The 57,671-nt window shown below is 51.0% G+C and carries 57 protein-coding genes and 1 pseudogene (1 of these 58 running past the window's edge); 39 read left to right on the forward strand and 19 right to left on the reverse strand.

Annotated features, from left to right (window positions below; translation table 11 throughout):
* The 5 genes from L6H98_RS25105 to L6H98_RS25125 form a co-directional block, all read left to right on the forward strand.
* On the forward strand, window positions 1-522 hold a 522-nt coding region (locus L6H98_RS25105; protein ID WP_236420423.1), incomplete at its 5' end, for a hypothetical protein.
* On the forward strand, window positions 506-1,255 hold the full coding sequence (locus L6H98_RS25110; RefSeq protein WP_236420424.1) for a hypothetical protein: 750 nt from the start codon (window positions 506-508) through the stop codon (window positions 1,253-1,255). The genes L6H98_RS25105 and L6H98_RS25110, both read left to right, overlap by 17 nt.
* The gene (locus tag L6H98_RS25115; protein WP_236420425.1) at window positions 1,243-1,776 is read left to right on the forward strand and encodes a hypothetical protein; all 534 of its coding nucleotides are present in this window, start codon (window positions 1,243-1,245) and stop codon (window positions 1,774-1,776) included. Before L6H98_RS25110 ends, L6H98_RS25115 begins: the two co-directional genes overlap by 13 nt.
* 314 nt (window positions 1,777-2,090) lie before the next feature.
* Window positions 2,091-2,405, forward strand: coding sequence for a ferrochelatase (locus L6H98_RS25120; RefSeq protein WP_356724382.1), 315 nt, complete (start codon window positions 2,091-2,093; stop codon window positions 2,403-2,405).
* Complete coding sequence (locus tag L6H98_RS25125; protein WP_236420427.1) at window positions 2,402-2,557, forward strand: hypothetical protein; 156 nt, start codon at window positions 2,402-2,404, stop codon at window positions 2,555-2,557. Before L6H98_RS25120 ends, L6H98_RS25125 begins: the two co-directional genes overlap by 4 nt.
* Window positions 2,558-2,737: 180 nt before the next feature.
* Here L6H98_RS25125 and L6H98_RS25130 read toward each other — a convergent pair whose 3' ends face one another.
* Window positions 2,738-3,265: a DinB family protein gene (locus L6H98_RS25130; protein WP_236420428.1), complete on the reverse strand. Its 528-nt coding sequence runs from the start codon at window positions 3,263-3,265 to the stop codon at window positions 2,738-2,740.
* Between the two features lie 154 nt (window positions 3,266-3,419).
* Between L6H98_RS25130 and L6H98_RS25135 the strand changes: the two genes are divergently transcribed.
* The gene (locus L6H98_RS25135; protein WP_236420429.1) at window positions 3,420-3,989 is read left to right on the forward strand and encodes a ferritin-like domain-containing protein; all 570 of its coding nucleotides are present in this window, start codon (window positions 3,420-3,422) and stop codon (window positions 3,987-3,989) included.
* A 130-nt stretch (window positions 3,990-4,119) separates the two neighbouring features.
* On the opposite strand, the gene L6H98_RS25140 is transcribed toward L6H98_RS25135, so the two are convergent.
* From L6H98_RS25140 to L6H98_RS25155, 4 genes are all read right to left on the reverse strand, one after another.
* Window positions 4,120-4,899 (reverse strand): PHP domain-containing protein, encoded by a 780-nt coding sequence (locus tag L6H98_RS25140; RefSeq protein ID WP_236420430.1) that lies wholly within the window; start codon window positions 4,897-4,899, stop codon window positions 4,120-4,122.
* A 288-nt stretch (window positions 4,900-5,187) separates the two neighbouring features.
* Window positions 5,188-6,015 carry an energy-coupling factor transporter transmembrane component T gene (locus L6H98_RS25145; protein ID WP_236420431.1) on the reverse strand — a complete coding sequence of 276 codons (828 nt, stop codon included), beginning with the start codon at window positions 6,013-6,015 and terminating at the stop codon, window positions 5,188-5,190.
* Window positions 5,990-8,056 (reverse strand): ABC transporter ATP-binding protein, encoded by a 2,067-nt coding sequence (locus tag L6H98_RS25150; RefSeq protein ID WP_236420432.1) that lies wholly within the window; start codon window positions 8,054-8,056, stop codon window positions 5,990-5,992. Before L6H98_RS25150 ends, L6H98_RS25145 begins: the two co-directional genes overlap by 26 nt.
* Window positions 8,049-8,936, reverse strand: coding sequence for a cell division protein FtsQ (locus tag L6H98_RS25155; RefSeq protein ID WP_236420433.1), 888 nt, complete (start codon window positions 8,934-8,936; stop codon window positions 8,049-8,051). The genes L6H98_RS25150 and L6H98_RS25155 overlap by 8 nt, the downstream gene beginning before the upstream one ends.
* A gap of 210 nt (window positions 8,937-9,146) precedes the next feature.
* Here L6H98_RS25155 and L6H98_RS25160 point away from each other — a divergent pair, with 210 nt between their 5' ends.
* From L6H98_RS25160 to L6H98_RS25180, 5 genes are all read left to right on the forward strand, one after another.
* Window positions 9,147-9,980: a MurR/RpiR family transcriptional regulator gene (locus L6H98_RS25160; protein WP_236420434.1), complete on the forward strand. Its 834-nt coding sequence runs from the start codon at window positions 9,147-9,149 to the stop codon at window positions 9,978-9,980.
* A gap of 167 nt (window positions 9,981-10,147) precedes the next feature.
* Complete coding sequence (locus tag L6H98_RS25165; protein WP_356724301.1) at window positions 10,148-11,062, forward strand: methyl-accepting chemotaxis protein; 915 nt, start codon at window positions 10,148-10,150, stop codon at window positions 11,060-11,062.
* Between the two features lie 272 nt (window positions 11,063-11,334).
* Complete coding sequence (locus tag L6H98_RS25170) at window positions 11,335-13,059, forward strand: spore germination protein (RefSeq protein ID WP_236420435.1); 1,725 nt, start codon at window positions 11,335-11,337, stop codon at window positions 13,057-13,059.
* Between the two features lie 19 nt (window positions 13,060-13,078).
* The gene (locus tag L6H98_RS25175) at window positions 13,079-14,179 is read left to right on the forward strand and encodes a GerAB/ArcD/ProY family transporter (protein WP_236420436.1); all 1,101 of its coding nucleotides are present in this window, start codon (window positions 13,079-13,081) and stop codon (window positions 14,177-14,179) included.
* Window positions 14,176-15,378 carry a Ger(x)C family spore germination protein gene (locus tag L6H98_RS25180; protein ID WP_236420437.1) on the forward strand — a complete coding sequence of 401 codons (1,203 nt, stop codon included), beginning with the start codon at window positions 14,176-14,178 and terminating at the stop codon, window positions 15,376-15,378. The genes L6H98_RS25175 and L6H98_RS25180 overlap by 4 nt, the downstream gene beginning before the upstream one ends.
* 80 nt (window positions 15,379-15,458) lie before the next feature.
* On the opposite strand, the gene L6H98_RS25185 is transcribed toward L6H98_RS25180, so the two are convergent.
* The 5 genes from L6H98_RS25185 to L6H98_RS25205 all read right to left on the reverse strand — a co-directional run bounded on the left by L6H98_RS25185 (window position 15,459) and on the right by L6H98_RS25205 (window position 21,771).
* On the reverse strand, window positions 15,459-17,858 hold the full coding sequence (locus tag L6H98_RS25185) for an FtsX-like permease family protein (protein WP_236420438.1): 2,400 nt from the start codon (window positions 17,856-17,858) through the stop codon (window positions 15,459-15,461).
* Window positions 17,859-17,860: 2 nt separating this feature from the next.
* Entirely contained in the window at window positions 17,861-18,616 is a 756-nt protein-coding gene (locus L6H98_RS25190; protein ID WP_236420581.1) for an ABC transporter ATP-binding protein, read from the reverse strand.
* Window positions 18,617-18,711: 95 nt separating this feature from the next.
* Complete coding sequence (locus L6H98_RS25195) at window positions 18,712-20,157, reverse strand: HAMP domain-containing sensor histidine kinase (protein ID WP_236420439.1); 1,446 nt, start codon at window positions 20,155-20,157, stop codon at window positions 18,712-18,714.
* A 23-nt stretch (window positions 20,158-20,180) separates the two neighbouring features.
* Entirely contained in the window at window positions 20,181-20,879 is a 699-nt protein-coding gene (locus L6H98_RS25200) for a response regulator transcription factor (RefSeq protein ID WP_236420440.1), read from the reverse strand.
* A gap of 88 nt (window positions 20,880-20,967) precedes the next feature.
* The gene (locus L6H98_RS25205) at window positions 20,968-21,771 is read right to left on the reverse strand and encodes an AraC family transcriptional regulator (RefSeq protein ID WP_236420441.1); all 804 of its coding nucleotides are present in this window, start codon (window positions 21,769-21,771) and stop codon (window positions 20,968-20,970) included.
* 143 nt (window positions 21,772-21,914) lie between these two features.
* Between L6H98_RS25205 and L6H98_RS25210 the strand changes: the two genes are divergently transcribed.
* Together L6H98_RS25210 and L6H98_RS25215 are read left to right on the forward strand one after the other, a co-directional pair.
* Window positions 21,915-22,691, forward strand: a complete 777-nt coding sequence (locus L6H98_RS25210; protein ID WP_236420442.1) for a sugar phosphate isomerase/epimerase — start codon at window positions 21,915-21,917, stop codon at window positions 22,689-22,691.
* Between the two features lie 28 nt (window positions 22,692-22,719).
* A complete protein-coding gene (locus L6H98_RS25215; RefSeq protein ID WP_236420443.1) occupies window positions 22,720-23,739 on the forward strand; it encodes a Gfo/Idh/MocA family oxidoreductase in 1,020 nt (339 codons plus the stop codon).
* A gap of 223 nt (window positions 23,740-23,962) precedes the next feature.
* On the opposite strand, the gene L6H98_RS25220 is transcribed toward L6H98_RS25215, so the two are convergent.
* On the reverse strand, window positions 23,963-24,910 hold the full coding sequence (locus L6H98_RS25220) for an aldo/keto reductase (RefSeq protein ID WP_236420444.1): 948 nt from the start codon (window positions 24,908-24,910) through the stop codon (window positions 23,963-23,965).
* A 16-nt stretch (window positions 24,911-24,926) separates the two neighbouring features.
* Complete coding sequence (locus L6H98_RS25225) at window positions 24,927-25,931, reverse strand: Gfo/Idh/MocA family oxidoreductase (protein ID WP_236420445.1); 1,005 nt, start codon at window positions 25,929-25,931, stop codon at window positions 24,927-24,929.
* 118 nt (window positions 25,932-26,049) lie between these two features.
* On the opposite strand from L6H98_RS25225, the gene L6H98_RS25230 reads away from it, so the two are divergent.
* The 3 genes from L6H98_RS25230 to L6H98_RS25240 all read left to right on the forward strand — a co-directional run bounded on the left by L6H98_RS25230 (window position 26,050) and on the right by L6H98_RS25240 (window position 28,086).
* The gene (locus L6H98_RS25230; protein ID WP_236420446.1) at window positions 26,050-26,886 is read left to right on the forward strand and encodes an AraC family transcriptional regulator; all 837 of its coding nucleotides are present in this window, start codon (window positions 26,050-26,052) and stop codon (window positions 26,884-26,886) included.
* 106 nt (window positions 26,887-26,992) lie between these two features.
* Complete coding sequence (locus L6H98_RS25235) at window positions 26,993-27,418, forward strand: Rrf2 family transcriptional regulator (protein ID WP_236420447.1); 426 nt, start codon at window positions 26,993-26,995, stop codon at window positions 27,416-27,418.
* A 218-nt stretch (window positions 27,419-27,636) separates the two neighbouring features.
* Window positions 27,637-28,086 (forward strand): nuclear transport factor 2 family protein, encoded by a 450-nt coding sequence (locus tag L6H98_RS25240; protein ID WP_236420448.1) that lies wholly within the window; start codon window positions 27,637-27,639, stop codon window positions 28,084-28,086.
* A gap of 142 nt (window positions 28,087-28,228) precedes the next feature.
* Here the strand turns inward: L6H98_RS25240 and L6H98_RS25245 are convergent, their stop codons facing one another.
* Window positions 28,229-29,605 carry an MFS transporter gene (locus L6H98_RS25245; RefSeq protein WP_236420449.1) on the reverse strand — a complete coding sequence of 459 codons (1,377 nt, stop codon included), beginning with the start codon at window positions 29,603-29,605 and terminating at the stop codon, window positions 28,229-28,231.
* Between the two features lie 226 nt (window positions 29,606-29,831).
* On the opposite strand from L6H98_RS25245, the gene L6H98_RS25250 reads away from it, so the two are divergent.
* The 5 genes from L6H98_RS25250 to L6H98_RS25270 all read left to right on the forward strand — a co-directional run bounded on the left by L6H98_RS25250 (window position 29,832) and on the right by L6H98_RS25270 (window position 33,602).
* Window positions 29,832-30,155, forward strand: a complete 324-nt coding sequence (locus tag L6H98_RS25250) for a helix-turn-helix domain-containing protein (protein WP_236420450.1) — start codon at window positions 29,832-29,834, stop codon at window positions 30,153-30,155.
* Window positions 30,156-30,301: 146 nt separating this feature from the next.
* Window positions 30,302-30,484: a hypothetical protein gene (locus L6H98_RS25255; RefSeq protein ID WP_236420451.1), complete on the forward strand. Its 183-nt coding sequence runs from the start codon at window positions 30,302-30,304 to the stop codon at window positions 30,482-30,484.
* Between the two features lie 162 nt (window positions 30,485-30,646).
* Entirely contained in the window at window positions 30,647-31,564 is a 918-nt protein-coding gene (locus L6H98_RS25260; protein ID WP_236420452.1) for a WYL domain-containing protein, read from the forward strand.
* 29 nt (window positions 31,565-31,593) lie between these two features.
* Entirely contained in the window at window positions 31,594-32,592 is a 999-nt protein-coding gene (locus L6H98_RS25265) for a BtrH N-terminal domain-containing protein (protein WP_236420453.1), read from the forward strand.
* Between the two features lie 11 nt (window positions 32,593-32,603).
* Window positions 32,604-33,602, forward strand: coding sequence for a hypothetical protein (locus L6H98_RS25270; RefSeq protein ID WP_236420454.1), 999 nt, complete (start codon window positions 32,604-32,606; stop codon window positions 33,600-33,602).
* A gap of 110 nt (window positions 33,603-33,712) precedes the next feature.
* Here L6H98_RS25270 and tnpB read toward each other — a convergent pair.
* A pseudogene (gene tnpB, locus L6H98_RS25275) lies at window positions 33,713-34,907 on the reverse strand (IS200/IS605 family element RNA-guided endonuclease TnpB).
* 227 nt (window positions 34,908-35,134) lie between these two features.
* Here tnpB and L6H98_RS25280 point away from each other — a divergent pair.
* The gene (locus L6H98_RS25280; protein WP_236420455.1) at window positions 35,135-35,320 is read left to right on the forward strand and encodes an aspartyl-phosphate phosphatase Spo0E family protein; all 186 of its coding nucleotides are present in this window, start codon (window positions 35,135-35,137) and stop codon (window positions 35,318-35,320) included.
* A 71-nt stretch (window positions 35,321-35,391) separates the two neighbouring features.
* On the opposite strand, the gene L6H98_RS25285 is transcribed toward L6H98_RS25280, so the two are convergent.
* Window positions 35,392-36,270, reverse strand: a complete 879-nt coding sequence (locus L6H98_RS25285) for a carbohydrate ABC transporter permease (RefSeq protein WP_236420456.1) — start codon at window positions 36,268-36,270, stop codon at window positions 35,392-35,394.
* Between the two features lie 12 nt (window positions 36,271-36,282).
* The gene (locus L6H98_RS25290) at window positions 36,283-37,248 is read right to left on the reverse strand and encodes an ABC transporter permease subunit (protein ID WP_236420457.1); all 966 of its coding nucleotides are present in this window, start codon (window positions 37,246-37,248) and stop codon (window positions 36,283-36,285) included.
* Window positions 37,249-37,473: 225 nt separating this feature from the next.
* Between L6H98_RS25290 and L6H98_RS25295 the strand changes: the two genes are divergently transcribed.
* From L6H98_RS25295 to L6H98_RS25325, 7 genes are all read left to right on the forward strand, one after another.
* Complete coding sequence (locus tag L6H98_RS25295) at window positions 37,474-39,237, forward strand: histidine kinase (RefSeq protein WP_236420458.1); 1,764 nt, start codon at window positions 37,474-37,476, stop codon at window positions 39,235-39,237.
* Window positions 39,212-40,804 carry a response regulator gene (locus tag L6H98_RS25300; protein WP_236420459.1) on the forward strand — a complete coding sequence of 531 codons (1,593 nt, stop codon included), beginning with the start codon at window positions 39,212-39,214 and terminating at the stop codon, window positions 40,802-40,804. The genes L6H98_RS25295 and L6H98_RS25300 overlap by 26 nt, the downstream gene beginning before the upstream one ends.
* A 100-nt stretch (window positions 40,805-40,904) precedes the next feature.
* Window positions 40,905-42,557 (forward strand): extracellular solute-binding protein, encoded by a 1,653-nt coding sequence (locus L6H98_RS25305; RefSeq protein ID WP_236420460.1) that lies wholly within the window; start codon window positions 40,905-40,907, stop codon window positions 42,555-42,557.
* 305 nt (window positions 42,558-42,862) lie between these two features.
* Window positions 42,863-44,536 (forward strand): DUF6138 family protein, encoded by a 1,674-nt coding sequence (locus L6H98_RS25310; RefSeq protein ID WP_236420461.1) that lies wholly within the window; start codon window positions 42,863-42,865, stop codon window positions 44,534-44,536.
* Window positions 44,537-44,568: 32 nt separating this feature from the next.
* Window positions 44,569-45,630 (forward strand): hypothetical protein, encoded by a 1,062-nt coding sequence (locus L6H98_RS25315; protein WP_236420462.1) that lies wholly within the window; start codon window positions 44,569-44,571, stop codon window positions 45,628-45,630.
* Between the two features lie 241 nt (window positions 45,631-45,871).
* Window positions 45,872-47,026, forward strand: coding sequence for a glycosyltransferase (locus L6H98_RS25320; protein ID WP_236420463.1), 1,155 nt, complete (start codon window positions 45,872-45,874; stop codon window positions 47,024-47,026).
* A 16-nt stretch (window positions 47,027-47,042) separates the two neighbouring features.
* Window positions 47,043-48,101: a glycoside hydrolase family 99-like domain-containing protein gene (locus L6H98_RS25325; RefSeq protein WP_236420464.1), complete on the forward strand. Its 1,059-nt coding sequence runs from the start codon at window positions 47,043-47,045 to the stop codon at window positions 48,099-48,101.
* Window positions 48,102-48,168: 67 nt separating this feature from the next.
* On the opposite strand, the gene L6H98_RS25330 is transcribed toward L6H98_RS25325, so the two are convergent.
* Window positions 48,169-48,603 (reverse strand): hypothetical protein, encoded by a 435-nt coding sequence (locus tag L6H98_RS25330; RefSeq protein WP_236420465.1) that lies wholly within the window; start codon window positions 48,601-48,603, stop codon window positions 48,169-48,171.
* A 127-nt stretch (window positions 48,604-48,730) separates the two neighbouring features.
* Window positions 48,731-49,843, reverse strand: coding sequence for a stalk domain-containing protein (locus tag L6H98_RS25335; protein ID WP_236420466.1), 1,113 nt, complete (start codon window positions 49,841-49,843; stop codon window positions 48,731-48,733).
* Between the two features lie 196 nt (window positions 49,844-50,039).
* Here L6H98_RS25335 and L6H98_RS25340 point away from each other — a divergent pair, with 196 nt between their 5' ends.
* From L6H98_RS25340 to L6H98_RS25350, 3 genes are read left to right on the forward strand one after another with little or no spacing between them, the layout of a single operon-like run.
* Complete coding sequence (locus L6H98_RS25340; protein WP_236420467.1) at window positions 50,040-50,702, forward strand: DinB family protein; 663 nt, start codon at window positions 50,040-50,042, stop codon at window positions 50,700-50,702.
* Between the two features lie 17 nt (window positions 50,703-50,719).
* A complete protein-coding gene (locus L6H98_RS25345) occupies window positions 50,720-51,199 on the forward strand; it encodes a hypothetical protein (RefSeq protein WP_236420468.1) in 480 nt (159 codons plus the stop codon).
* Window positions 51,199-51,594 (forward strand): phosphotransferase, encoded by a 396-nt coding sequence (locus tag L6H98_RS25350; RefSeq protein ID WP_236420582.1) that lies wholly within the window; start codon window positions 51,199-51,201, stop codon window positions 51,592-51,594. Before L6H98_RS25345 ends, L6H98_RS25350 begins: the two co-directional genes overlap by 1 nt.
* A gap of 30 nt (window positions 51,595-51,624) precedes the next feature.
* Here L6H98_RS25350 and L6H98_RS25355 read toward each other — a convergent pair whose 3' ends face one another.
* A complete protein-coding gene (locus tag L6H98_RS25355) occupies window positions 51,625-51,834 on the reverse strand; it encodes a hypothetical protein (RefSeq protein ID WP_236420469.1) in 210 nt (69 codons plus the stop codon).
* Window positions 51,835-52,055: 221 nt separating this feature from the next.
* Between L6H98_RS25355 and L6H98_RS25360 the strand changes: the two genes are divergently transcribed.
* From L6H98_RS25360 to L6H98_RS25390, 7 genes are all read left to right on the forward strand, one after another.
* Complete coding sequence (locus L6H98_RS25360; protein WP_236420470.1) at window positions 52,056-52,505, forward strand: disulfide oxidoreductase; 450 nt, start codon at window positions 52,056-52,058, stop codon at window positions 52,503-52,505.
* A gap of 22 nt (window positions 52,506-52,527) precedes the next feature.
* A complete protein-coding gene (locus L6H98_RS25365) occupies window positions 52,528-52,962 on the forward strand; it encodes a FixH family protein (protein ID WP_236420471.1) in 435 nt (144 codons plus the stop codon).
* A 90-nt stretch (window positions 52,963-53,052) separates the two neighbouring features.
* On the forward strand, window positions 53,053-54,033 hold the full coding sequence (locus tag L6H98_RS25370) for a LacI family DNA-binding transcriptional regulator (RefSeq protein WP_236420472.1): 981 nt from the start codon (window positions 53,053-53,055) through the stop codon (window positions 54,031-54,033).
* 118 nt (window positions 54,034-54,151) lie between these two features.
* Complete coding sequence (locus L6H98_RS25375; RefSeq protein WP_236420473.1) at window positions 54,152-55,474, forward strand: ABC transporter substrate-binding protein; 1,323 nt, start codon at window positions 54,152-54,154, stop codon at window positions 55,472-55,474.
* A gap of 176 nt (window positions 55,475-55,650) precedes the next feature.
* Window positions 55,651-56,535: a sugar ABC transporter permease gene (locus L6H98_RS25380; RefSeq protein WP_236420474.1), complete on the forward strand. Its 885-nt coding sequence runs from the start codon at window positions 55,651-55,653 to the stop codon at window positions 56,533-56,535.
* On the forward strand, window positions 56,535-57,362 hold the full coding sequence (locus L6H98_RS25385; RefSeq protein WP_236420475.1) for a carbohydrate ABC transporter permease: 828 nt from the start codon (window positions 56,535-56,537) through the stop codon (window positions 57,360-57,362). The genes L6H98_RS25380 and L6H98_RS25385 overlap by 1 nt, the downstream gene beginning before the upstream one ends.
* A 44-nt stretch (window positions 57,363-57,406) precedes the next feature.
* Window positions 57,407-57,671, forward strand: partial view of a glycoside hydrolase family 32 protein gene (locus L6H98_RS25390; protein ID WP_236420476.1) — the start only. It continues 1,262 nt past the right edge of the window; the window shows 265 of its 1,527 coding nt (coding positions 1-265); it begins with the start codon at window positions 57,407-57,409; its stop codon lies beyond the right edge, outside the window.

A 57,671-nucleotide genomic window follows, 5' to 3' on the forward strand; every position in this document is an offset into this window, starting at 1 on the left:
TTTTATACCTCCGAAATGATTGAGAATTTCAAGCCCTCATACTATTATTATTCAAATGGGCCTCAGGTTACTTCTCCAGAAAATAGAGGAGAATTTTCAACATCATTGTTTATTTTATTTAATAAAGAAACTTTTGAAAATACTGGAATGTTATCTTATGAGAGCATTTTGAGGACTTCTGATTTAAGGGGAATGAACGAACCAGAAAAGAAGAGCTTTTTACTCAATTCAGGACTAAGTATTTGTTCCCAATTACCTCTGTATAAATATCTAATATCGGTAGGCACTATAAAATCAAATCAAGGAATTCTTGAATGGGACAAAACTTTTAGAACTGATAATCCTGAGCCTGGTAGTTCACATGTACATTTTTTTAAAACTAATAACACAAATGGAAATATTGATTTTCAAGAAATTGCTAATCAATTTAAACTTATTGATGATGAACAAACATTAAAAAAACCTGCTAAAAGAAAAAATTCTAGGAGAAGAGAGGTGCTAGTAAATGAGGCTAAAGGATGAGGAAATTTTCTTATATAGAAACAAACTGTATAATTCTTTTTTAAGTATTCAATACAAACCAAAGAATATTATTGTCTATCTTGATGTTGTGTTTCCAATTGTTTTTTCTTATGAGAAGAATGATAAAATTTATTTGGCTTACGTAGTTACATGTGATGAATTTGAAAATGAATTGAATATCATTTCTACTCAAATTCCTGATTATTCGATTTTAGAATTATTTGCAGAATCTAAATTGAGCCTATTCGAAATATTTGACAAAGAATTTGATGAAAAATGTTTATTTTTTGGAACAAAAAAAGGTAAAGTATTTAATGGACAAATGACCTTAGCGGATAAATGCAATCAAATTCCTACATTAGAAGAATTTCATGAAGATGATTATATAGTTGAGGATCTATTACCAGAGGATGATTTTTATGTGACTCGACACACTGTAAACAAATTAAATTTAAATGAGATAAGAGATTACATTAAGATAGTGAAAGCAAGAAAGGAAAAAAACATAGAGACCACGACGACCCTGTTCAAATGGGAAACTTTTGAAAAGAGAAGAATTCCTGATAAAAGGGGCAATAATAATAAAATGTTAACGGAGATTATAGAATTTCATGAAGAATATTTCTACAAGTATCCGGAGGAGGGGACTATTGGTAAGATTAGAAAAATGTTTAACAAATATTTGACTAATGATAAACCAAGCGAAAAAGAGGTGCTGGTATGGAAAGTATAAGGTTTAAAACTCAATTAAAAAGTTATATTATAACTGATCTGAATTATAAATTTGATGAAAATGTATTACCATTTTTAAAAGAAAGGTTATCGGATCTTAACAAAGAGGGAGGAACAACTGAATCGTTATTTCGCAGTGAAGACCACCACACAATGCAGCTAGCAATTCATAAAGAATTGAATAATATTATTGTAACAATGGATACAAGAGTGAAGGAATATATTGATTTAGACACGCTCTCTGATGGAGAGGAGTTTGAGGACAAAGAATTTATACTAAAATCATTGGATGTCTCTATAGTATTTAATTTTGACTTGGAATATGAAAATGAAATACCAGTTGGATTAATTGAAAATAATGATTTTGTCGAAAATATGAAGGCTCAATTAGAAAGAACAATACTTGAGATTTGTCGCCATCACATGGTTATCACAGTGAAAAGTATTTCTGCATTGGACTATAGTCCAAGCATAGAATTAGATTTTCCGGAACTAGAATTAGATGATATAAAAATAATATGAAACAATCCTTCTATTTCAAAAGAAAATGATTAACCCTGAAACTATCCACGATGAATTTTAAAGCTTAAATGGAGATCTTAGCATAAACGGCTATAGGGTCTCTAAAAAAGGTCTGTGATTTAGTTCTTTGCAGTACCTGTGGACTAGGGGGCAGACTTGTAGAATCGCAACCTCCATTTTTAGTCAATTGTGTATAAAATTGGTTTCCTCTTTCATGTTTCAACTTTTTGAGTGAGACTGACTACATTGAGTTAACTTTTTCATTCTCTCTAGAAGATTTCTAGCAATAAGCCATTAATGTAAATACTCATGTAATATCTTATGGTAAAGTTACATATGGTGTCAACAAATCGTATCATTTCGTGCTGAGCTTTCATGGGGTACCGGAGCGCTATGTGAGGACGGGAGACCCGTATGAGCGGCAATCCTGCGAGTCTGCGGAGCAATTGGCAGACTTGATGGGATGGCCATCCGGGAAATGGCAGATCAGCTTCCAGTCCCGTTTCGGGAAGGAGCGATGGATCAGGCCATCCACGGCGGATGAGCTGCGGCATTATCGAAGCAGGGGTCAAACGGCCGTTCGTTTGTGCGCCTTGCTTTGTAACGGATGGTTTGGAGACGCTGCATGAACTTGGCATCGAAGGACGGGAACAATTCGCCCAAGGCAGAGGTAATTGGAGAGTACGGCACGACATTGTGCCTGAACGACGATGCGGGATGGCTTGATTTTATGGCGAATTACGCGAAGAGGCAGACGACCGGCTGGTTCGACGATGTCTGAACTCTTTACAGCAGTTCGTCCCGCAGCAATTTTGGCGAACGAGAAATGATGATCATGCCCATAAAAAAACACCGGCTCAATGAACGACGTCCCCGGCAGATCGAGTGATCTACCCAAGGGAATGTCTTTCAAAAGCTGGTGTTTATTTGTTTTGTTATTCCAATATGTTGTGAACCCCAACTATAATTTCAAATCGACCGAATACCGATCGCGAAGCACCGACAAGTGGTGCAGCTCATGGCCAACCAAGACGAAGGCGATGGACCGGGCCGAGGCCGTATTATCGCTGACGATGCCTTTACGCAGCCAGGTTTCCGGTGTGAGGTGACGGAGCATAAGAATCGTTGAGCGTCGCACAGCGGCATATTCTTCGCTTAGATCCGTCAACGTGTACGTGTCGAAAGGATGGCTCTGCATGAGCACGTCCTGATCGTAACCCGGATGAGGCGTGACGTCGCCTCTGGCAATGCGGAGCAAACGGTTGCTCATAATGCGTTCGTTGTCCACAAGGTGGCCGATGACCTCTTTCACGCTCCATTTGCCTTCGGCGTAACGGTAATCACCTTGTTCCTCCGTCAAGGAGGAGAGCAAGGCTTGTACGGTGTTCGCTTGTTTCTCCAGCAGCTCGATCACGTCGCCTTCAGGAACAAGTCGGATGTACCCTTCATAAAAAGCGGCATATTCCTCTGTGGTCGGTCTTTCAATCATGTCAAAGCCTCCTTTGAGATTATAACTCTACATTCATTGTAGCATATATTCCCAGGCCAATATTTCATCGTTTTAACGGCAGGGGACATGATACCATTCGGTGGGACGGATAATAGGCTATGGAATAAATATCCTGTTTTCGAAGGGAGAGCTTATGAGTCATCTGAACAACGAGTTTTATCCTTATTATGCTGCGCATTTGTCTTACACCTCTTATCCTTATGGTTACCCTGCCCAAGCTTACTATGGTTACGCCTATTATGGCGATATGCGGCAGGAAACGGCGTCGTCCTACAAAACGTTGGAAGAGGCACTGGCGTTGATCCAAAAAGCGGTCGAGGGTGAGAAAGAGGACGAAATGTTCTACGATTACCTGATCTCGGTCGCTCCTTCGGATGAGGAAAAGGAAATCATCGAGAGCATTCGCGACGACGAACGCAAGCATAACCGCATGTTCCGCCAGATTTATCAGCATTTTACGGGCCGGGTCATCGCCGCGCCTGAAAGCGTGCCGTTCGAGAAGCCGGCGTCGTACATTGACGGGGTCCGCAAGGCGCTCTTTGGAGAGCTGGCCGCGGTGGAACGCTATCGGGATATTCGGGCAGGGCTTCCAGACCGTTACTACAGAGATATGCTGTTTGAGATCATTACGGATGAAATCAAACATGCCACTAAGTACAATTACCTCTTAACCTTGGATACGCGGCGGGCACTACAAAATTAAAACCAAAGCAACAAAAGATTAGCTCGCCCGGCGTGACAAAAGTGAAAAAGGATATGCTCAAGGGAGCACATCCTTTAAATACGGTGTCTTTGTATCCTGTTCCCGTTACTGTCATGAGCGATTCAGAGAATTAAGCCTCCTGGAAACGGGCTGCTTCCAGCTTGGCAAGGCGTTTCATCAGCTTTTTGAGCATGACGGAAGCTTTGACGCGAAGCGGCAGATCGTCGGAGATTTCAATCGAATAGGCCCCTGCCAAAATCAGTTCCTTCAGTTCGGCGTTTGAGCCGGCGGGACGATTCAGCACATTAAATACACTGCCGTATTGCAGGCATTGATGGGTGTCGCTGCCGGCCGTTACCGGTTTGCCAAGCGATTCGGCGAATTGCCCGACTTGATCGCGAGTGGCCTGGATGCCGACTTTGTACATGTCCTTGGCGTTCAGGTCAAAGGCATCCAGGCGTGCAAGCAACGCACGATCCAGTGAATGCAGCGGGGTGGACTCGCGGAACGGATGCGCCCCGATTTTCAGCAGGGGCCGGGCTTCGGCCAGGTCGAGCAGGTCGGCAAAAGGAATGAATGACCCTTTGGCCGTATAGTTTTCCAATGCGCCGCGCACGGCGAGAATATGTTCCTTTTGGCCGATGAGCAGAATATGTCCGGTTTCCGCGATGTCCACTTCCATGCTGGGAAAGATGCGCAGCCCGTCTGCATCGTAATATTCCCCATTGTACGGATAGAGTCGATCCAGGTTTTCGTAGACATCATAGAAATGGCGGGTATTGAAATGCTCGGTCAGCGCGAGCGCGTCAAGTCCGTTCGTTCTGGCTTCATGAATCATTTCCGTGAAATAATCGACGGAGAAATCGGAGTTTTTGGACAATTTGCCGTGAGTGTGCAGGTCAATGCGCATGAGGCAAGGCACTTCCTTTCATACCGTGAATGATTGATGCAATGAATTTTCTGATTTTTTAGAAGCCGCAAAAATATGCACACGTTAACGGAGAGGCAGAACCGATCTGTAGAAGCGAAGCGGGCGCTAAAAGCTTTCTGAAAGAAAGCTGCGTCGGAAGCATTGGCTTATCACCGGATTTTTCCCTACAAAAAGGGGAATCGAAAAATCTGGGGATAAGAGCGATCGGAAAAATGGTACTGCACTCGCAGTGACCTAGTGTGATTGATTAACGGTTTCTATAAACAATTATAAAATGTTATACTGTCCGCCAACCCAGAAGAGCAGCGCCACATACAGCGCCGACCCGGTCAGGAACGCAATATCGCGGGGGGCGATGTGCAGGTGGGCCAGCTTCAGCCGTTTGGACGCGGGGTTGTTCATCCCGTAGGAGAAACCGCGCGTTTCCAATGCTTCAACGGTAGTGCGCGAACGTTTGGCGGTGGCCAGCATTAGTGGGAAAAAGGAGAACATCAGCAGTTTCATGTAATAAACGACCGATCTCCAATATAACCAGCCATGTTTCGATGGCGCCAGGCCGCGCAGCTTGTAGGACAACATGATGTTGCGAAACTCTCCGAACAATACGGGCAGGATGCGATAGGCGTACGACATGCTGAAGGAAAACGCGGCCGGCATGCCCAGCGCGAGCAGCCCGTCCCCGATGCGTTCGGGGTCCATGCCCGAGAACACCGTAATGCTGGCGAGCGAAACGATGGACAATTTCAGCGTCAACAGCAATAAAGGAAGCGCCGATTCCAGACTCCCGCCAAAGAACAGTGAAATGACGAACATCCAGCCGACCTGACCAATCAGGCCAAGACATAGAATGATGATAATAAAGATGGCTGCCCTGGACAGAATGGTCGTGGTGACCATGAACAGGAACAATCCAAGCAGCACCGTTCCGTTATGGATGAACCAGGGCGCGATGGCAAAGAAAAGGTACCAGATCAGCATTACCCGCGGGTCAAGCCGCGAAAGGCTCGCATGCCCGCTTCCATATACGGTATTCATTAACTCCAGTTGAATGCGTTCGATTGAAATTTTATCAAGCCAGTTGCGGACAAGCTGCATGATGTGCCTCCTTTTTCAGCGGTTCAGCATGGTTCAATGGCAGCAGCCGGGCAGCAAAAGCATCTGCCGTTGGACAAAGCCCAGGCATGTTCAGGCGGTGCGACAGCTCCATAATTTGGGTAAGCGCCAGACCGGCCCGGCGAAGCAGCGCTGCATCGGAGAAAATGTCGGCAGGCGTCCCATCCGCTTCGACTCGTCCGTTGTGCAGCACAATGACGCGGCTGGCCCATTGGGTGACCAGCTGCATGTCATGCGTGGCGATGACCGTGGTTCGCACATGCTCATCCAGCTCGGCGAGCACCCCAATCAGTTCCTCGCGTGTAGCCATGTCCAAATTGGCGGTAGGTTCGTCCAGCAGCATCAGGCGGGGGTGCATGGCTGCACCGATGGCCAGAGTAACGCGGCGCTGCTGTCCGCCGCTAAGCAGGCGCGCATCGCGATCCTGCAGATCCATCAGTCGAAACCGATCGAGCATATGGGCAATACGTGAATCGGCATCTTTCATGCCGCGAGCCTTCAAGTAGTAGCCGACCTCCTTGCGGACGCTGTCCTGAATGAACATCTCGGCCGACTGTTGGAAGATGTAAGCCACTTTTCCCGCTAGATGTTCCATGGAAGAGCGATTCGTCTTTTCCCCCAGCACAGTCACGCTGCCTTCCTGGGGCAGATGAATACCCGCAATCAATTTCAGGAGAGAGGATTTCCCTGCACCGTTGTTGCCGATGAGCGCAATCCGTTCTCCTTCATGCAATGAAATATTTATGCCGCGAAGCACCTCATGCTCCTGTTTGCCAAGGCCCCTGTATCGCAAACGCGTGTCGTTAAAGCGAACCAGTGGAGCTATGGACGCATCACACCCTTCACGATCCGCCTTGGGATGGTTGGCCTGCCCGGACAAGTCGGAAGCGGTCGCCTCGTCCGGCGTTGTTCGTGAAGCACGGGCTTCCAGTATGTACCGCTCGGCAAAGTAAAGGGCTGCCTCCTCCACGGTGACGGGGAACGGCGCCGTTCCATTCTGCCCGTAGGAAGTTGATATCGTGCCGACGGTGGCACACGCTGGTGTCCCAACGGGTTCTACGGTCAAGCCAACTTTGGCGGCAGCCATAGCTGCCCGGGTAACATCCGGCGGCTGAATACCCAGCCGCTCCAAATCGCTTACGCGGTTAAGGCCCTCCTGAACAGGCAGCTTCCATAAGGCACGCCCCTGATCCATCAATACGACATCATGGCAAAAATCCGCGATAAACTCGGTATGATGTTCAATAACGATCAGCGTTTTGCCATAATCGGTGTTCAGCCGTTTCAGGCACTCGTAGATCTGTTTGGCATGCTGCGGATCCAGTTGGGAAACCGGTTCATCCACGATCAGGATTTCCGGGTCCATCGAAAGTGCACCAGCGAGAGCGAGCAGATGCTTTTGCCCGCCGCTCAGTTCCCAGATGTAACGGTCTTGGATTCCTTCGAGCCCGCACATCACGAGAGCGCGTTCGCCGAGTTCGCGGTAGTTGCGCAAACCGTAATTGAGCGGCGCAAAACAGGCTTCATCCAGTACGGTCGGACGTACGAGTTGATTATCGAAATCCTGATAAACGTAACCGATGCTGCGGGAAAGTTCGGCCACGTTCCGCCCTTCGACCGGCATGCCAAGCACATGGACTTCTCCTGAGAAATCCCCCGTATAGAATTGGGGAATCAGGCCGTTGAACAGCTTGCACATGGTGGACTTGCCGCATCCGTTGCCTCCGATGATAGCCGTGAAGCTGCCCCGTGCCAGTTCAAGTGTCAGTCCGTTCAGGACAGGCTCCGCAGAGCCGGGATAGGTAAAGGTTACGTTCCGAACGTCCACGGCACTGGAGGGAAGGATATCCTCGTGAGAGTGCACCTCCCCTTCATCCAGAAACTCGCTTGGCTCGTTCCGCGGGGCAGTCCTTTCGATGTCGGTATGGATGTTTTGGCCAGAAAGGGGCCCCGTTTTGAAGTGAAGCTCCTCCAAGCGCTCACCGGGTTTCTTTGTGCTCCAGAATGACATGAATTTACGCATAAGGACGATTCTCCGTCCCTGGCGCGACTTTGCTTTTCCCGCGTCTGGCCCGCATGAACAGCAGGGTAATCAGCGCGATGACGGCTGCAGCGCCAATGCTGATCCAGATAGAGGCCGAGCCATACTCGTCCGCGTAATCCGTCTCCCATACCGCGAAGTTGATGTCCATCTCGGATAGCGACTCGGCCCCGAAGGCAAACAGGAACAGCAGCAGCCCGATCAACAGAAGCTTTGGACGGAACAGGCCCAGTCCTTCGTACTTCATGCCGGGATTGCGGGGTTTGATGCCCAGCAGCGGTTCGATTTTGCCATACAGCATCGGAACGAGGTAGAGCGTTGGCAGCAGGGCAAACAGGATGCCCGAAAACAACACGTCATTCAGAAACCCGACGCCTTCAATAACAACGATGCTCTCGGCGAGCCCGGGAACGGCTTCAAGCTGTTCCACGCCGATCCATACCTTTCCGATATCGACCAACGAGCTGAGAAACTGGTGTATGATGACACCCGTCATCGCTGCGACGCCAACCTGTCTGCGGTTACGGGGATCACTCACCATGCGGCCTGCGACGTACATGGCAAACGAGAACGTGATAAACTTCTCCAGCTCGCCCAGTCCCCCGAATTGCCCCAGCATTAATTCTCCAAAGATGACCTCACCCATGGCTGCGCCAACGGCCGCAATCATCGGATGGAACAAAATGCACAGCGTAAGCGGAATGAACGCAAAATATTCTACGGATAATTCGATGGGGCCCAGCTGCAATTTCGGAATCAACTCGGTGAACATGTTGGACAAACCGTACAGCGACATGGACAGCACAAACACCATCATTTTCTGCGAAGACGTCAGCGTATAACGCTCAGTCATCTTCTTCATTGGTCATACCTCCCGAAAAGTTTATCGATCAGTGGATCATAGCCACAGTCTAGAGCCGGAATATTAACGGGGGAGAGGAGATTTGTAAATCAAACGTAATTTTTATTACAACATTACATAATTAATGAAAAAAATATTACAGAAACAAACCGCTTTCGTTTCGCGCTGCTGGTATACTGGTTGCAGAGACCTCAAAGGAGTGCAAGGGATATGAACTTGTTTGCCCATAAAGATCAGCTATCGCCAGGACATCAAAAAATCGCCGATTTCATTGAGCGCCACCCGGAGGACATGTTATTCATGACCGAGCAGGAAATCGCGGACAGGCTTGGAACCAGCATCGCCACGGTATCCCGTTTTTGGCGTGCCGTCGGCTACGACAATGCCAAAGCGTTCAAGATCCGTCTACGGACTTCGGAGGATACCACTCCCGCCCTCAAACTGAATAAAACGATATCTCGCATGGACACCGACAGCCTGCCCGTTCAATTGTTGGAGGCATCCGTCGCGCATTTGCAGGAAACGCTCTCTCACATGAAGAACGGAGATCTGGAGCAGGCCGCCGTTCTTTTCTCGGAAGCGAGAAGGGTATATGTCTATGCCCCAGGACCTTCGGCAGGATTGGCTGAGCTGCTGTCCTTCCGTTTGTCCAGATTCGGGATGACCGTTGTTCGATTGGCAGGAGGCGGACATGAATTGCTGGAAACGCTGATGCATATGCAGAAGGAGGATGTGGTGCTGCTGCTCTGCTTTACCCGCTTGCTTCCGGAAGCCGAGGTGATTCTCGATTACGCCAGCAATAAGGGCAGCCAGGCCGTTTTGGTGACAGACAGGGAAGATTTGTTATACGGGATGGGGGCATCGATTTCGTTCTATGTCAGCCGGGGAGAGCTTGGGGAGTTCCATTCCATGGTCACGCCGCTATTATTGATGGAACAGATGGTGCTCGCTGTCGGGTTGAAACAGAAAGAACAGGCGTTAGCCCAGTTGGAGCGGCTTGGCGAACTGCGCAGCCGTTATGCGGACAAGTTGCCTAGAGGATAACGGGGCCTCTATTTAAGATGTCTATGTTTGCATCGACATAAGCCGCGTGCGTTGCGCGGCTTTTTTGTCGTTTAGTTGCAAATATTGTCACATAAGGTCATAGAATAAATGATCCGAATGTTGTATGATCGCTGCATTACAGTATTTAGGCGGAGGGATCCATTACTGTGTTAGAGGCGCTGAAGGAAGATGCGGTCACTGATGATTTGGTTGTTAAGGCCATCGAGAGAAGTTTGGCCATCATTCGTTTTGATTTGAATCGTCAGGTAGTGTATGTCAATGATGTATTTGCATCCACTATGGGTTATACCAAGGAAGAGATGATTGGCATGAGCCATAGGCAGCTATGTTTTGACGAATTTGTAAACCGACCCGAGTACGAAGCGTTCTGGAAGAGCATTTTAAACGGGAACAGCTTCCAGGACAAGATTGAACGCAAACATGCACAGGGGAGTTCTGTCTGGCTGGAAGCGACCTACATGCCGATTTATGATAAAAAGAACGAACGCATTCTAGGGGTTTCCAAAATAGCCACGGATATTACGAAGCGACAGAACAGCATTGCCACCGTTGTTAATGAATTGAAAACGTTATCCCACGGATTGAACGAGCAGGCGGAAGAGGGAACGGCGCGAAGCAAAGAACTGCTCTCCAGCATAGCACTGATCTCCCAGGTGGCTGCTAACAACCAATCGACGCTTGCCCATCTGCAGCAGCAGGCGGCTGACATTCAGGGCGTAGTCAAAACGGTCCGGGACATTGCTTCGCAAACGCAACTATTGGCGCTGAATGCTGCCATTGAGGCGGCGCATGCCGGGGAGTATGGAAGAGGCTTCGATATCGTGGCGAAGGAAGTGAAAAAGCTGTCCGCCATGGTTGAAAACTCCATCAACGAAATCCGCGACAGCGTGCAAGGGATCACCCAGGAAATTCACAACATTTCCAAAGGCACCGAGCAGGTAAGACAGTATGTAGAACAAAGCGAAAAACAGATCGAGGTTACGCTTCGGGACTTTACGAACACGGCGGAATCCGCGCAGCTGCTCGACATCAAGGCAGGGCACGTATCCGAGATGGTATGAACCAGGCGATGGTCGATTGCTGATTTAAAAATACAGGCAGATTCCCGAATACGGAATCTGCCCTTTTGCCGTTGCCGATGCAAGGCAACGTGCGAAAAGCTTGCAAAAACGGGAATTATTGTGAGCCGACGGGGACACAATACTTTGGAAAACTCAAAAGCTTATGGCGATGCCTTGCATTTAAATCATGCCTTTTGTAACAACTGCGGGATTTTCTTTCAGAGGCAAGGAAGCCAGTAGCTATGAGAAGCCATGGTATTGGGGGGAGGAAGATGTGGTCTAAGCTGCTCAGTTATATACCGGAAGGTTCCGTATGGTTTCAAGCCATCGTATTGGTCATCGTTCCCGTCGTCATACTGTACGTTTCCCGTTGGTTGAATGATGCCATTAAGAGAGGCAGCTTCAAAAAGGCAAAACCTTCAAATCTGGAGCGGGCGGGGGGAGCTTCTCCAGGGAGCGCATCGGAGCAAGACCAGCATCCGGAAACGGGGAGATATGCCAACATCAAAATAAGCGGGAAATATTCCACGGACATCGTTAGCATCAGGGAAACGGTGGCCCGGAATGCGGACGTTTACATTCGGGAGCTGACGATCAAGGGGACCGACATCCGAATTGCGGCCGTATTTACCGAAGGATTGATCGATCCCAGTCTCTTCGACCAGTCCCTGATGGCACCGCTTATGACGGATGGTATCCCTGAGGAAGAGCTCGAGCGCTTTTCCCAAGCCGAGGGATCCAGCCTCCTCGAATCGTTTCTGCTGAATCGCTTGCTTATGGTGAGTGTATACGAAGAGACGCAATCGCTGCAGAAGTTCGCTCTGGGCGTCCTCGGGGGCAAAACGGGCTTGATTGTGGACGGCGTGCCTAAAGCTTTCATTATCGGGGGACCGCAGGGAAAGACCCGCAGCATCGATGAACCCTTATCAGAGGCGCTTCTCCGTGGACCGCGAATCGGATTCACCGAGGAGTTGAGCGACAACACGGGCATATTGCGTCGATATGGAAGCGATCAAAGCTTATTTATTGAGAAGTATCAGGTAGGCACCCGGGTCAAAAAAGATCTGGCGATTGCGTACATGCAGGATATTGCGGACCCCAAATTGGTCGAGGAAGTCAGAGAACGGGTCAATGCGATGGAAATGGATATTATGCTGGAGTCCGGATATGTGGAGCAGCTGATCGAGGACAACACGTTTAGTCCTTTTCAGCAAGTGCTCAACACCGAAAGGCCTGACCGGGTTATGGGTGCGCTTCTGGAAGGAAGGGTGGCCATATTGCTGGACGGCACGCCTTTTGTACTCGTCGTTCCGGTGACCTTCAGCATGCTGCTTCAGTCCCCCGAGGATTATTACGAACGCTGGATTCCGGGGACTTTCTTGAGAATGCTGAGATTTCTGGCGGCGATGTTGGCACTGCTTGCCCCCGCCTTGTACATTTCGTTTATCTCGTTCCACCCCGGACTGATTCCGACCAAGCTTGTTCTAACGATTATCGAAACCAGGACGGGGGTGCCGTTTCCGTCGATTATCGAGGTGCTCATCATGGAGCTTTCGATCGAGATCCTTCGCGAAGCCGGAATCCGGCTGCCCAAACCGATCGGGCCTGCGATGGGCATCGTTGGCGGTTTGATTATCGGACAGGCTGCCGTGCAGGCAGGGATCATCAGTCAGTTCCTGGTTATTGTCGTTGCCGTGACGGCCATTTCTTCGTTTACCATCCCGGTATACAGCGCGGGATTGACCTTGCGGATATTGCGTTTTGCAGCCATGTTCAGCGCGGCGGTGCTTGGGCTGTTCGGCGTGGTCATGTTTTTCCTGTTGATTTGCACGCATTTGGCCCGTTTGTCGAGCTTCGGTGCGCCTTACGTGGCTCCGGCCGTTCCTTACAGTCTGCGGGACTGGAAAGACTTCATCATTCGCGCTCCTATCCGAATGATGAGATTGCGGCCGAAATTGGCCAATCCGGAGGACGAAGATCGCACAAATAAACAATGAGGCATGGAGGTGAGACAGAATGGAAGGCTCCCAGCAAAAGATTAGTACGGCTCAGGCTGTCGTGGTCATCGTAAACTACATGCTTGGTGCGGGCATATTGACACTGCCCCGCACGACGAGCAAAGCAGTCGGGACACCCGACGTATGGATTTCGATCCTGTTGTCCGGCTTGGTCATCACGGGCGTCGGTCTCATTCTGGTCACCTTGTGCAAGAGATTTCCGGGAAAGACGGTCTTCGAATTCATGGGAGAAATAACCGGCACATGGATTGCCTTCATCTTGGGATTCGCGATGATTGTTTACTTTATCGTGATCTCCGCGTTCGAAATTCGCATCATGGCGGATGTGACGGGCATGTATTTGTTGGAAAGGACCCCTACCTGGGCCATGGTCATGGTATTTATGTGGATCGGTATTTATCTGATTACGGGAGGACTCCAGGTCATCATTCGGGTGCTCGAGATCATTTTGCCCTTGACGTTGGTGATTTTCGTCGTGCAAATTTTGCTGGGGATGCAGTTGTTTGAAATCAGCAATCTGCGTCCTGTGCTTGGCGAAGGAATCATGCCGGTCTTCAAGGGATTACAGCCCTCGCTCCTGTCATTTACAGGGTATGAAGCGATGTTTATTCTGACCGCGTACATGAAAAATCCAAAAACGAGCAATAGGGCGGTTGCTTGGGGAGTCAGCATTTCCACCATCATTTATTTGATTACGGTGGTTATGGTTGTAGGCAGTCTTTCGCTGGATGGCATCCAGACCCGAACGTGGCCGACTCTGGATTTGGTCCGAAGCTTCGAAATCAAGGGACTCGTTTTCGAACGTTTTGAATCCCTGCTTTTGGTTCTCTGGATTATGCAAATGTTCTCCACGTGTACCATTACGCATTATTGTGCTTCGATCGGCATTCGCGAGTTGTTTCGGTCCAAGAAGACCCATTTCATCATGTACCTGCTGCTTCCCGTCATTTATATCGCTGCGCTGATGCCGAAAAATTTGGATGAAACCTTTGCTTTAGGCGACATGCTGGGAACGATCTCGATAGCCCTGTTTGCCGTTCTGCCGCTGCTTCTTTTGCTTCTCAGCATGATTCGCAAGAAAGGAGGAAAACAGGCATGAATCAAGTGCGTTCCTTGTTGCGCATTATGGCTGCACTTGCTGCACTGCTAATTATATCGGGTTGCTGGAGCAGCAGGGAGATCGAGGAATTGAGCGTTTACGTGGGCCTCGGCCTCGACGTCGGCGAGGAGACGGCATTCGAAAAAAACATCGCTTCCCAAGGGGGCAACTACTCGAAGGAAAATAACGTGACAGCGACGGTCCAAATTGCGCCGGGATTTTCCAAACAACAACAGGGCGGAGGATCGGGCTCTCCTTCGTCCGGAAAAACATCGTATTCCAACGAACAGCTCAGCGGGGATTCGCTGCTGCAAATCTTTCGCCAATTTGCCCTTCGGCGGGATCGTCCGTTAATCGGGCATCATTTGAAGGTGATCGTCATATCCAAAGACGTTTTGAAAAAATACAGGATGGACCAACTGCTTGATTTCGTGCTGCGGGATAATGACATTCGGCCTAACACGCTGGTCATCATCAGCCATCGCAGCGCCAGGGAAGTGTTGACTTCCCAAGATCCTACCCGCATCCCTGCATTCTACCTGACCAACACAACCCGCAATGCCTATATGACGACGAAAATTATGGAACCGGTGACGCTCGCCATGGTGGATGCCAAAATGCAGGCCGGTTCCAGCTTTCTGCTGCAGAACGTGCTTTCCTACGATGGAGAGGACAAGTTTTCGGGGGCGAGCATTATCGATGGCAAAACGACCAAATTCATCGGAGAGCTTAGCCAAACCGACCTGGAAGGGTTAGCATGGATCACGGACAGATCCGGCGGGGGAGTGTTGAAAAGCTATAGAAAGAACGGCTTTACCATCGTTTACGAGATGAAAAAGAAAAAAACGAAGGTCATTCCGCATGTCCGCGGCAACGAAATTTCGTTTCATGTGGACGTGAAATCGGAAGGATGGATGATGGAAGACTGGACCGCGCCCGAGAAGGAAGAAAAGGGCGCTTACCTGAAGGAGCTGGAAAAGGACTTTGCCGAATTGGCCGAACAGCAGATCAAACAGGTCCTGTACAAGATGCAGCATACCCATAAAGTGGATGTAGGCGATTTCGGGGAGAGCCTGCGCATTCATTATCCAAAGGTTTGGAAAAAGGTAAAAAAGGATTGGGACGAAGTTTTCAGCACAGTGCCCATTACGTATGACGTGAAAGTAAACATCACCAACCCGGGATCGTCGACGCAATAACGAATGAACGCATGAAGGCATGAAAGCAGGCTGATCTTCCAGATAAGAAGGACAGCCTGCTTTCATTTGCGTATAACTGTTCATTCAACGACCAGATCCCGTGGAGAGGCTTCCCTGATCACTCGTGAAGATGCCCACGATCCAAGCGCGGCAGCCGGTATGCTCAAGCCGGAAAACATCAGGATGCCGGATCCGTTCAAAATAAGGGGCAGATCGACAATGCCGTATCCTGAGAGGACCGTTTCAAGCAGAAACGGCAGCAAATATACGCCTACCGCTATTCCGAAAAGGGAACCGACCAACGCAACGCCCGCAGTTGCGGCGGCAATCGACAGGCGGAGCTGACGCGACGTCATGCCCAAGGATTTGTAGATGCCATACGTCCGCGATTCTTTGCGAATGTTGATTCGGCAAGTGCTGAAAATGATGATGAACGTAACGGCAAGGAACAGCATTCCGATCAGGCACATCGGATAGATCAGCACGTTGGCGGCCTCGGTATAGACGGAATCAAGCAGTACTTTCTGGGTGACGACCGAAACCGATCCCTGGAATGGCTCGTTCAACCGTTTGGCGACCGCAGCGGCATCCGTTTTGTCTCGGACTTGAATGAACGCGACGTCGGCATCGCTGTAATCCGGATCGACGGTTCGCATGGCCTCGGCCGTGATGCGCCCGGATATGGACATGTTGGCAATGGCCTGATACGTGCCGGTGATGATGAACGTACGTTTTTGGCCTTCGATATACAGCTCGATGAGGTCCCCTACATCTTTGTTTAACATGCGGCTAACCCCTACGCCGATCGAAATCTCATTTTTCCGCACAGGGTCATTGCCGTGCAGCGTTTCGAATCCAAGCTCCCGATAGTTTCCGTCCAGCACGCTGAGCGCCAGGCTAACCGAATCGTGCTGATTGGCATGATTCGGTTCGGGTACCGTAATTCCAGTGACATTCCCTTGCCACGCCACGTTCTCGATCTGTGCTTCCTCTTCCAAGGCCCGTTCCATTTCGGCGCGCGGAAAGGCGCCTTTGTCCACGATGACTGCCGCAATATCCGCCTGATCATAACCCCACTTGGCGGCAGTTTGATGAATCTCCGTGATGCTTGTCATTAACGCATACCCGAAGACCAGCACGGAGGAGGCCATGGTGGTAAGCAGCAGCAATAGAAGTGAACTTTTTCCGTATTTCATGATGCTTCGCATGCCGACCGCAGCGCCAACAGGTATCGTGGCAAAACTCATCCAGCGCGTCAGCGATAAATTCATTCTTCGCGCTGCGCGGGCATGGTCCGTTTCCGACATGCCGTACCGGATGGCCTGTACAGGCTGGATGCGGCCTGCTTTTGAGGCATATACGATGACGAACAGGATGACAAGCAGGAAAAGCAGCACGGCCAACATCAGTACCAAGCCTGTTCCCCGAATCGCCAAATCTTCATTGCCTGCACGAAGGGATGACGTGGAAATGCCGATGATGAACCTGGACATGATGAGGCTCAGCGCAGTTCCGGGAAGGATGGCAGCGAAAGCGAGCAGGGCGTATTGAATCGCATAAGTGCCGATGGTCGAAAGGGATGTGAAGCCGAGGGACTTCAAAATTCCGATCGTTCTATAGTTCGCCAGAATCGAATCCGAAATCGTGAACCCGATGGTCATCAGTGCAATAATCAACATGACAATGCCTAGAAAAATCATGATAAAACCGACGATTTGATGGATGATCAGATAAAAGGAAGCGATGCTCTCGAATTCCATCTTCGTTTCGAGAAAGGGGATTCCGTTTTCGTCGGCATAGCGATCCCAGTACCTTGGACTCGTCTCGTAGTCATCGAAATGGAGGCCTATCATAGAATAATCTTTGCCGCTTCCGGAGAATACGTTGCGGTAATCCGCTTCGTTCATCCAGATCCGGGCAGTATTGGTGAACGGGGCGCCATAAGGCACGTCAATCCGAATACCGCTGACGACCAAATCGATGGTTGCTGCGTCTGCGTTAAAGCTGACAGTATCGCCTAAGGATATGTCGTATGCGTTCGACATGGAGGTTGGAATCCAGATCGTGCCCCGCGCAGGGACATCAGAAGGCGTACCATCCGCAAAAATGGGTTTATCAACGGCCCAAGGCTGCTCCGGCGTATCGATCATATATAGGTATATGTTGGGGAATTGCTCACCATGGAAGGTGATTCCCGACAACGTCCGATATCTGAGCAGTGGAGAGACGTCGACGCCTTTTTGGGAGGTCCACCAGTCGTGGTCGGCCTGGGGATCGTTCAAGCCTTTTTCAAAGGTCAGCACCTGATGCGAGCCGTTGGTGCGGGCATGCATTTCTTCGAACTGGTTGCCCGTGTTGGCCAATACGATGAAAGCTGTGGATACAAGCAGGGTTGAGAGCAGGATGAGCAGGGCAATGAAAACATTTTGAAGCTTGCTTTTGCGCAGACGGGAGAAACTCAGTTTCAGCACGGCCAGCATGTCTATTCCCTCCCCGATACAAAAGCAAAAATGATGGATTCGCGCTCCGGAAGGCGCGTTCCGTCATATTTGTCGAATTCGAGGATGCCGCCGACCTTGCCGTCCTGGATGAAAATGAGCCGGTCCGCCCTGCATGCCGCCTTCATGTCATGCGTAACCATCACGACGGATTGCCCTGCCTGGTTTATTTCCGTCAGAATGTCCAGTACGGCCTGACCATGCTCGAAATTCAGGCTGCCCGTCGGTTCGTCGGCAAAAACGACGTCCGGCGAATTGATCAGCGCCCGGGCGATGGCTGCTCTTTGCTGCTGCCCACCCGACGTTTCGGAAGGGAGACGGTTGCGCTGGCCGGCGATATCCATGCGATCCATAAGTTGATCGGCCTTGGCGCGGACTTCGCTTTTTTTTCGGCCCGCGATATAACCGGGCAGCGAAATGTTTTCCCGAATAGGCAGGTCCGGGACGAGATTGCTGCTTTGATAAATGTAGCCGATCCTGCGGGCACGAAACTCGGACATTTTGCGCTCGGAATACCTGTCGATCTGTTCCTCGCGGAAATGGACTTCTCCCGCCGTCACGCGGTCAAGGCCGCTGAGCAGATACAGCAGCGTGGATTTGCCGGAGCCGGAGTTGCCCATAATGACGGTAAAATCCCCTTCATAAATATCGAGATCGATGTTTCGGATCGCATGGAATTGTTCCGTCCCGGTGCTGTAGGTTCTGCAGAGATTGCGTGCCCGGATGAGGGGAACTTTCATTTCTTTGGACAAGCCGATCACTCCCGGTTCGTAAGTTATGCCTTCATTGTAGGCAGGGGATATTGAGAAAGACTTATCGAAATATGAATAAAGTATTACACGATGGGCAGGTCGATCCGAAAGCGGGTGCCTTTGCCCTCTTGGCTGGAGAAAGAGATGTGCCCGTCATGCGCCTCGATAATGTTTTTGCATATAGACAATCCCAGTCCCGTACCTTCATGAACGTGAACGGCTGCCGGCGATGCTTGCCCCTTGAAGTAACGTTCAAACACAAACGGCATGTCTTGGGGACGAATGCCTTTGCCGGTATCTTCGATCGCTATAATGAAACGCCCCGATTCGAGCTCTGTACTGATCCGCAGAGTGTCTCCGGCTTCCGTGTGTTTAAGCGCGTTTGCAACGAGATTGGAGATGACCTGCTCCATCCTTGTCGGGTCCATGCGGATCAGCACGTTGGGAATGCGGGCAGGCCCCTCGTAGTGAAGGCCTTTCAAATGCACCATATGCCCGATGGGGGCGAGCATGGCTTCAAAGACCGGACGGCTGTAAGTCTCGCGTTTTTCCACCGAAATGTGGCCGAGCTCCTGAAGGGCATGCAGAAGCAAATCTTCGACGAGACTTGCCGTTTTATCCGCATTTGTACGCATGACTTGCATGTATTCCATAAGCGTGTCGTGATCAGGGCTTATGCCGTCCATAATGGCCTCGATATATGTTTTCAAGGTTGTAATGGGCGTGCGAAGGTCGTGGGATATATTCGTGATCAGTTCTTTTTGCGCTTGTTCTTGCCGGTTGCGACGGTGGTGCAGGTGTTCAATTTCCGTGCGCATCAGGTCAAACATGGCATATAAATCACCGATTTCATCCGGGCGAGAATACCGGACTTGCTCGGCATAGTTCCCTTTCAGGATCGACTCTGCGTGCTGTCGCAGTTCCCTGATGGGGGAAATCAGGCGTTTCTTTACCTTTATTCTCATGATGATCAGCATCATGGCCAGCAAGAGGATGAATACGCCGCTGAGCATGAACATATAAGGAATCGGTGCGGAATGGGCGGAAGAAAGCAACGATACAGGGACGGAAATTAAGGCATGGCCGACCTGACGGATCCCGGAGGAATGGTCCATTACGGGAAACGCAACGGTAAACGAATTTCCTTCGTTCGTTGGCAGGAGGGGAAAATCATCACTTTCTCCGTACAGCAGCGTTCGCAGATTGAGATGTTTGCCTTCCGCAGAGGGATTCGAATCCAGCAGGATTTCGCCATCCAGTGCAGCATAGGTCAACGTTATCCCGATTTCGCGGGCCAAGGAACGAAGCTTCTCCCGGAAGGCCGGATTTTTAAGCTGGTGCTGTCGGTTTTCCATTTCAAGCAGCAGTGGATTGGCAAGCAATCGAAGCTGCTTGACGTACGGTTCCGTCCCGCCCGTTTCGTTGAGCGAATTCGTTTTTAGCGCCAACGGCAGGCTGCATGCGGCGAGCAGCAATAAAGTAAGCAATGCGCCGATGAGCCATCGTTTGGACCAGGCGTTCAGAGACATGTGCTTTGACTCCAATCCGGGGTTTAATCCACGTTGAATTTATAGCCTACACCCCAGACGGTTTTCAGCAGTTGGGGGTGAGAGGGGTCTGTTTCGATTTTTTCCCTTAATCTTCGGATGTACACCGTAACTGTATTCTCGTCGCCATAGGAGGCATATCCCCAAACGGCATCGAGAATTTGGGCTTTGGAAAAGACCTGGTTTTTATGGCTTGCCAAAACATGAAGCACTTCGAATTCCTTCGCGGAAAGAGGAATCTCCAAGCCGTTCCGCGTGACCCGGTACGCTTTTTTGTCGATCGTTAAGTCGCCGAACCGAAGCACATGCCCTTCAGCTCGTTCGGCTATTAGGCGGTCATAGCGGCGGAAATGGGCATTGATCCGGGCCAGCAGCTCGCTTAGCGAGAACGGTTTGGTCATATAATCATCCGCGCCAAATCCAAGGCAGAGCACTTTGTCCGTATCGCTACCACGCGCGCTGAGCATCAAAATGGGGATATTGTTCCTGCGCCGGATTTCACGGCATACCTCGATGCCATCCCGGTCGGGAAGCATGATATCCAAAATGATATAATCCGGCTGAAGCAGCTCCATCATCTGCAGCCCTTCTTCCGCCGTGCCTGCGATGGCGGTCTCATATCGGTTTTTGTTCAGATAGTCCCTTACAATGCGGGCGATATCCTGCTCGTCTTCGATCATTAACACTTTTCGTGCATCATGCATGGTTTTCGCTCCAATTCATGGAAAATCTAATATTACTATACATGGGAATGCGAAGAGAGTCATAGAGAAATTGTTTGCCCGTTTGTTGTTAAGGAAGGGAGGCCTGTTCCGTTTCTCTGTATTCCGCCGGGGAGATGCCGAAGTGTGCACGAAATACCCGGTGAAAATAGGAGTAACTCGCGAAGCCGCATGTTTCGGCGATGTGCTCCAGCGTCATTTCGCTGTATTTGATGCGTTCCAGCGCGGCGTTCAGCCGGATTTCGATCGCATACTGGATCATCGTTTTGCCGTATTGCTCCTTGAACAGCCGCACGGCGCGCGACAAGCTTAGCCCCGCGTAACGGGCGGCCTCTTCGAGCTTGAACGTAATGGTGGCATGCTCTTCGATGTACCGCTTCAGCTTGAGCGTGGCGGAAATTTTACGATCGGTTTGCAGGTTCTCCTTGATCGCCCGGTCAATGTACAGGCACAATCCCCGGAGCAGGGCATCTTTCAACTCTGCATCCTCCTCCAATGGGCCGCGGCGTTTCTCCAGCAGCATGTTGCGCCACAGGCCAATCAGTTTGTCATCCAAACCGATTCGGTTGACCGGCGGGCGTTTGAGCCTTTTCCACCATTCGTCGATCCAGGCGCCTTCGCAGAACAGATAATAATCGCCGCTCGACAACCGCCCTTCTTTGTGAGGATCTTCCACGACCAAATGATAGTCGTCCCCGGGTTTGAGCAGCAGGAGATCCCCTCCCGACAATACGAACTCCTCATTCCGGGCGTATACCTTGCAAGAACCTTCTGTTTGCAAACGGAACAGGTAGGACTGCAAGCCGCCCCTCATATTATGGTTAAACGCTTTATAATGATAGGAGTAATCGCAGATCAATACGGCCGTCTCCAAAATAATCCAACCTTTCGCTTTAAAAAATGACCAGATAGTTCATGGTTTGACGATATTGTATATGTTCATTCTAGCCTGTTTTGAGGTAGGATGGTACCAGATAGAGCAATCCCAACAAATTGAATAGCAGAGGTGTACAGTTCATGAAAAAACTTAACATCGGTTTGCAATTGTTTACGCTCCGCAACGAGACGGCGGCAGATTTCCCTGGAACCCTGCGCAAAGTAGCCGAATTGGGCTATGAAGGCGTTGAATTCGCCGGTTACGGAGACATTCCGGCAGAGGAAATGAAAGCGCTTCTCGATGAGCTCGGCTTGAAAGGGTTCAGCAGCCACGTATCGCTGCATGCCATGCGCGAAAATTTGCAAAAAGAAATCGACTACCTCAAAACGATTGGCGCAAAATATATGATCTGCCCTTACTTGATGCCTGAAGATCGCCCGGAGACGGCGGAAGGCTGGAGCAAACTGTTTGCCGAACTGCAGCAATATGGTGCGGAAGCAGCCAAACAGGGACTGATCTTCGGATATCATAACCATGACTTCGAATTCCACGGCCAGGTCGGCAGCGAAAACGCATTCGACGCGATGTTCGCCGAGACTGCGCCAGAGGCCGTACAAGTGGAAATGGACGTATGCTGGGTACAGTTTGCGGGACAAAATCCGATCGAGTATATTCAGAAATATGCGGGCCGTCTGCCGCTGCTTCACCTGAAGGATTTCAGCAAAGACGAACAAGGCCAGATGAAAACGCTCGAGCTTGGACAAGGCGTTGTCGACCTGAAGGGAGTTATCGAAGCGTCTACGAATGCAGGCGTGGAGTGGCTGATCGTGGAACAGGACGTATGTCAGAATCCACCTCTTGAAAGCGTGACCAACAGCTACAACTGGCTGAAGCAAAACTATTTGAACCAATTCTAATCCATTGCCAAAAGGAGACTTCAAACATATGAGCAAAATCAAGGTTGCCGTATTTGGTTGCGGCGCGATCGCCCAACGCAGACACATTCCGGAGTATGCTGCCAACGAAAACGTGGAGCTTGTCGCTTTTGCCGATCCGATCGTGGAGCGTGCGGAAGAAATGGCCAAAACGTATGGTGGAACGGCCTATTCCAGTTACGAAGAATTGCTTGCCAAAGAAAACGTGGATGCAGTGAGCGTATGCACGCCGAACTACCTGCACGCCCCGATGACGATTGCCGCCGCGAACGCCGGCAAACACGTATTGGTTGAAAAGCCGATGGCCAGCACAGCCGAAGAGGCGGAGCAAATGATCGCGGCAGCAAAGAAAAACAACGTGTACCTGATGGTTGGACACAACCAGCGCCTCATGCCTCCTCACGTGAAAGCCAAAGAAATTTTGGATTCCGGCAAGCTGGGCAGAGTGCTGAACTTCCGTACGTCGTTTGGTCACCCCGGACCGGAAGCATGGAGCGTGGACGGTGCAGGCAGCTGGTTCTTCCGTCAAGAAGAAGCCATTATGGGCGCCATGGGCGACCTGGGCGTGCACAAATCGGATTTCATCCGTTATTTGCTGGGTGATGAAGTCGCTGAAGTGGCTGGATTCATCAGCACGTTGGACAAAAAGGATACCAAAGTCGACGACAACGCTACATGCATCGTACGTATGAAGAGCGGTGCCATCGGCACGCTGGTAGCCAGCTGGACTCAATACAGAGCCGGCGACAACAGCACCGTGCTGTGGTGCGAGAACGGCGTGATGAAGATCGGTACGGTGGACGGCGACGAAGTTATCGTTGAATTGACGAACGGTACGGTAGAAACGTACAAAGTCGGTGCCATGGCGACGAACGAGAAGCAAGTACCGAGCGGCGTCATCGACGCTTTCGTGGAATCGATCGTTACGCAAACACCGCCTTCGATCTCCGGAGAAGAAGGACTGGCTTCGCTGAAGGTCATTCTGGCCGCATTCGAATCCGAGAAAACAGGCCAAATCGTTAAGCTGTAAGACGGAATTATCCAGATCGCTTATATATGTTCTCTTGAGGGTACCTCCAGCGTTTCTCTGGCTGGTGCCCTCTTTATGTTCTTTCTCACTAAAGACGCTTATACAGGGATGTGGGTAAACGGCTGAAAAGGAAGAAGGCCCACCTGCTTGAAAGCATGGTAGACCGTGGTAATATGGCGGTTGATACGGTCGATATGGATTGCTTCGCCCTTCCAGAACCGGATTAAACGCCAGGTTTGACATCGCTCGCAAGATCAAGCCAGGCGATTTCATCCGCTGACAGGGTCAAGCGGGAGCCTTCATCGCAGGACAGCAGCTCTTCGCGATTCTGCGCACCGATCAGCGCACAGGTCGGGAAGGACTGGTTCAATACATAAGCCAGCGCAATCTGAATCGCCGTCGTATGCTTTGTCTCGGCCAATTCTCCGGCACGGCGCAGCCTTTCCCAGTTCCCGTCGCTGTAGAATACGCGCACGAGGTCGGCATTGTCGCGGACTTCGGGCGTGAAGCGGCCTGTAAAGAATCCCCGTGCTTGCGAAGACCAGGAGAGCAGCGGAAGCTGCGTCCGCTCATGCCACGCCAGCGTTTCGGCGTCTGCCGATACGCAGCCGGCCCAGAATGGTTCATTGGCTTTGGCGAGGCTCAGGTTGGGACTGCTGAAGGTGAAGCCCTTCAATCCATGGGAGGCGGCATATTCATTCGCTTCCTCAAGCCGCTGCCACGTCCAGTTGGAAGCGCCGATGGCACCGATTTTTCCGCTTTCCACATGCTCGTTAAGCGCTTCCAGAATGACGCCGACCGGCATGTTTGGGTCGTCTCTGTGCAGGGCATACAACTCGACGTGATCCGTCTGGAGCCTCTCCAGGCTTGTCAGCAGATCGCTGCGGATCGCCTCGGCATTTACGCGAGGGCCTTGGCTGTCGTGATGGGCTCCTTTGGTGAGGATAACAATTTGGTCGCGGTTTCCCTTATCCTGCATGTAGCGGCCCAGTACTTCCTCGCTCTGTCCGCCGCAGTAGATATGAGCCGTATCCACGGTATTTCCGCCGATCGCGAGAAAGGCATCCATGTTGGCAGAAGCCTTTTCGTAGGCATCGTGAACAAAATAATCGGAACCTTTGATCAACCTGGAGATGCGTTTATCCGTACCTGCAATGTTAATGTATTCCATGAGCGTTCAGTCCTCCTTAAAGTGTGATTCGTTGACGCTGCTCTGCCGAGCGAAGACAGGCATCGAGCACTCTCATGTTGGCTACGGCATCCGACGGCGCAAAACGCAGCCGCTTGCCTTGCAGCACGGCCCTTGCCATGTCGTCCCCTTGCAGGGAATAATGGTTGACCTTCGGCACCTCGATTTCCGTGCGTTCACCGTCTTTCGTGACGTAAAAATTGGAGGTGTTGTCCAGACGGCTGATATAAGCGGATGGTACTTCAATGATCCCGTCCGAACCGAGCACTTCAAGCGTATTGCGGAAGGCGGCCCACATGCTGCTGTCGAACGTTACGCCGACATTGTCGCCAAATTCCATCAGACCGGAAGCCATCATATCGACGTGATCATGTTCCGGGGAGAACAGGCCGACGACCGTTACCGCGGTGGGTTCTTTTCCCAGCAATAGCCGTGCCGCGCTGATGGAATAACAGCCGATGTCATACAACGCGCCGCCACCCCATTCTTTGCGGAAACGAACGTTGCCGGACGAACCGGAATTGTTGAACGAAAAGGTGCTGTGAATGCCGCGGATCGTACCGATCTCGCCGCTTTCGATGATGCTGCGAATTTGATCGTATCGCGGATGGTGGCGATACATGAAGGCTTCGGCCAAATGTACGCCGGCTTGTTCGCAAGCTTGAACCATTTCGCTTGCTTCCTGTTCGTTTAGTGCCAATGGTTTCTCGCACAAAATATGTTTGCCCGCTTCTGCGGCGCGAATCGTCCACTCCCGGTGCAGATGGTTGGGAAGCGGGATATATACGGCATCGATGGAATCATCCGCCAGCAGCGCTTCGTAGCTGCCATAGGCTTGCGGAATTCCGAGGCGATCGGCAGTTTCCTTGGCTTTCTCTTCGTCCCGGCTGGCAATGGCGGCGACTTCATTCAATTCGGATTGCTGCAGGCCGGGAATGACGGAGCCTACGGCGATATTGGCGGCGCCAAGAATGCCCCAGCGTAATTTGCGATTGGAATTCATCGTGGGTATCCTCCTTTGGATAAATGTATATTGTGATTATATGAAATAGATGATTGAATGAAAATGATAATATATTGAGATTTGTTAACACGATATTGTTGGTTAGGGGGATAACGTCATGATGAGACAAACCGTGTTGCTGACGCTGCAGGATATTCCGTATTTCTGTTATCCCGAGTCGGTGGGACATTACACGGAACACCCTCAGCACAGCGTTTTGCGCGAGATAGGAGCGCTGGGCAACTTCAATATTCACTATGTGGCCAGCGGCAAAGGATACGTGGAGGAAGACGGCGTTGTCCATGAGCTCAGGGCAGGCCAGGCAGTGCTCTATTTTCCGCAGCAGCGCCAGCATTACTACAGCAGCGAGGACGATCCTTGGGATGTGCGCTGGCTGCATTTCTACGGCGACCGGCTTCATGATTACATGATCGAGAGGGGCTTGCATCGCAACCGATTGTGGACCTTGCGGCAGCGGGATTCATGGGAGGAAGCACACTTGGCATTGCTCGCGGAGGCGGAGGAGAACCGGATGCTGCGCCCGGCGCAGCTGTCCACGTTGACGTATGCCGTGCTGGCTGAATTCATCCAGCATGCGGTACCGCTTAAAAGCATGCGTACGGGCAATCCGGAAGGCCGTATTCTTGCACTGCTGCCAAGAATGCAGCAGGAGGCTTGCCAGCCGTTCCTTCTGCAGGATTGGGCCGATCTGGCGGGCGTGAGCACGTATTATTTCTGCAAGCTGTTCAAAAGCGCCGTTGAAATGACGCCGATGGAATTCATCACGCGGTCCCGTCTGCAAATGGCGAAACAGTGGTTGTTGGAACGACCTACCGCCAATATCGGACAGATTGCCGAGGAGGCCGGTTATCCGAATGCGAGTTATTTCAATCGCCAATTCATGGCACATGAAGGCATGACACCGACGGAGTACCGGGGATTGTACCATAATTAGTCTTTATTTCGGGTTATGGAGCCAGGATAGGGAACAGGGGCGTTTGACAGCATGTTTGATCAGGACTATTATGGATGCATAAAGTCCGTAACAATGAGGTGGTCTCATGAAATATTCCAAAGCAACGAACTATGCCCTGCATACGATCCTCCATCTCGTGGCGACGGAGCCGGAGGAATTGATCAGCGTCCATCAGCTTGCAGAGCTGCAAAAGGTATCGCCAACCTACTTGTCCAAAATTTTGACCAAGCTGGTCAAAGCAGGCATGATCGAGTCGACCTCGGGGGCCAACGGGGGGTATCGCCTCAGCCGGAGGAACCCGGACCCGTCCTTTCTCGACATTATCCAAGCGATCGAAGGACAGGCATCCCTGTTCGAATGCTCTCAGGACCATAACGAGAATTGTCTGATTCAGCAGGTGATGGTTCGCGCCGAAGAGCAGATGGAAAGTTATTTGGGCAATCGCAAAATGTCCGAAATCGCCTCTCAGATGAAAGACTGGAAAGCGGGCTCCCAAGGGACAATGCATTGAATCCAATACAATCGGCATATGTCATAATGAAAAATCCTTTTCGTCCTCTGTAGGAAAGGATTTTTTGTGCTTTACGAAATGTGGACAACGCTTCTCAGATTGACAGGGAGAAAAGAGAATACGACATTGTATCCATGACAAGCAGGGTGGTACAATAAGGAAGGGCAATTTTAAATACATATTCCAACAAATATCTTACATCGCTGGAGGGACAACACATGAGCCAATCAACCATCACGGGACTGGAACAACTGCTTGCACTGGAAAATATACGCAACACCAAGGCGCGTTATTGCCGACTGATTGATACCAAGCAGTGGGATGCACTGGGTGAAGTGTTCGCTCCGGACGCCGTGGCCGATTTCAGCACGGAAGGCAATCCGATCCCGTTGTTGACGGGTCGCGAAACGATCGTGCAGGTATTTAAGGATCTGGTTGATCCGGCTGTTACCGTGCATCACGTGCACGGCGCGGAAGTGGAATTCATCTCCGACACGGAGGCAAAAGTCATCTCGCCTATGGAGGATCTGGTGACGTTCCCTGAAGGAAACGAGAACAAATCGTTTCACGGATACGGACATTATCATGAAACATACGTGAACATCGACGGACAATGGGTCATCAAGTACACCAGCTTGAAACGCCTTCGTTTCGATCTGGTCGAATAGGATTGAATAAGACAAAGCAAAAAAACACCCCAAGCGGGCAACACGCTTGGGGTGTTCGGGTTAGGGAAAAGGCGGCGCGTTTCCCAACTTTGCATCCGGGCAATGCCGGGACTGTGCGACGGCAATGTACAGTTCATTGAGTTTAAGCTTTGGATGCTGCTGTTTTGCGGTTCTGCATCTGCAGATAAGCCCATGAGAAGACAACGGCGCCCAAAGCGATGATTGTCATGCCCCAGAAAATCCAGGCGTACGCGGAGGACAACGAAAGCTGCTGCATGGCCGTCAGTGCCACGCCGGTCACAGCGACGCTGAAGGCTCCGCTGAAGAACTGGCTCAATTGGAACAGACCCATGCCTGCTCCGACCTCATCTTGCGTGAGGCTGTTCGACAGCTCGTTGGACACGCTCGTGGTCAAGGCGGAGAAGCCGACACTAAGCAGCACGTAAACGGCCATGATCGCGTAGAGACTGCTGCCGGCGAAAAGGGCAAAGAGTCCGGCGGCGGCCAGCAGCAGCCATGGCGCGAATTTGAGCAGCAGCGTGTTGCCGTGGCGATCGATCATACGTCCGATCCGGTTGGACATCAGCATGGACACCAGGGCACCCGGGAAAATAACCAGGCCCGATTGGGCAGGCGTCAATTCATACAGATGTGCCAGAACCTGCGGCAGCAGGAATAACGTCGCAAAGTTGTTGATGTAGGACACGATGCCGAGCGAGCTGAGCATCATGTATTTTTTGTTTTTGAACAGCGTTGGCTGCACGAACGGGTCTGCTGCCCGGCGAATGCGGATCCAGAACAGGACCAGCGAAGCAGCACCGATCACGATCGTGATCCAGCTGCGGGTGGTGAGGAACAACAGAATGCCTGTCGTTCCGATCGCCAGCAGCAAGGCGCCCCATACGTCAAAAGAACCTTTTTGCGGCATTTCGCCCGGCAACAGCCGGAAAAATACCGGAATCAAAACAAGGGTCAAGCCAGTAACGATGAACAGGTCATGCCAACCGAGGAACTCGGTGATGCTGCCTCCGATGACGGGGCCAAGCCCAAGGCCAAGTGAACTGGCTGACATGATGACGGCCATCGATTTGCCGCGGCGGTCGCTGGGGATGTAACGCGTAATCAATACGATGGGCAGCCCGGGAACGGATGCGGCGCCCGCAGCCTGAATCAGCCGTGCGCAGAGCAGGACAACGAAATGATCGCTGAAAAAGCCAAGGATCGATGCACCGCCAAGCAGGGTCAGGCCGATCGTAAAGAGCGTGCGGATTGGCACGAAGTCGGACAGGCGCGAAAACGTAATGGACGAAATGGCAAACACGATGGAATACCCGGTAACGATCCAGGATGAGGCGACGGACGACAGACGGAAATCAATCGAAATCCGGGGCAAGGCCAGATTGAACATCATCGTGTTCATCACGACGAGCACAACCGTGAAGCCCAGCAGCCCTACGATTAACCCTTCCTGAATCCCGACGGGCCTTCCTGCCGATGTTGCATTTGCGGTATTGCTCATAAGTAACCTCCTGATCCATAAATAGTTGAATATTAAATAATGCAAAATAATGAACGTTTCAGAAACGGGATGTAATGTTTGCAAAAACGTGCAATCGCAATGAAACCGTTTCTGGCAATCAGGGAAAGCTTCATCGATTTAAGTTCGATTGATATCGAACATTAGAAATATATCATGGAATTGTGCTAAAATACAATGGATCTCATGTAAAAAAGGAGACCTTTGCATGAAAATTTTACATCATCCGCAGGCTGAAGATATTGAATTGTCCACGGTCCTGCACGCACTGAGCGATCCCGTGAGGCTTGGCATCGTCGTTGAAGCGTCACGCATCGGGGAACAGCCATGCAGCTATTTCCAGGCGCCTGTTGTGAAATCGACGCTGTCGCACCATATGCGGACACTGCGTGAAGCCGGAGTCATTCGGGTGCGCGTTCAAGGGACGCAGCATTTCATTACACTGCGATCCGAGGATTTGGAGGCGCGTTTTCCCGGGCTGCTGCAGCCTTTGCTGCGGGCGGCGGCCGAGTCGGTGGATAAGCAATCTTGAACGATGTCCTTTCTTCAGCCGAAGAAGGGGCACTTTTTTATGCGTCAGCCAGTGTTTTCACGCCGACTGCTGCGACATTCTATGTCGTACCATGCCCTTTATAATAACGGTGAACGACAAACCAATTTAGAAAAGGGGCACCAGCATTGGCAAAAACGAAAAGAGGACGCGTATTGTGGAACCTGCCTTCCAGGGGAAGGGGAACATGTCCCGTGTGCGGAAGCACGCGCATCAAACTGTTGTACACGCAGACGAAGACGGATGGCACGAGCCTGAAAGTCTGCAAAAAATGCTCAAAGGCCGCGCAGTCCAGAGTCGATCAGGCTTAACGATGACCGGATGCAGGGAGTAGGGGGAAAGAAACCATCTATGCGTACAACCAAGGTCATTGCATGGTTTCTGCAGCGCTGGGAAAGGCAGCAAAGCACGCTGTTTTCCTTACCGTCTGAAGACTATAATAGAACACATCAATGACCAGGGAGGGAAGAACCATGAGCAACATGCACCGAATTCACTGGTTCGACGAACAGATTCGGAGCGGCCGTTATCCAAACAGCAGCCTGCTTGCCCGGGAATTCGAAATTTCCAGGCGTCAGGCTCAACGCGACATTGAATATATGGCAGCCACCCTCCGTGCCCCCTTGGTCTACATGGCGAAATACCGGGGGTACTGTTACGAGGATCAAACTTATCGGTTACCCCAGTTATATATGACGGAAGAAGAACAGCGTGTCCTGAAATATTTGGCGCATCGATACCGCCACTACGATTATGATCGCTCTGATGCGGTGAAGCGCGTAGCCCATTTGTTGGAGCGTTTTACCGAAGAGGATTCGGAAAGTGAGTGCATCCAGGAGGTGTTCCCTTCATTTTCGGCCGCTCCAAGGCAGTTGCAATATAGGGAGCTGTTATCACATGCGATCAAAGAATCCCGCGTAGTGCACATGCACTACCAGGATCATGAGGGAGAGCGCCAATTTCCGTTTTGCCCGCTTGGATTTATTTCAAGGTTTAATGCGGACTATGTGGCGGGTTACGAAACGGATCCACTTCAAAACATGCTGCTGCGACTGGAAGGGGTGCGCCGCATCCGATTATCTGATGAACGATTTGTCTGCGATGCAGCAGCGAATCAGTCCATCTGGGAAAGGCCGCTGCCCGTCCGCAAACCGTTCCTGGCTGAAATCCTTCTGCCCGAAATCTGCGACGCGGATATGTGGATGGGATACCGTATTCGGGAACGAAAGGATCGGGTTCATACCATTGAATTTTATGATGCCGATACATTCGAAGAGCATCTGTTCACAAGCGAATGGGAAGAACTGCTTGCCCCAAAATGGCTCAGGCAGCGGCTTCAGAACCATATTGCACGTATGGCGGCCAGATTGGACAGGACGAACGGAAGTTGAATCCGTAGTGAAAGTGAGGGGAGCTCGCATTGGCAGATGTTATATTACAAGGCCTGAGCATGAAGCGGGAATCCAAATCCTACACGGACAGTTTGCATGCCGTATTGACCCATGCGGAATTGTTCCGTGGGCCAAAGTATGCATTATCTGGTTATACAGGCATGGCATTCAAGTTATCCATCCATGAACGACTGCTGCCGATGTCTGTGACGGCATATGGCCAGTGGGGCGATTCCCATAAGCCAGGCATGGATAATTTGGGCATATTTACGGTGTGGGACGCCGGGCGAACAAGGCATTCCACCTTTGAACATTATCAGCAAGATGCGGTGAATTGGGTCAGAAAGAGCTTGGACGAGGGGAAAGGCATCATTTATTGGATTCCCGAATTCGGAGTGATTTACGGGTATGACGATACGGATCGCGTATTCTACGTGCAGGATGGGTGGAGCGAAGAGTCCCAGGTCGTGCTGTACGATAACTTTGGACTGAATCCTACGGGGTTCTGGTACTGCCAAATCTTCGGTGATCGGGTTCAGATTGCCGAAGATCAACAGATACTTGAATCGTTGAGGCTGGCGATTGAGGACTGGGATACACCTTATCGTCTGCTGCCGGATAAGACGATTGCTTCTGGCAGGAAGGCGTACGAAGTCTGGAGTAAAGCATTGCTTGGCGGAGAATACGATGAGGCGGGCGCGGCCTATATTCTAGATTCTTACTGCCATTCCCGGATGGAAATTCAGCATTATTTGCGTGACGCACGGCCTGTTTGCAACGGGTTGGACGAAGCGCTTGCGTGTTACGAGCAGCTTGAGGAGCAGATGTCCGAAATGAAGAGCTGCCTCTCTCGCGAACAACAGACCAAGAGCATACCACGGGAGATGGCCCACCATCTCGCGCATTTGCTTCCGCAGGCGCAAGAGCTTGAAGAACGGGCCGTATGCATTTTCCGTCAGATCTCTGCGCGCCACCCGGACCGCAAACGTTCTACCGTACCGCGTTGGGGCACGCATTCGGCAAGATAGGAGGAAGGACCATGGGCAAAAGAAAGCTTGACCTGCCTCCCGTCATACGGGATGGCCCGGAATCGCAAACGAGGGGAACGTACTCGGCTGCATTGCATCGACTCTTAGTCCATCGAGGGTGGACATCGTTTCCACGACATATGATCGCCGGCATGACGGCGAGCGCCTTTCGGCTTGTCACGGATCGGCGTATGAGCGTGGAATCGACCACGGCGTACAACTGGATGGCAGAACAATTCGTCGCGGCAGACTTGATCGGAATTACGGCAAGCCAGTCGGCCGGATTTACGTTCGAGCCTACGTTCCCGCTTTATCGCGCACAGGCTCTGCTCGATATCAAGGCATCGATTGATCGCGGCACGGGGGCGATTCTATGGCACAATCCTTTCGTGATCGTAACCGGATACGACGATGAGGAGCAAACATTGTGGATCTGCGACAGCGACGGGGATGAATACCGCGGTTTGCCTTATGACGCATTCGGGGAGAACGGCACGCCGTACTGGTACTATCAGGTGCTCGAATCCCGAGTAACGGTGGATATGTGGGAGGTGTGCAAGGAATCGCTCATTCAGGCCGTGTTCAAATGGGAGGTGCATGATCCGATGCTGCCCCCGGAAGACTACTTCTGCGGTTCCGCGGCTTATGCCGCCATGGTGGAGGCGCTGGAAACGGGGAATTACGCACCGGAAGAGGCTGCTCTGACGTTGCGTTATTATGCCGGGTCGCGGCAGGATATGGCCAGATATGCCGCCGAACTGGAGCATCTGTCGGAACGGATGCCTTATGTCATTCAGGAATATGAACGGCTGGCCAATATTCATTCGGAAATCGAGGAGGCCATGAAAGACTCGACGGCGGCTTGGCAGGATAAGAATAAATCTCTCGTTCGAAAGATCAGCGTATTACTCCGAAGAGCAGCGGTGACCGAACAAAAAGCGGTTGATGCAATCCGGGAGGCGTTTGCAGAGACGATCAGCAACCGTTTCGGCGATATCGGACTCAGGTAAGCAAAAGCGAGGGCAGCATGCCCTGCTGCAAACAGGTTGGGAAATACCGTTTAGGCTGCAAAGCTTTGAACGGTATTTTTTTGCATTTTCCATTTGAACACTCCCACCACTTAGCCTTTGCTTGAAGTGGGGGATTCTTGGGTAATCGAACCTCTTGGTTCGAAGTGGACCAAGCGATCCCTGTGGTCCCCACAGTTCTCGGCCGCTATGACGATCGATATGGCAACATCCTTAATGTTTCGGGCTGCATTGACATCCCGATCATGGAGGGTCTCGCAGGAGGGACACACCCATTGCCGTACCGAAAGATCTTTCACTTCTCGGTGCAGCGCTCCGCATACATGGCAGGTTTGACTTGTCGGAGCAAACGTATTCGCAATCTTGAGGGTGCGCCCATACCATTCCGCTTTATACGTGAGCTGCCTTCTAAACTCACTCCAGGACGCATCGGCAATCGATTTGGCCAGCTTGTGATTCTTGAGCATGTTAGACACCTTTAAGTCCTAGGGTACTGATCGTTTGGTTTTCACGAATCAGCTTGGTGGACAGCTTGTGCAAAAAGTCATGGCGGATATTCACCATTCTCTCGTGGATCAGGGCGATCTTCCGTTTGGCTTTTTGCCAATTGAATCCGTCTTTCGTACGCCGGGCCAGCCTCCGCTGCCAGCTTGCCAACTTCTTTTCATACCGGCTCCAGGCTTTCGGATGAGTATCCCGCATCCCCTCGGAGGATACCGCAAACGTTTTAAGTCCCAGATCGATCCCTACCGACTTATCGTTATGCGGTAAGGGCTCCATCTCGACTTCACAGACGAGCGAAACAAAATACTTACCTGCGGCATTTCGCCGTACCGTCGCCGAAAGAATGCGTCCTTCACAGGGACGAGAGTTTGCAAACCGCAGCCACCCCAGCTTGGGTAGCTTCAGCTTACTCCCATTCACAGCGATATTTCCATTCGTATATCGGGTCGTGTAGCTTTGCACCGGATGTTTACGATTTTTGAAACGCGGAGCCTGCGTCTGCTTCTTGAAAAAACGATCAAAGCTATCGGCTACATGCCGAACAGCCGATTGTAGTGCAATACTATCCGTTTTTTTCAACCAAGGATGTTCTTGCTTTAGATCTGGAAGCTGCGTGGCACAAGCATGGTACGACAAGCCCTTACCCGTGGCGGCAAACGTATCCTTCCATTGTCCCAGAAAATAGTTGAACACAAAACGACAACATCCAAACATCTGATGGATTAGCTGCTGCTGTGTACGATTGGGGTAGATCCGATACTTGTATGCTTTATGGAAGAGCATGCCATACACCTCCGTTCCTTGCAGTTATTATAGCACATATGTTCGGTTCTGAATGCAAAAGATGGCAATTCATCCCCCACCTAAAGCTGACGCTTTTGTGGAGGGAGTCTTCTCGCTTTCAATGATAAATTTAATTTTGGGGTAATTATTGGCCCTCTTTGTTCCGAATATTATATTAGATGGTCTTTTTTGGATGAAATATCGGAATGTCAACAGGGGGCGGGAGTATGGTGAAGAATCCGGAAACCATTCAGGAATGCATTGAAAAAGCGAGACGGAAGCTGCATCAGATCGCCAGCGCCCATGCCGAATTATGGCATCCGGATGTCATTCGCCAGTCGATGCTTCTGGATGAGTTAATCAATGAATACAACGAGATGATGTACCGAAAAAAGGCATCCCGCAGCAAGTGAACCGGGCAACTGCCTTCACTTTCCGGGGGTGCCTTGGTTTTGCCATGAGGCTGATTTAGGCGAATAAGGTCTTACTCTTTGACCGCTCCGAGAACGATCCCTTTCACGAAGAAACGCTGCAGGAACGGATAAACGAGCAGGATCGGCAGCGCACCAATGAAGATCTGGGCAGCGTTGACCGTCCGTTGTGACATGTTCTGAAGCTGGGTGGCGTCCACATTCATATTGGAGAAATCCTGCTGCACGATAATGGTTTGCATCAACGTGGCGAGCGGATATTTGGACGCATCGTTCATATAGATCAGTCCGTCGAACCAGGAATTCCACTGTCCCACCATCGTGAACAGCGAGATCGTAGCGATGGCCGGCATGGATACCGGCAAGTAAACGCGAAACAGGGTAGTAATATGGTTGGCTCCGTCGATAAACGCGGCTTCCTCCAGTTCCTTCGGCACGTTGCGAAAAAAGTTCATCATGAGAATCAGATTCCATACCGCGACCGCTCCGGGCAGAATAAGTGCCCATAGCGTGTTCGTCAGCCCCAGCTTCTGAATCAGAATGTAGGAAGGAATGAGTCCGCCGCTGAACAGCATCGTGAAGATGAAAAACCATGCGTACAGCGAGCGGCCCTTGAAATGCAGGCTTTCTTTGGACAACGGGTAGGCGGTCAGGATGACCAGCACCATGCTGAGCAGTGTGCCGAGAACGGTCCGCTGAACCGAAATCCAGAGCGCATTCAGGAAGTTGCTGTTGCCGAACGTTTTGGCATAGGCATCGACCGTGAAGTCGATGGGCCAGAACGTGACCAGGTTGGCGGATGCCGCCGCTTTGCCGCTGAAGGACACCGCCAGAATATGGATGAGCGGCAGCACGCACAGGAGCGAGAGCACCGCGATGAAGAACAAGTTGAATCCGTTGAAGATACGGTAGCCGGTCGTTTTGTGGTACACCTTGATTCCTCCTTAGAAAATGCGGTAATTGGCGATTTTGTAAGCCATCCGGTAGGCCGTAATGATCAGGAACATCGCCACGAAGGATTTAAATAATCCGACGGCGGTCGCAAAGCTCATCTTCCCGCTCAAAATCCCCATACGGTACACGAACGTATCGATAATGTCCCCTTTTTCATAGACCAGCGGGTTGTACAGATTGAAAATCTGGTCGAAGCCTGCATTCAGGATGTTGCCCAGCGACAGTGTACCTACTACGATAATCATTGGAACCAGCGCAGGCAGCGTAATGTGCAGCGTCTGCTTGAGCCTCGAAGCCCCATCCACCTCGGAAGCCTCGTAAAGCGCGGGATTGATGCCCGCCAGTGCAGCGAGGAATACAATCGTCCCGAATCCGAACTCTTTCCACACATCACTGATCACCACCGTTACGCGGAACCAGTCGCCGTCGCCCAGAAAAAAGATCGGTTCGATGCCGGCCGCCGCCAGCACCCGGTTCACAAGTCCGCCTTCGGGGGACAGCATGTCGAGCAAGATACCGCCCAACACGACCCAAGACAGGAAGTGCGGCAGGTATACGAGCGTTTGCGAGAAACGTTTAAACGCGGAATGGCGGACTTCGTTCAGCAAAATCGCGAAGACGACCGGAGCGACCAGTCCGGCCACGATTTTCATCGAAGCGATCAGCACGGTGTTCCAGATGACCTGCACGCTGTCGGGATATTCGAACATGAAACGGAAGTTTTCCCAGCCGACCCACTTGGATCCGGTCAAGCCGAGCCAAGGTTTGAAATCCTGGAAAGCGATCACGATGCCGCCCATGGGGACATAGGCGAACAGCAAAGTAAGCAATACGGCAGGCAGCAGCATCAGGTGCAGCGGCCAGGTCCGTTTCCAATTCCAGCGGGTGCGCTTGCGCGGTTGCCCGTTTATCCGGCTTGCCGGAGCAGGGCTTGTTATCGGTTGTTCCATAGCCATCAGGTCCCTCCTTTGATCGTCCAGCCGTGCCAGAAATCAAGGCGGAATCGCCTCTGCACGGGTGGAGCAACTGAATTATAGCAATGGAAACAGGCCGGCTATAGAGCAACTTTTCAAGACGGATGTTGATTTGTTAACCAAAATTCAATATGGATATGTAAGGGGTTTCAATATAAAATAGGACTTCGGTGTTTTCCTATTCTTAACCGGAAGCAGGGTGGAGTCATGAGATTGACGGTGTTCGCCAAAACGGTCGTGCTGCTGGTGTGCCTGCTGGTACCGATTTTGCTGCTCTACAGTTATGCGAATCAGGCGAGCGTGGATATGGTCGTGGAGGAGAAGCAGCAGTCCAGCCTGAACCAGTTCAGTTATTTCAGTTCACAGGTGGACAAAAACATAGAGCAGCTCTCGTTATACGCTTTGACCTTGCTGCGCGATCCGAGCATACTGCATTATCGCTACATGAACGATGCAACGAGCCAATACGAAAAAAACAGCATTTATCTCGACATTCTCGACAAATTGTCGTTGTACCAGTCCACCAGCCAGTGGAAAAACGACATCACGATTGTGCTGCCGCAGGCGGAGCTTGTATTATCCACAAAGGCGAATCTTACGGTGTTTAAAGAAAGCATGCTCAAGTATCCGGAGCCGGGTGCGTGGAAGCTGAACGAAGGGAGCTTTACGTATTTTTTCACCGACCATTATGAATGGAGCGACAAACCGGCTGAAACGGGCGTGCGGACGGTCATGGAAATCAGCTTCGACCCGATGAACATTGTGGCCATGCTGGACGATTTCAAGGAGACGCAGGGCGGCGATCCGTTCCTGCTCGTCCCGAATAGCGACCCGTTCGTCAATCGCAGCGCGGAGCCGGAACTGGTGGAAGCCATTCGGCGCGGTATGCCGCTGGATGCACTGGGGCAGGACGCCGGGAATTGGCAGCTCGAAGCGGGCGGCAAGCAATATCTCGTCAGCTACGTCCGCTCCAAACAGCTGGATGCGATATATGTCAACCCGGTCGTGCTGGACGACCTGCTGAATCCGATGGACAAGAGCAGGAACATGTTCGTGACGTCCATCCTGCTGCTGCTTGTACTTAGCATCGGGGCGGCCCTGCTGCTCTACCGCAAGGTACAGATCCCGATCTACCGCCTGATGAGAGGGTTGCAGCAGATTCGCAAGGGACAGCTTTCCACCCGGATTGCGGTCGACCATTCACGGGACGAATTCAGTTATTTGACCCAAAGCTTCAACCATATGGCGGAGCAAATTCAGGAGCTGATCGAGAAGGTGTACGAGGAACGCATTCGTTCGCGGGAAGCGACGCTGAAGCATCTGCAGTCCCAGATCAACCCTCATTTTCTGTACAATTGCCTGTCTTACATCAAAAACATGACCCAGCTCGGCAATCGCGAAGCGGTCGTAGCCATGGCGCTCAGTCTTGGCGATTATTACCGTTACATCACGAAGGACCAGAACGACATGACTACCGTCGAACGGGAAGTGGAGCTGCTGAACAATTATTTGTCCATCCAGCAGATGCGCACGAATCGGCTCTCCTATGAAATCGATGTTCCCGGAGAACTGATGCAGCAGCGCATTCCCCGCTTGCTCATTCAGCCGATCGTGGAGAATGCGGTCATCCACGGCATTGAGCCGATGGAAGGCAGCGGCCATATCGTGGTGACAGGCATGGTTGCCCGCGAGCAGATCGACGGCAAAACCTATGCGCGTTATAGCTTGTTCGTGGACAACGATGGCGTCGCGCTGACGCCGCAGGCGATCGAGCGGCTCGAACGGGAACTGCACGAACCGATGGGCGAAGAGATCGGCACGGGGACGTGGAACGTTCATCAGCGCCTGGTTACGCGATACGGGTTGTCATCAGGGCTTCATTTTGCGGAGATTCCGCAGGGAGGGCTTAGCGTTGAAATACGATGGTTTAAGGAGGAACTTTCCCATGATGAATTTGATGGTCGTGGATGACGAACATTCGGCGGTGGAATCGATTGCTGCGTCCATTCCGTGGAGGGAGCACGGCATTGGCCGGGTATTCAAAGCCTATTCCGTAAAGGAGGCTTTGCAGACGATGGCCGAGCACAGCGTTCATATCATCATCACGGATATTCGCATGCCGGGCTTGTCGGGCCTTGATCTGGTCGGCCATGTCAGGCAGCGGTGGGAGCAGGTCAAGTGTATTATTTTGTCCGGCCACGCCTCTTTCGACTATGCCAAACAGGCGCTCAAGCACGGCACGGTCAGCTATTTGCTCAAACCCGTAAGGGACGAAGAACTTATTGAAGCGGTGCAGCAGGCTTCCGTGCAGATCAGGCTTGAAGGGGAGAAACGCATGATGCATCAGCGCGCCATGTATTCGGTGAGGGAGCATCTGCCGGCGAAGCGGGCGGAACTGATGAAAGACGTATTGTTGGGACGGCGATTTGCCGATGGGGAATTGACGGCGAAGCTGGAACAGCTCGAGATCGGCTTTCGCCCGCAGGATAAAATGCAGGTGCTTATCGTTCGCTACGATGACGCGCAAGAGGCGCACCAAGCGTTCCGCCTGATGAAATACGCCATCTCCAACGTGGTCGAGGAAATCTTCGGCGGCAGCTATCATCTGTGCCATACCGAAGATGCTTACGATGACCTTGTATTCATGGTCAGCCCGAAGCAGGAGGGGGACGATGCCGAGCTGCTGCTCGGCAGGCTGGGGGATCGGCTGATCCACAGCGTGAGGCAGTATCTGAATGCAAGCATTTCGGTGTCTTCGAGCCGAATGGGGCGTTTTCCCGAACATGTCCCCCAGCTGTACCTGCAGGCCGTCAGCGCCCTTCGCAAACAAGCGGATGCCGGAAAGGGCCTGCATCTTCAAGCGACCGCCGAACCTCGGGGAACGGCGCTGAAATCGTTGTCGTCGCTCTATGAACCGCCTGCACTCACCACGCTGTTGGAGGCGGGAAGAGTAGATGAGGCACAGCGTAAAATCGACGGCATCTTTGCGGAGCTGTCAGGCAGCGTATTTCCGGAGCATGTGTATGTCGCTTTTCACTATTTGGCGGCCGCGTTCTCCTATATGGCGCATCGGGAAGGGAGGCAGTTGTCCGAGGTGCTCGGCGAAGAGTATCAGCAGCTGCTGAAGGACGGATACGGCGTATCGCTGCGCAGCCTCGATGCATGGACGAAGAAAGTGATGCTTCAGTGGGAGACAAGCGCGCAGGAAGATCGCCAGGACAACGTTCCGCCATTGATTCGCCAGGTGCAGCAATGGATCGACCGCCATCTGTCCGAGGACTTGTCCCTGCAGGTCATTGCCGGTGAGGTGCATCTGCACCCGGTGTATTTGTCCAAACTGTACAAACAATCCACCGGCGAAGGCATCAGCGATTACATTATGCGTTCCCGGATGGACCGGGCGGTACACCTGTTGAAGCATACCTCGATGAAGATCTATGAGGTCGGCCAGGAGGTGGGTTACAACAACACCCCTTATTTCATTCAAGTGTTCCGCAAGCACTATGGGCTGACGCCGCAGGATTTCCGGAACGGTTAACAAATCGATATGAACATTGAAATTGTGATATTTGTTTGCTTTCCCGGCTGAACTATCCTTTTCATGTAAGGGGATACACAGTCACTGAGGAGGGGTTTTCATGTATAGAAAAATGATGACGGCGCTGCTCGCGCTGACGATGGTCGTCGTGACTGCATGCAGCTCGGGAGCCAAGGAAGAAGCCGCGCCGGAAGCGGCGGCACCACTTGCCCTGAAGGACGGGAAATATGAGCCGGCGGTGCAGATGAGCTACTTGCGTGCCTGGAACGACGATACCCGGTTCAAAAACGGCGAAACCGCCCAGAGCAACGTGCACACCAAGTGGGCCAAGGAACGGTTAGGCATCGAGCTGAGCACGCCATGGGCGGTATCGGTGACCAACGATGCGTTCTATACCAAGCTGCGTCTGTCGTTGTCGGCCAACGAGGAGCTGCCGGACATCGTTTCGATCCGGGGCGATTATAATCTGGTCCGGGAGTTGATCGAGTCCGGCAAGTTCGCCGATGCTGGCGAGCTGTTCGACAAATACGCTTCGGATACGTGGAAAGAGGCGGCCGCCTCCGCGCCGGAAGAGTGGTACCCGTACATGTACGAAGGTAAAAGGTACGGCATTCCGATTTTCGATTATGCCTATAACGGCGATCCGGTCATGTTCATTCGCGAGGATTGGCTGAAAAAGCTTGGGCTGGAAGAGCCGAAAACGATCGACGAACTGGTGGCCGTCATGGACGCATTCACGAACCAGGACCCGGACGGCAATGGCAAAAAGGATACGTACGGCTTGACCGTCGGCATGAAGAACGCGCTGAATACGTGGATGACGGAATCCGGCTGGATCTTCGGCATGTACGGCACGATGCCCGGACAATGGAACGAAGCCGCGGACGGCACGCTTGAATACGGCTCGATCCAGCCTGGCGTGAAGCAAGGGCTCGCTACGATGAAAGAGTGGCTGGACAAAGGCTACCTGCCGAAGGAAGCCGGCGTTTACGATGAAATCAAAGCTGCCGAGCTGTTTACCGCAGGCAAAGCCGGCATCATCGTCGGGCCGCACTGGATGCCGAACTGGCCGATCGACGATGTGAAGAAAAACGTGGAGGGCGCTGCCTACAAAGCCATTGCGCTGCCGACAGGCCCGACTGGCGAAAGCCACCACCATGGTTCCGGCGCAAGCAATGGCGTAGTATTGATCAACAAGGACATGGCGAATCCCGAAATTTTCTTCACGTATCAAAATTACTTGTTCGATCATTTTGCGAACCCGGAAGTGGGCGGCGAATTCGAGCACGGCTTTGCCCAGGGGTACGACTTCGATATCGTGGACGGCAAAGTCGTCGGCGAAGCCGATCTCAAGGATGGCGTATCGCCTCTCAAGTACACCATTACGTATGACGGCGCGCGCATTCCGAACCTGATGATGGATACGCTCGCGGAACTGGCCACCGGCAAGGAGCCCGAAACGCCGTTCGAGAAAAACACGAGCATGGCCAACAAACCGGAAGTGTTCGCCGCTGCAGAGGTCGTCGTGGCACACAAAGACGATGCGATCAAGAACAAGTTCACCGGTGCGCCGACCGATACGATGAAAATGAAAAAGGATGCTCTCGACAAGCTGGAGAAGGACACGTTCAGCAAAATCATCTACGGCCAAGTCGGCATCGATGAGTTCGACGCATTCGTGGAAAAATGGAAATCGATGGGCGGCGATGACATTACGGTCGAAGTGAACGAATGGTTCAAAACCGTAAATTAAGTGGTTTGAAAGAAGTCGTACTAAAGGATTACAATCAATAATCATTTTCGCAATTGCACCGGAATCGGGCTGGAACAGGCCTTGATTTCGGTGTTTTTTATTCTGCCGGGGGAGTTTAATGAGCGATCTGGAGTTGATCGTCGAAGCGGGCAGGACGGCGGACAACCGTACGTGAGACTTATTGTTTAGGCCTGGCAAGCGATAGTACAATAATAGGCAGGATACGAACGTAGATGCGCATATTTGTGATAGAAGTAGTGGTGCATTTTAAGGGGAACATGTCCATATAAGGAGGAGACGGATCAATGAGCATAATTGTAGAAGAGGCCGTGGAGGAGATGATCGCGGAGATCCATCAATGGTTCGACCAAACGGAGAAACGGGACGATGCCGAGTCAACAGTGAAACGAACGAAGCTGCAATCAGGCATCTATGATGATGTGCTGCTGGATTATCGGCCGGGAAGAACAACCGTGGACAGCCTGGATCTCGGTATGGATGAAGAAGGATTGAGGCCCGGAAAGAACGATGTTTTTACGGTGGAGCAGGTTCAGACTGAAATCCGTCCTCGTTTGGCACAGGTGATTCAGGAGAGACTGGAACGTTTGGCAGATACGCCGCTGATTGACTATCGATTTACTTTTCGGGGCAAGTTCCCGACGGACGAAGGTTCTCTGCGGATCACGCTGTTTGAATCAGTCAATGAGGAAAAAAAGCGGTTGCTGCTTGAACAGATACATGCTTATGTCGATCGGAAGCTGACCAATGGGTCTTATCCAACGAAACCGCTGGAAACGTTCTTTTTAGTCCGGCATTTGCTCGATCCCGTGTTGTTTCCGGAGTTGGACGTGCCATGGATCATCGCGCAATACGATCGCATTCAGGCGTTGAACAAGGGGCGCCAGGAAGCGCTCTCGGAGCATCGGAGAAATATTACTCAAAGCTTGAGGAACTGGGCGGAGAATCAGTTTTTGCCCTTGTATTTTGACGTCCAGCGCTCGGCTTACAGATCCAATGAGTATACGCTTAAACCAGGAGCGTCTCTGGGTGAACACGATGCTGATCATCATCCCGTCAGGCTGCTGTTATATGGAGCCGTAATGATTCTAAGGTATGAGCCCAATTACAGCAAATCGACGGGGGTAACCTTCCTTGAGCTTGCCGAGCAGCTTGGAAGCAGTCAGGCCGCGCACATGATGGAAGAGGGCAGCGGCACCTTCGCCAAGGAAGACATTCAAATGCGGAATGAACAGGTGGAATGCACGGCCAATGACGTCTTTTCGACCATCACCATCGTAGTTCGCGAGGAAGCGGCGAAAGCTTACGAACAGGCGCTTGGATACATCATCCGTCTGCTGAAGCAGGGTTTCCCCAAAAGCTACAAAATCAAGCTGAAATCGAAAGCCAAGCACTACTTGCCGGTCAAAGGACTGGCGAAATCGGATACCCACCGTTTTTTTGCGAATGCGCTGGTTTATCCCGAATTGCATCCGCTTTTGGAGGAATACGCGCGCGAGGCGATGGAGGAGTTCGAATGGTATGAGGACACGGAGGGAGAGAAAAATTGCATGCCCGGTTCCTACGCCACCTTCGGACTTGGCCTTGCGGACGAGCGTTATTTCCCTCTGGTGGAGACATACATGGGTCTGGTGGATGACGAGCATCAGATGGTGCAGGACAAGTTCACGGCAGCCTTTGTCGAACAACATGGACTGACGCAGCAATCGCTCCCGCCACTCATCGCATGTTTGAGGCGTTCCACCGATGGTTTGAAGCTGAAAGCCCTTCAGCCTGTGCTGGAAGATGAGGACAAGCTGTCTTTATGGGTAGAACAGGTGCAAGGATTAGAGGCTTATGAGGTCCTGCGCGTGTTGTATCCGATATGGGGAAAGGTAGAGAAACTGGCTGGTTTGGCACGAAAGGCCGAAGGCCGGCGCAAGGAGCTTCTGCAGGCATTGCTGCATGCAGCGGGCAAGTGATGAGAGTACCATTCAGGGAGAGGGCGGGGGATATGGAATTACAACATTTGAACCGTACAGCGTGGGCTGCTCTTTCATCAGTTGAAAAGGAACAATATTTGCAGGAGCTGACAGAACTTCCGGAAGGCGTGGCGTACGAAGGCTTGCGGAAATTTGAACGGTACGGTCGGTGCACGGAGACAGGTGTGTTCTCCTATGAACAACGGGACTTCGTATTTGTTCCAGGTGATCTCGTGACGTTGGGGTGGGACGGTTGGCACGAAGGCATGAACGAGGAGACGGCCATCGATATTCGGGAAACCTTCAGTGAGTACGGCGTACACGATATCGATGCTTATCTTCGCGAATTTTCGTCTCCGGTGAGAGAAGTCCACATTTCTCCGATGCTGGTCGAATGTCAGGCCCGTTCCCTGGGTTGGTTTGAAGTGAGCGAAGAAGAAGCTATGGCTTGGGACGATGGGGAATTCGCGAAAGAATGGGAGAAATTCAAACAATCTGACATCAGCGAGTACGAACGTTACCAGCATTTTCGTTTGGTGCGCCATGAAGGAGGTATACGAATCTTTTGGTTCAACGAAGACCTGACGCTGGAGCGGTTGAAGGAAGAAACCGAGAAAACAGGGTTTTCCTTGCTGACGGAAGAGGAGTGGGAGTACCTTTACGGCGGGGGTTGCCGTACGCTGTTTCCGTGGGGAGATAGCTTTGACTACACGATGAAGCTGAAGCATTTCGGAAGTTTACAGGGCGTTCCAGGCATCGTGGATGAAAATGCGGAGCCGGACCCTTCTATGGTTGAGGACGACGGCCGTGCTTACGATCTGGAGCTGCCCAATTTCTTCGGCATCCGGTTCGAAGGCGATCCCTATCGTTGCGAGCTTACGCTTAGTCAGACTGGAGAGCTTATGCCCAAAGGTGGGGACGGCGGCTCTTTGATCTGCGGGGGGCTTGGTCCTGTGGCCGGTTTTTTGCCCGCTACGGTTGTATATTATCGGGATGCCAACATCGGCGAACTGGAATGGGAGGAACTCATCGATGGCATGTATTATCGGCGAGTCATTCAAATTTCTTCGTCCTGTGCTCCTTCTCAAAAATGACCGATAAAGAGGCTGTGCAGGTGTTTGTGGACACCCCATTCTTCCGGTTTTTAAGGAATACATGCAAGTACTGAGAGCACAGCCACGTTGCTGTGCTTTTTTGCTGTTTTTTAACTGCTTTTGCGAGCCTAGGGATACCACCTTATTAAAACGGAATGGGGAAGAATGGTCATCTGTCTCAGACAATATCGCGGTCACGTCATAAGATAAAAGAACGACACGTGGCATGGGAGAACAAGACATGGTGAAAAAAAAGGTCAGTGGGCGGGAGAGGCGGCCGAAATCCGGGATGTCCCGGCGTAAATCGGCACTGCCTCCCAAGCAGCGCAAGATCGTCGATGCGGTGATCGGCGAAATGCTTGAACAACTCCAGCCATGGCTAAGCTCGCAGTTTTCACAGTGGATCGCGAACGAAGGACAGTCTTCGCGAACACAATCGACGATACAACCAAAGGTGGAAGAGATAAGCGATCCCTTATTTCAACCGGCCGATCTCAAAAACTTGCGGATTTGCCTGATTTCCGTGCTTCCTGATTGCAGATGGCAAACTGCAGAAGTGATCGTCGAGCATTTAAAAATGGTTGTGGGTGAAGTGACGACTGTCGGGCTGCTACCCTCCATGGCGACGCGTTTGCAGGATTTGAATCCGGATCTTGTACTGCTTCTCGGCAATTCGCGCAAGCTTTCGGAAGAGGAACGGAAAGCCTTGGCCTCATGCCCGGCTCGCAAGGTAATGTGGCTTGACGATGCGGATGGCACGAACGATGCGACTTGGCAACTGGCACATTTGGGTGATGTAGTTCTATCGCAAAATCTGGAACATGTGGCGGTTTATCAGGCTGGGGGCGTTCCCTGTGTGTACTATCACCCTTTTGCTGCCGACCGCAACGTATTTTATCCGCAGGCTGTCTCAAGGGAGTTCCAATCCGATGTGTTAATCATCGGGGATGCGGTACCGGAACGATCCGCATATGTATCCGAGGTGGCAAGACATTTTGCTGGAGGACGGGTGCATGCGATGGGGCAAGGGTGGGAGAACGAACCGATCATCACCTCCATTCATACAGAGGACGATGCAAATTCGTGTTACAACGGAGCGAACGTTATTATTCATTTCGATTCGTGCCGTTGCCCGCAAAAATTGTTCGACATAGCCGCTTGCGGCGCTTTTCAGATGGTTCAGGATCAGTCGCATCTCTATGAGCACTTGAGTCCAGGCGAAAACATCGTCACTTTTCAATCCACGACAGAGCTCCACAACCTCCTTGAATATTATAGGCATCATCCGGACTTGAAGCGCAAAATCGCCAGTAAGGCATTGGAGGGCAGCAAGTACGATTACTCTTATTTTCAAAATATATTACGGCTCCTTAAAAGAATCACCGCCGGGGAATGAACGGGAGGAAGGCCTTTTGAAACTGATTGCCTATTTGCTGCCACAATTTCACCGGATTCCTGAAAATGACGCCGCTTGGGGAGAAGGATTCACCGAGTGGACTAATACGAAGAAATCGGTACCGTTATACCAAGGGCATCGGCAACCAAGGGAGCCTTATAACGATTATTATTATGATCTGACCGATCCGGCTGCAAGGCAATGGCAGGCCGGGTTGGCGAAGAAATTCGGGCTTCACGGCTTCTGTTATTATCATTACTGGTTTAAAGGAAAAAAGCTGTTGGAACAGCCTTTGGAACAGATGCTGAGCTCCGGGAAGCCGGACTTTCCTTTTTGTTTGTCATGGGCGAATGAATCGTGGACCCGCAAATGGGATGGCAGCGACAATGAACTGATCCTTCGGCAGGATTATGGTCAAGAGGAAGATTGGGAGCGGCATTTCGACTATCTGCTGCAGGCATTTAGCGATCCAAGATATATTCGTATCGACAACAAACCGGTATTCCTGATTTATCGTCCCGGAAACATTCCTTGTTGCGAAGAGATGTTGGCCTTCTGGAAGCGACTCGCGTTACGCAGAGGGATGGACGGCCTTTTCGTGGTACGGACGCTGGGTGGCTTTGGGTTGCCTAAACAGGAAGGATTCGATGCCAGTGTAGAGTTCGAGCCCCACTACACCTTCGGACACAGCGGTTCGGAGCGAATCTGGAGCACCATGCGCACGATGGGCGGGGAACATCTTGTGTTTGATTACGACGAAGTGTGGCGGTTGATGTTGAATCGTTCGCCGCGTCGGGAAGGGGAAATGATTTTTCCAGGGGCTTTTGTTGGCTGGGACAATACACCACGTCTCGGTGTGAAGGGGCAGAGCGGATTTGGCGCGTCGCCTCATAAATTCGAAGAATATTTGAGGAGGCAGCTCAAACGAGCCAGACAGCTGTATCGCAGTGAATTTGTGTTTATTAACGCATGGAACGAGTGGGGAGAAGGAGCGTATTTGGAGCCGGATAAGGACTGGGAATATGCTTATTTGAAGGCTGTGAAGAAGGCGCTGGAATCCTCGGAGAACGAATAAGAGAGGACCGGGGTCCTCTCTTTAAATATGACGCGCACTTTTCGTTGGAAACGGCAGGATGACGTAATCAGACTTTTTGAATTCCAATGGCCAACGTGCCGGAAGAAGCATCAATGAAGAGCACGTAGTTGGATCCGTCGGTCCCTTTGAGCAATAATCCCGGTTGGTTCGGGTTGCCGGAAGGGTACAAGAGAACATTGGCTGCGGTTGAGGCAACGCCTGGAGCGGTAGGAAGAGCGGTTACGTTCAGTCTTTGCCCAGCCGTCAAGCTACCACCGACGCTTGCTTGGCCATTGACACCAAAATTGGAGTTCACTGTCGCACTTCCGTTGACTTGTAAACTTCCCGCGATCGTTTCGTTGGAATTCACCTGCAAGGAGCCTTGCACGGTCTGGTTAGAATTAACCTGTATATTTTGACCAAACGTCGCATTGCCATTGACTTGAAAATCCTGCTGAATTGTGGCATTTCCCGTCACGTTTACGTTATCGAACGTAGGCATGGACACATCATCCTTTATATTTGATGCTCTATCTTATGTAACTAGAGGCAAAATAATATGGGTAATATACCTGTTCTATCGAAAACAGGTATATTACCCATGCTCATTTTCAGAGTTTTCGTGCCAATTATTTCAGTTTTTGAACGGCTGCGGCCATTTGCTCCAATTGGGCGTGGGTCAGGGAATGGTCCGGCGAGCTGAGTGTTACATACCGGTCATCCAATTGGAACGTCAGCATGTCCGTTTTGTCGGGAGTGTACCATTTGGCGGATACGCCGTTGGGCAGTTTGACGGTTTTGCCGTCATAGTCGAAAGCGTAATCTCTCGGCGAAACATCCACTTTCATGTGGTTAAACACAAAGCTTACACCGTCCCCGCCAGCGGCGACGCTTTTGAATTGGTCACCTGCAACCATATGCTTCGGAGCATAAGCCGTCTCGAAACCTTGGAATTTCGCAAATGCTTTTTGAATCGCGGAGACTTGGGACTTGTTGTAGTTTACATCAGCATAAGCGGCGATACCCTGGTCGGAACCATTATTGCTGTTACTGCCCAATTTGTTGACGTTCACGGCAACCTGCTCCAGTTGGGCTTGGGTCAATTTGTGATCCGGCGAGCTGAGCGTCACATACCGATCATCCAGTTTGAATGTCAGCATGCCTGTATCCGAAGGCGTGTACCATTTGGCGGATACGCCGTTTGCCAATGTAACCGTTTTGCCCTCGTAATCGAAAGAGTAATCTTTGGGAGAGATGGAAACATTCATGTGTGCGAACACAAAGTTCACGCCGTCTCCGCCTGCGCCAACGCTTTTGAATGTATCGCCGGCAATCATTTGCTCAGGAGCATAGGCCGTTTCGAATCCGGCGAATTGTGCAAATGCTTTTTGAATGGCTTGTTTTTGTGCTGCGCTGTAAGAGACGGAGGTCAATTCCGCATTCGCAGCTTCGCCGATGATGACCTGACCTTTTTTGCCATCGTAAGATACAGGTACATGCAGTGCATCGGCAAGCGCGCGAACAGGCAGGTAGGTGGAATTGTTGTAGGTGATCGGTGCCAGTTTGTTGCCGCTGCCGTCCGTTGGCGTGTAGGCCGAGCCGTTTACGTTGAAGCTGATGCCGTGGTTGAGGTATGCCGAGATTTTTTCCAATTGCGTGCCTGCGAATACGCCTGCCGCCCCGGTTAATGTCATGCCAAGCACCATGACGGCTGCTGCGGATTTTTTTATGTTTTTGTTCATGATATAACGCTCCTTTATGGATGTAGTGGATTATGATGTCCGGGCTCGCTGTCCCTTATGGCTATATATTACTCACGGAAGATATCCAGAATAATTCTGAATTATATCCAACTTGTAAACTTCATCATCCATCCGCAGAATGCCAAGGTGTATAATGATCCCTGGAAAGGAATGTCATAAAGATGGGGGGATCCATGTGCTTGAAGATCGGAAGTTATGGAATCAGCGGCAAAAAGAGCTTAAGTCCATGTTGGCGAAGCCCGCACAGTACGAGAATGCGCGGGAATGGTTGCTTTTGCAGCACGGGGCTGTCCATTCGGCTCGAAGCAGAGATGGGGCTGCGTGGTCTTTTGAAGATGAAGTACTGGATCATATGACTGAAAACCGGTTTCGACATGTCCCGGCTTCTGGAGCCAACTCGGTCGCATGGCATATTTATCATTCGACCCGAATCGAAGACATGACCATGAATGTGCTGGTGGCCCAAATGAAGCAGGTTATCGATAGTGACTTGTGGATGCAATCCATGCATTTGAACGTCCGCGATACCGGAAATGGAATGTCGCTTGAACAGCTTGTGCACCTGAGTTCCGTAGTGGATATACCCTCTTTGCGCGCGTACCGAGCTGCTGTCGGCCAAAGGACGCGCGAGATTGTGATGGAATTGTCGGCAGCAGACTTTAGACGAAAAGTGTCTTCTGCACATTTGAGCCAATTGTCGGAAATGGGGGACGTACTGCCAGAAAACAACTGGTTATTGGATTATTGGAGCAATCTGACCGTAGCCGGATTGTTTATGATGCCGGCGACGCGGCATCATTTTGTACATCTCAACAAATCATCAAGGATACGTGAATGAGGAAATGAGGGAATAATGTGGTTGCCCAACCGGATGTATTGAAGCAATATGATATCGGAAGAGTCAAGTCATGCAAACCGTTGAACAAGGGGAATACCTCTTATGCGATGTTGGTGGATACGGAAGCGGGAGCGTTTGTTTTACGTAAATTGAGCAGCGAACAGCAGGCCTGGAAAGAATATATACTAGCGCAGAAGCTTGCGCCGACAAACATTAGTCCGAAAATTCGTTGTGCGAAAAATGGAATGCCGTATGCGACATACCTCGGTGTATATTTTAATATCCAAGAATATAAGGGCCCAGTGAACGAGTCAAGAGCAAAAAAACTGAACTTCCTACAATTGGGGAAGCTTGTCGGCCAGTTTCATCACTTGACTGGGGAAGTGAGATTAGGAGAACAGGAGGATCGTTATGATCTTCTTTTGTTATGGAAGGCTGTGGGCAGGAGATACGGAATTCGTCTGAATCTAACATTCGAATATTGGGCAATCATATGATGCAATGCAAGTCTTATTCCGTTAATAGTGAGACAGTGATCCACGGTGATTTGGGAATATGGAATTTATTATTTACTGAGCGGCATGTTTTCATTATTGATATGGCGGAAGCAAGGATGGGGGATCGCCATTTTGATTTGGCAGCGGTGATTACTTCGAGCATCCCTTTAACCGCTTCAAGAACAGAGATGGAGAAGTCACTCTCTCTTTTCGAACGAGGATACGCGCAGGAGCAAGGGGTGTGGGACAACCGACGTTTATTTGAGCAGTTGCACCTATGGCTGCTGCGCGGAATGCTTGCGCTTGTAATGGATCAGGGGATGAGTGCCCCTAACGTTTCCTACATTGAACGGCAGTTGAACATATTGGAGGAGTATAAATCGCTATTGGTGTGAAAATACCTTGATGAGATTACCAACGCGGAATCATCCGTTAACGAGATACAGCACCAGCCCGCCTATGCCAAAGACCACGGCACCTATATATACATACGTCAGTCGGCTTAAATTTTGCTTGGTTCTGTGATCATATTCGGGATTGCTCTTCTGATTGGCTTTGGAATTTCCGATCATCAGCGTGGCAATTCCACCGAACAGGGCGATGGATACGATCAAAATATAGGGAAGCATCGTCATGGCACAACCTCCATTGAAGAACGTATTCTGCCAAGGCGTGAGGCCTTGATATGATTGTACTCCAGGATGGCATGGGATGTAAGATTCATATCCAAAATATTCAAATATTTGGTATACTAATCATGCGTGTGCCGGGATGGACATGCCAAGAATAGCCATGAACGCCGTGATTATTGTATGATTATCCGATAAGAGCACATTTTTGGGGGAGGACAGATGGAATGAGTACACCATCCGCAACCGGGCACTCTGCGAAACATGCGGACAAACGTTTGTTTTTGGCTTGGGCCGTTTCGGTCATTGCGACAGGAGGCAGCCTGTATTTCAGTGAAATCAAAGGATTTATTCCATGTGATCTATGCTGGTTCCAGCGTATTTTTATGTACCCGCTAACGATTGTGCTGGGCATTGCCTACTTCAAGGACGATTTCAAAATCGGAAGATACGTGCTGCCACTAAGCATTATAGGGGGATGCATTTCCTTGTACCATGTCGTGATCCAGCGTGTGTACTCGGCTACAGGCAGCGCCGTTGCTTGCGGACAAATTCCTTGTTATACCGACTATTTGAACTGGTTCGGATTTATCACGATTCCGCTGCTGGCACTCGTTGCGTTTATGATCATCACCGTGATGCTGTGGGGCATCGGCAAAACATCGAAATCCGCTTAATTCGGGAAAGGACGGATCATGGATGTTCGGACAAGTCAAATGGGTAGTACCTGTTCTCACGATACTAATCGTATTGGTTACGGGGTGTACCGGTTCGGAAAATGCGGCGACGAACGAGATGCCGGAAATGATCAAGGTCCAGTTTGTGGTGCCTGAGAAAGCAACCGTGCAAGAGCCCGTGGCGCTGCAAATTAAACTGACGCAGGGCGGGCAGCCTGTTGAGGCGGCGGATCACGTCCAGTTCCAGGTATGGAACGAGCTTGACGGTGCTCCCGAGCAAGCCTTGATGACTGCGGAGGACCTGAAAGAACTGGGGGCCCTGGATGCTATGGAAGTGGACAAGGGCTTATATGAAATCCAGCATACATTCGAAGAGCCGGGTACGTATATCGTACAGGTTCATGTCACGCATGGCGCCATGCACAGCATGCCGAAGAAAAAGATTATCGTCGAATGACGATGTACAGCGAATAGGACGAAGATTGGGTTTGTGTGCGAGGATGGTTGTATAATTACATTATGAAATTGCAGTGGAAAAGAGGTTGTTATGGCAACAATTCATGACGTTGCGCTCAAGGCAGGGGTTTCCGTAACGACGGTTTCCCGTGTATTGAACAATCGGGGCTATATCAGTCAGAAGACACGCGACAAGGTGTATCAGTGCATGGACGAGTTGAATTACCGTCCGAACGAGATTGCCCGCTCGCTGCTGCGCAAGCAGTCCAACGTCATAGGTTTGATCATTCCAGACGTCTCGCATCCGTTTTTTGGCGAACTCGCAAGCTTTATTGAGTACCATGCCTACCAGAACGGCTTCAAGATTATGTTGTGCAACTCCCACATGGACCCTGCCAAAGAGCGTGAGTACGTGGAAATGCTCAAAGGAAACCGCGTTGACGGCATTATTATGGGAAGCCATACGCTTGAGGTGGACGAGTATATGAATCTTCATTCGCCAATCGTTACCTTTGACCGGCAAATCGGAGCGCATATCCCCTTCATTTCCTCGGATAACTACCAGGGAGGTGTGATGGCTGCCGAACTGCTGATCTCTAAAGGCAGACGGCATTTGGCCCACATTTGCGGCAATCTGGAGCTGCAGATGCTATCCAATCGACGAACGACGGGATTTCTGGATACCTTGAAGGCCCATGGGATCAACCCAACCATGATTCATCAAACCGATCTCAACGTGTTTAGCCAGCAGCAATACACAAAGCTTGTCGAAGAGCTTCTTGTCGGCCATCCGGAGGTCGATGGGCTGTTTTTTACCAGTGACCTGATGGCTATTCATGCATTGAAACAGATCATGCATCATGGGCGAAAAGTTCCTGAGGACATTGCCATCGTGGGTTACGATAATATTCGGGCAGCGGAGTATATCGTCCCGGCGATTACGACAGTAAGGCAGCCGATCGAGAGCATGGCGGAGCTTGCGGTTCAATTGATCCAGCAGCAATTGGCTGAGGAAGAGATAGAAATGGAACATATCCTGCCTGTGACTATGGTAGAACGAGAGACAACCTGAGACGAGGTTGTTTTTCTTTTTTTATTTATGTCAAACGATTGACATGTCAAACCTTTGACACTATAATCGGTTTTGTAAGCGGTTCCTTTTTAATTCAACGAACGGGGGCAAAAGACAGATGAAAACACAGCGGACATGGATGAAGTTATCGGTTTTATCATTAATTATGGTGGTTTTGCTATCAGCTTGCGGTGGTGGGCAGACAGGAACTGAAAGCAACGATGGTGCTTCTTCTGATAGCGATGTCAAAATTACCCTGTTGAATTCCAAAGCTGAAATCAACAGCCAATTGGAGCAGGCTGCAAAGGATTTTCATGCAGATCATCCGGAGATTACGTTGGAAATCGTGCCTGTAGGAAACGGCCAATCCCCTTTTGAGAAGGCTTCGGCACTGTATGCTTCAGGCAACCCGACTACGATGATGATGCTGGACACCGGGGATGTCGAGAAATTCAAGGATCGCGTCCTTGACTTAACGAATGAAACGTGGATGAAGGATGCTGTGGAAAATAGCACGGGAACGACGACATTCGATGGCAAAAATTATGCTTTTCCGTTCTCCATCGAAGGATACGGTTTTATTTACAACCAGAACGTGCTTGATCAGGCGGTAGGCGGAACATTCGATCCGCAAACGATCCAGACAACGGCACAGCTTGATGATCTGTTTCAAAAGATCGCGGCTTCCGGGAAATCGCCGCTGATCATTTCGCCAATGGACTGGTCGCTTGGAGCGCATTATCTCGGACTGGCCTACGGAGGCCAATCGCCGGATCAGGCTCAGGTACAGCAGTTCATCGCCAATCTCAAGGCAGGACAGGTCGATCTTGCTTCGAATGCGGTTTTTAACGGACTTATGGATACGTTTGATTTGATGAAAACCTACAATATTGACAAAGCGTCTCCGCTTTCGGGCACATATGAACGCGGACCCGAAGTTTTAGGGAAAGGCGAAGTGGGCCTCTGGTTCCAAGGAAACTGGGCCTGGCCGCAAATCCACAGCTTTGATACCGCGGATGGAAAATACGGTTTCCTTCCTGTTCCTGTAAGCAACAATCCAGAGGATTTCGGCAACACACAAATTTCCGCAGCCGTGTCCAAGCGCATTTTGATTGATAAAGAGAAGAGCACACCGGCGCAGCAGGACGCCGCCAAGAAGTTCCTTGATTGGATCGTTTATCAGGACAAAGGACAGGATTTTCTGGTCAATCAAGCGAGCGTAATTCCGGCATTCAAAAACATCACCCTTGAACCCAATGATCCGCTGGGCAAGTCGATTAGCGAATACATCAAAGCAGGCAAGATCGAGGAATCCGTCAGTACGCTGCCGGCAGATCATTGGTCCAAATTAGGGGCATCCATGCAGAAGTATTTGGCGGATGTCATTGATCGGGGCGAACTTGCGAAGGAAATCCAGTCCTACTGGACAAACGTGAAATAATCGTAACAGGGAAAAGTTGTGGTGAGACGAGGCTCTTGAACTGCACTGACTCTGACGCATGGCTAAACATACAGCCGTTAAGCCGGAGTGCCCCAGGGAAAGAATGATGATCTAAACCTGTTTGGGCCTCCGGCTGAAAAACGGCATTCAAAACCGGAAGTGGATGGAGGATGACCATGCTGACCGAAAAAGGAATGTGGGCGCGCTTGCGCACACGACTTGTTTTTACGGGACCCACGCTGCTGGCCTTTGCTACTGTGATGATTGTTCCTTTTTTATACGGTATTTATTTGACGTTTACCAACTGGGACGGCATCGCCGTGGAGCAAAGTTTTGTCGGCTGGGCGAATTACGTTGGCGTATCCAAGGATAAGGTGTTCTGGACTTCGTTTGCCATGACGCTGGAATATGTGTTCATCACCGTATTGCTGACCAACGCCGTCGCGTTTTTGCTGGCCTATGCCGTTACTCGGGGAATGCGGGGACAAGGCTGGTTCCGGGCGGGATTTTTCCTTCCAAATCTGGTCGGCGGCATTGTGTTGGGATTCATATGGCAATTTATCTTCAATCAGGTGCTGGTGTTCGCCGGACAAAAGCTGAACATCGCGCTGTTTGGCGCTTCCTGGCTCGCGGACCCTGACAAAGCCTTTTGGGCACTCGTGATTGTTACGGTGTGGCAGTATGCAGGGTACATGATGGTGATCTATATTGCGGGGCTCATGAATGTGCCCAAGGACGTGATGGAAGCAGCGAGCATTGACGGCGCTGGCAGTCGCAGAATGCTAATGCGCATCGTATTGCCGTTGATGGTTCCCTCTTTTATCGTATGTGTGTTTCTTTCCCTTCAACGAGGTTTCATGGTGTACGACCTTAACGTTTCACTGACGAGCGGAGGCCCCTTCAAAAGCACGGAAATGGTTTCGATGCACGTTTATGAACAGGCTTTTCTGGCGCGTGATTACGGGTTGGGCCAGGCGGAGGCATTTGTACTGTTTATACTTGTTGCCACCGTTACGCTGCTTCAGGTCTACTTTAGCAAAAAACTGGAGGTTGAGGCATAATGGCAGGACAATCACGCATCATCTCCTGGAGCAAATTTCTAGTATTAGTGATCGCCGTTGTTCTGTTTGTGTTTCCTTTTTTGCTGCTGATCATCAATTCGTTCAAGGAAAACCAGGTCATTACGTCCGATCCGCTGGGATTGCCGTCCGCCTTTCGATGGGATAACTATGTAAGTGCGTTCACTAAAATGGGTTATGTATCCGCATTCGGGAACTCGCTGCTGATCACGATAACCGCAGTGGTGCTGATTGCCCTGCTCGCGGCAATGACGGCGCATTTCTTCGTTCGGCATAAAAGCCGGCTTAACCAGTACCTTTTTTTTCTGATGGTTTCTGCGATGATTATCCCTTTCCAGGCGATTATGATCCCCTTGGTGAAAATTTACGGTTCGCTTAACCTGCTGGATAACAAATGGTCCCTCATTTACATGTATATCGGTTTTGGCAGCCCGCTGGCGGTTTTCATCTATCACGGTTTCATCAAAAGCATCCCTCTCGAATTGGAAGAGGCGGCGTTAATGGATGGCTGCGGCAGGATTCAAACGTTTTTCAAAATCGTACTGCCGGTGCTTTTACCAACGAGCGTGACGATTACGGTGCTGAATGTGTTATGGATATGGAATGACTTTTTGCTTCCGTCCCTGGTGCTGACTTCATCCGAGCAGCGGACGCTGCCGTTGTCTACGTTTTACTTCTATGGCACCTACACGGTCGATTACGGGCCACTGATGGCTGGTTTGGTGCTGACGCTGCTGCCCGTGCTGCTCGTGTATATGTTTGCCCAAAAGTATATCATTCAAGGAGTAATGCAAGGCTCCATCAAATAACGATGATCTGTTGATACACATAGAGAGACAGGAGTGGAAGGCTAATGAATCAGGAATCATCTGAAAAGAAAGCGTGGGCTGGCCCATTGCAGGCGAACGAACAACCGAGTTACACGCGGGAGAAAGCCGATGGATATATTGCGGACCAGCGCAGCCATATCGACCCAACATACCGGCTCAACTATCATTTGATGCCCGAAGCAGGGTGGATGAACGATCCTAACGGGATGGTCTATTACAACGGGTTCTATCATGTTTTCTATCAGCATTATCCATATTCGCCAGTATGGGGGCCGATGCATTGGGGAC

The organism is Paenibacillus sp. JJ-223 (genome assembly GCF_927798175.1).
In the GTDB taxonomy this organism is placed as follows: domain Bacteria; phylum Bacillota; class Bacilli; order Paenibacillales; family Paenibacillaceae; genus Paenibacillus; species Paenibacillus hubeiensis.

Excerpts from the sequence above, each read along its gene's own strand:
- L6H98_RS25125 (WP_236420427.1), top strand. The coding sequence starts at position 2,402 with ATGAACTTGGCATCGAAGGACGGGAACAATTCGCCCAAGGCAGAGGTA.
- L6H98_RS25375 (WP_236420473.1), top strand. The coding sequence starts at position 54,152 with ATGAAAACACAGCGGACATGGATGAAGTTATCGGTTTTATCATTAATT.
- L6H98_RS25385 (WP_236420475.1), top strand. The coding sequence starts at position 56,535 with ATGGCAGGACAATCACGCATCATCTCCTGGAGCAAATTTCTAGTATTA.
- L6H98_RS25270 (WP_236420454.1), top strand. The coding sequence starts at position 32,604 with ATGGGCAAAAGAAAGCTTGACCTGCCTCCCGTCATACGGGATGGCCCG.
- L6H98_RS25260 (WP_236420452.1), top strand. The coding sequence starts at position 30,647 with ATGAGCAACATGCACCGAATTCACTGGTTCGACGAACAGATTCGGAGC.
- L6H98_RS25155 (WP_236420433.1), bottom strand. The coding sequence starts at position 8,936 with ATGAAGAAGATGACTGAGCGTTATACGCTGACGTCTTCGCAGAAAATG.
- L6H98_RS25295 (WP_236420458.1), top strand. The coding sequence starts at position 37,474 with ATGAGATTGACGGTGTTCGCCAAAACGGTCGTGCTGCTGGTGTGCCTG.
- L6H98_RS25330 (WP_236420465.1), bottom strand. The coding sequence starts at position 48,603 with ATGCCTACGTTCGATAACGTAAACGTGACGGGAAATGCCACAATTCAG.
- L6H98_RS25280 (WP_236420455.1), top strand. The coding sequence starts at position 35,135 with ATGGTGAAGAATCCGGAAACCATTCAGGAATGCATTGAAAAAGCGAGA.
- L6H98_RS25355 (WP_236420469.1), bottom strand. The coding sequence starts at position 51,834 with ATGACGATGCTTCCCTATATTTTGATCGTATCCATCGCCCTGTTCGGT.
- L6H98_RS25250 (WP_236420450.1), top strand. The coding sequence starts at position 29,832 with ATGAAAATTTTACATCATCCGCAGGCTGAAGATATTGAATTGTCCACG.
- L6H98_RS25245 (WP_236420449.1), bottom strand. The coding sequence starts at position 29,605 with ATGAGCAATACCGCAAATGCAACATCGGCAGGAAGGCCCGTCGGGATT.
- L6H98_RS25310 (WP_236420461.1), top strand. The coding sequence starts at position 42,863 with ATGAGCATAATTGTAGAAGAGGCCGTGGAGGAGATGATCGCGGAGATC.
- L6H98_RS25365 (WP_236420471.1), top strand. The coding sequence starts at position 52,528 with ATGTTCGGACAAGTCAAATGGGTAGTACCTGTTCTCACGATACTAATC.
- L6H98_RS25215 (WP_236420443.1), top strand. The coding sequence starts at position 22,720 with ATGAGCAAAATCAAGGTTGCCGTATTTGGTTGCGGCGCGATCGCCCAA.
- L6H98_RS25200 (WP_236420440.1), bottom strand. The coding sequence starts at position 20,879 with ATGCATGATGCACGAAAAGTGTTAATGATCGAAGACGAGCAGGATATC.
- L6H98_RS25350 (WP_236420582.1), top strand. The coding sequence starts at position 51,199 with ATGCAATGCAAGTCTTATTCCGTTAATAGTGAGACAGTGATCCACGGT.
- L6H98_RS25195 (WP_236420439.1), bottom strand. The coding sequence starts at position 20,157 with ATGTCTCTGAACGCCTGGTCCAAACGATGGCTCATCGGCGCATTGCTT.
- L6H98_RS25160 (WP_236420434.1), top strand. The coding sequence starts at position 9,147 with ATGAACTTGTTTGCCCATAAAGATCAGCTATCGCCAGGACATCAAAAA.
- L6H98_RS25210 (WP_236420442.1), top strand. The coding sequence starts at position 21,915 with ATGAAAAAACTTAACATCGGTTTGCAATTGTTTACGCTCCGCAACGAG.
- L6H98_RS25140 (WP_236420430.1), bottom strand. The coding sequence starts at position 4,899 with ATGCGCATTGACCTGCACACTCACGGCAAATTGTCCAAAAACTCCGAT.
- L6H98_RS25230 (WP_236420446.1), top strand. The coding sequence starts at position 26,050 with ATGATGAGACAAACCGTGTTGCTGACGCTGCAGGATATTCCGTATTTC.
- L6H98_RS25185 (WP_236420438.1), bottom strand. The coding sequence starts at position 17,858 with ATGCTGGCCGTGCTGAAACTGAGTTTCTCCCGTCTGCGCAAAAGCAAG.
- L6H98_RS25300 (WP_236420459.1), top strand. The coding sequence starts at position 39,212 with ATGATGAATTTGATGGTCGTGGATGACGAACATTCGGCGGTGGAATCG.
- L6H98_RS25380 (WP_236420474.1), top strand. The coding sequence starts at position 55,651 with ATGCTGACCGAAAAAGGAATGTGGGCGCGCTTGCGCACACGACTTGTT.
- L6H98_RS25170 (WP_236420435.1), top strand. The coding sequence starts at position 11,335 with ATGTGGTCTAAGCTGCTCAGTTATATACCGGAAGGTTCCGTATGGTTT.
- L6H98_RS25290 (WP_236420457.1), bottom strand. The coding sequence starts at position 37,248 with ATGGCTATGGAACAACCGATAACAAGCCCTGCTCCGGCAAGCCGGATA.
- L6H98_RS25320 (WP_236420463.1), top strand. The coding sequence starts at position 45,872 with ATGGTGAAAAAAAAGGTCAGTGGGCGGGAGAGGCGGCCGAAATCCGGG.
- L6H98_RS25175 (WP_236420436.1), top strand. The coding sequence starts at position 13,079 with ATGGAAGGCTCCCAGCAAAAGATTAGTACGGCTCAGGCTGTCGTGGTC.
- L6H98_RS25360 (WP_236420470.1), top strand. The coding sequence starts at position 52,056 with ATGAGTACACCATCCGCAACCGGGCACTCTGCGAAACATGCGGACAAA.
- L6H98_RS25180 (WP_236420437.1), top strand. The coding sequence starts at position 14,176 with ATGAATCAAGTGCGTTCCTTGTTGCGCATTATGGCTGCACTTGCTGCA.
- L6H98_RS25335 (WP_236420466.1), bottom strand. The coding sequence starts at position 49,843 with ATGAACAAAAACATAAAAAAATCCGCAGCAGCCGTCATGGTGCTTGGC.
- L6H98_RS25190 (WP_236420581.1), bottom strand. The coding sequence starts at position 18,616 with ATGAAAGTTCCCCTCATCCGGGCACGCAATCTCTGCAGAACCTACAGC.
- L6H98_RS25115 (WP_236420425.1), top strand. The coding sequence starts at position 1,243 with ATGGAAAGTATAAGGTTTAAAACTCAATTAAAAAGTTATATTATAACT.
- L6H98_RS25240 (WP_236420448.1), top strand. The coding sequence starts at position 27,637 with ATGAGCCAATCAACCATCACGGGACTGGAACAACTGCTTGCACTGGAA.
- L6H98_RS25370 (WP_236420472.1), top strand. The coding sequence starts at position 53,053 with ATGGCAACAATTCATGACGTTGCGCTCAAGGCAGGGGTTTCCGTAACG.
- L6H98_RS25305 (WP_236420460.1), top strand. The coding sequence starts at position 40,905 with ATGTATAGAAAAATGATGACGGCGCTGCTCGCGCTGACGATGGTCGTC.
- L6H98_RS25220 (WP_236420444.1), bottom strand. The coding sequence starts at position 24,910 with ATGGAATACATTAACATTGCAGGTACGGATAAACGCATCTCCAGGTTG.
- L6H98_RS25235 (WP_236420447.1), top strand. The coding sequence starts at position 26,993 with ATGAAATATTCCAAAGCAACGAACTATGCCCTGCATACGATCCTCCAT.
- L6H98_RS25110 (WP_236420424.1), top strand. The coding sequence starts at position 506 with ATGAGGCTAAAGGATGAGGAAATTTTCTTATATAGAAACAAACTGTAT.
- L6H98_RS25315 (WP_236420462.1), top strand. The coding sequence starts at position 44,569 with ATGGAATTACAACATTTGAACCGTACAGCGTGGGCTGCTCTTTCATCA.
- L6H98_RS25145 (WP_236420431.1), bottom strand. The coding sequence starts at position 6,015 with ATGCAGCTTGTCCGCAACTGGCTTGATAAAATTTCAATCGAACGCATT.
- L6H98_RS25150 (WP_236420432.1), bottom strand. The coding sequence starts at position 8,056 with ATGCGTAAATTCATGTCATTCTGGAGCACAAAGAAACCCGGTGAGCGC.
- L6H98_RS25135 (WP_236420429.1), top strand. The coding sequence starts at position 3,420 with ATGAGTCATCTGAACAACGAGTTTTATCCTTATTATGCTGCGCATTTG.
- L6H98_RS25130 (WP_236420428.1), bottom strand. The coding sequence starts at position 3,265 with ATGATTGAAAGACCGACCACAGAGGAATATGCCGCTTTTTATGAAGGG.
- L6H98_RS25225 (WP_236420445.1), bottom strand. The coding sequence starts at position 25,931 with ATGAATTCCAATCGCAAATTACGCTGGGGCATTCTTGGCGCCGCCAAT.